This is a genomic window from Streptomyces sp. NPDC006551 (assembly GCF_040611675.1).
Taxonomy (GTDB): Bacteria; Actinomycetota; Actinomycetes; order Streptomycetales; family Streptomycetaceae; genus Streptomyces.
In genome coordinates this window covers 1-54,621 of record NZ_JBEXOT010000042.1, presented here as the reverse complement: position 1 = coordinate 54,621, position 54,621 = coordinate 1, and the positions used below count along the sequence as shown (strand labels likewise).

The 54,621-nt window shown below is 72.4% G+C and carries 53 protein-coding genes and 6 tRNA genes (1 of these 59 only partly in view); 22 read left to right on the top strand and 37 right to left on the bottom strand.

The window, feature by feature from the left end; genetic code table 11:
* Positions 1–1,312: the final stretch of a hypothetical protein gene (locus ABZY12_RS28200; protein ID WP_356895135.1), read on the top strand. 1,367 nt of this gene lie to the left of the window's left edge; only the last 1,312 of its 2,679 coding nucleotides appear in the window; the start codon falls outside the window, past its left edge; it ends in the stop codon at positions 1,310–1,312.
* Between the two features lie 63 nt (positions 1,313–1,375).
* Here ABZY12_RS28200 and ABZY12_RS28195 read toward each other — a convergent pair.
* A tRNA-Val gene (locus ABZY12_RS28195) sits at positions 1,376–1,450 on the bottom strand.
* A gap of 55 nt (positions 1,451–1,505) precedes the next feature.
* The gene (locus ABZY12_RS28190; RefSeq protein WP_356895133.1) at positions 1,506–1,928 is read right to left on the bottom strand and encodes a TIGR02611 family protein; all 423 of its coding nucleotides are present in this window, start codon (positions 1,926–1,928) and stop codon (positions 1,506–1,508) included.
* A gap of 190 nt (positions 1,929–2,118) precedes the next feature.
* Between ABZY12_RS28190 and ABZY12_RS28185 the strand changes: the two genes are divergently transcribed.
* Together ABZY12_RS28185 and ABZY12_RS28180 are read left to right on the top strand one after the other, a co-directional pair.
* Positions 2,119–2,532 (top strand): SsgA family sporulation/cell division regulator, encoded by a 414-nt coding sequence (locus ABZY12_RS28185; RefSeq protein WP_015032345.1) that lies wholly within the window; start codon positions 2,119–2,121, stop codon positions 2,530–2,532.
* 266 nt (positions 2,533–2,798) lie between these two features.
* Entirely contained in the window at positions 2,799–3,356 is a 558-nt protein-coding gene (locus ABZY12_RS28180) for a CGNR zinc finger domain-containing protein (RefSeq protein ID WP_356895131.1), read from the top strand.
* Between the two features lie 19 nt (positions 3,357–3,375).
* Here ABZY12_RS28180 and ABZY12_RS28175 read toward each other — a convergent pair whose 3' ends face one another.
* Entirely contained in the window at positions 3,376–3,528 is a 153-nt protein-coding gene (locus ABZY12_RS28175; protein ID WP_356895129.1) for a hypothetical protein, read from the bottom strand.
* 116 nt (positions 3,529–3,644) lie between these two features.
* On the bottom strand, positions 3,645–4,073 hold the full coding sequence (locus ABZY12_RS28170) for a hypothetical protein (protein ID WP_356895127.1): 429 nt from the start codon (positions 4,071–4,073) through the stop codon (positions 3,645–3,647).
* 166 nt (positions 4,074–4,239) lie between these two features.
* Here ABZY12_RS28170 and ABZY12_RS28165 point away from each other — a divergent pair, with 166 nt between their 5' ends.
* Positions 4,240–4,776 carry a DsbA family protein gene (locus tag ABZY12_RS28165; RefSeq protein WP_356895125.1) on the top strand — a complete coding sequence of 179 codons (537 nt, stop codon included), beginning with the start codon at positions 4,240–4,242 and terminating at the stop codon, positions 4,774–4,776.
* Here ABZY12_RS28165 and ABZY12_RS28160 read toward each other — a convergent pair.
* From ABZY12_RS28160 to ABZY12_RS28150, 3 genes are read right to left on the bottom strand one after another with little or no spacing between them, the layout of a single operon-like run.
* Positions 4,773–5,612, bottom strand: a complete 840-nt coding sequence (locus ABZY12_RS28160; RefSeq protein WP_356895123.1) for a GNAT family N-acetyltransferase — start codon at positions 5,610–5,612, stop codon at positions 4,773–4,775. The two genes, ABZY12_RS28165 and ABZY12_RS28160, sit on opposite strands and share 4 nt — an antisense overlap.
* Positions 5,613–5,654: 42 nt before the next feature.
* The gene (locus tag ABZY12_RS28155; RefSeq protein WP_356895121.1) at positions 5,655–6,485 is read right to left on the bottom strand and encodes an aminodeoxychorismate lyase; all 831 of its coding nucleotides are present in this window, start codon (positions 6,483–6,485) and stop codon (positions 5,655–5,657) included.
* Positions 6,482–7,534: a chorismate-binding protein gene (locus ABZY12_RS28150; RefSeq protein ID WP_356895119.1), complete on the bottom strand. Its 1,053-nt coding sequence runs from the start codon at positions 7,532–7,534 to the stop codon at positions 6,482–6,484. Before ABZY12_RS28150 ends, ABZY12_RS28155 begins: the two co-directional genes overlap by 4 nt.
* A 255-nt stretch (positions 7,535–7,789) precedes the next feature.
* Here ABZY12_RS28150 and ABZY12_RS28145 point away from each other — a divergent pair.
* The 5 genes from ABZY12_RS28145 to ABZY12_RS28125 all read left to right on the top strand — a co-directional run bounded on the left by ABZY12_RS28145 (position 7,790) and on the right by ABZY12_RS28125 (position 8,270).
* Positions 7,790–7,862, top strand: a tRNA-Gly gene (locus tag ABZY12_RS28145).
* Between the two features lie 38 nt (positions 7,863–7,900).
* Positions 7,901–7,974, top strand: a tRNA-Cys gene (locus ABZY12_RS28140).
* A 1-nt stretch (position 7,975) separates the two neighbouring features.
* A tRNA-Val gene (locus ABZY12_RS28135) sits at positions 7,976–8,047 on the top strand.
* 35 nt (positions 8,048–8,082) lie between these two features.
* Positions 8,083–8,154, top strand: a tRNA-Val gene (locus ABZY12_RS28130).
* Positions 8,155–8,195: 41 nt separating this feature from the next.
* A tRNA-Val gene (locus ABZY12_RS28125) sits at positions 8,196–8,270 on the top strand.
* Between the two features lie 123 nt (positions 8,271–8,393).
* Here ABZY12_RS28125 and ABZY12_RS28120 read toward each other — a convergent pair.
* The 3 genes from ABZY12_RS28120 to ABZY12_RS28110 all read right to left on the bottom strand — a co-directional run bounded on the left by ABZY12_RS28120 (position 8,394) and on the right by ABZY12_RS28110 (position 10,721).
* Positions 8,394–8,681 carry a zf-TFIIB domain-containing protein gene (locus ABZY12_RS28120; protein ID WP_356895117.1) on the bottom strand — a complete coding sequence of 96 codons (288 nt, stop codon included), beginning with the start codon at positions 8,679–8,681 and terminating at the stop codon, positions 8,394–8,396.
* A gap of 38 nt (positions 8,682–8,719) precedes the next feature.
* Positions 8,720–9,649: an aminoglycoside phosphotransferase family protein gene (locus tag ABZY12_RS28115; protein ID WP_356895115.1), complete on the bottom strand. Its 930-nt coding sequence runs from the start codon at positions 9,647–9,649 to the stop codon at positions 8,720–8,722.
* Between the two features lie 904 nt (positions 9,650–10,553).
* On the bottom strand, positions 10,554–10,721 hold the full coding sequence (locus ABZY12_RS28110) for a hypothetical protein (protein ID WP_356895113.1): 168 nt from the start codon (positions 10,719–10,721) through the stop codon (positions 10,554–10,556).
* A gap of 525 nt (positions 10,722–11,246) precedes the next feature.
* Here ABZY12_RS28110 and ABZY12_RS28105 point away from each other — a divergent pair.
* Positions 11,247–12,404 (top strand): serine/threonine-protein kinase, encoded by a 1,158-nt coding sequence (locus ABZY12_RS28105; RefSeq protein WP_356895111.1) that lies wholly within the window; start codon positions 11,247–11,249, stop codon positions 12,402–12,404.
* A 26-nt stretch (positions 12,405–12,430) separates the two neighbouring features.
* Here ABZY12_RS28105 and ABZY12_RS28100 read toward each other — a convergent pair whose 3' ends face one another.
* The 8 genes from ABZY12_RS28100 to ABZY12_RS28065 form a co-directional block, all read right to left on the bottom strand.
* Positions 12,431–13,249 (bottom strand): RNA methyltransferase, encoded by an 819-nt coding sequence (locus ABZY12_RS28100; protein WP_356895109.1) that lies wholly within the window; start codon positions 13,247–13,249, stop codon positions 12,431–12,433.
* An 81-nt stretch (positions 13,250–13,330) separates the two neighbouring features.
* Positions 13,331–14,563, bottom strand: coding sequence for a uroporphyrinogen-III C-methyltransferase (gene cobA, locus ABZY12_RS28095; protein WP_356895107.1), 1,233 nt, complete (start codon positions 14,561–14,563; stop codon positions 13,331–13,333).
* A gap of 234 nt (positions 14,564–14,797) precedes the next feature.
* Positions 14,798–18,502 carry a nicotinate-nucleotide--dimethylbenzimidazole phosphoribosyltransferase gene (gene cobT / locus ABZY12_RS28090; RefSeq protein ID WP_356895105.1) on the bottom strand — a complete coding sequence of 1,235 codons (3,705 nt, stop codon included), beginning with the start codon at positions 18,500–18,502 and terminating at the stop codon, positions 14,798–14,800.
* Between the two features lie 305 nt (positions 18,503–18,807).
* Positions 18,808–20,016, bottom strand: a complete 1,209-nt coding sequence (gene cbiE, locus ABZY12_RS28085) for a precorrin-6y C5,15-methyltransferase (decarboxylating) subunit CbiE (RefSeq protein ID WP_356895103.1) — start codon at positions 20,014–20,016, stop codon at positions 18,808–18,810.
* A gap of 77 nt (positions 20,017–20,093) precedes the next feature.
* Entirely contained in the window at positions 20,094–20,729 is a 636-nt protein-coding gene (locus ABZY12_RS28080) for a GNAT family N-acetyltransferase (protein WP_356895101.1), read from the bottom strand.
* Positions 20,730–20,894: 165 nt separating this feature from the next.
* A complete protein-coding gene (locus tag ABZY12_RS28075; RefSeq protein ID WP_356895099.1) occupies positions 20,895–21,755 on the bottom strand; it encodes a MetQ/NlpA family ABC transporter substrate-binding protein in 861 nt (286 codons plus the stop codon).
* Positions 21,756–21,878: 123 nt separating this feature from the next.
* Entirely contained in the window at positions 21,879–22,547 is a 669-nt protein-coding gene (locus ABZY12_RS28070) for a methionine ABC transporter permease (RefSeq protein WP_356895097.1), read from the bottom strand.
* Positions 22,544–23,596 carry an ATP-binding cassette domain-containing protein gene (locus ABZY12_RS28065; RefSeq protein ID WP_356895095.1) on the bottom strand — a complete coding sequence of 351 codons (1,053 nt, stop codon included), beginning with the start codon at positions 23,594–23,596 and terminating at the stop codon, positions 22,544–22,546. Before ABZY12_RS28065 ends, ABZY12_RS28070 begins: the two co-directional genes overlap by 4 nt.
* A gap of 596 nt (positions 23,597–24,192) precedes the next feature.
* Here ABZY12_RS28065 and ABZY12_RS28060 point away from each other — a divergent pair.
* Positions 24,193–24,555, top strand: a complete 363-nt coding sequence (locus tag ABZY12_RS28060; RefSeq protein WP_356895093.1) for a hypothetical protein — start codon at positions 24,193–24,195, stop codon at positions 24,553–24,555.
* Between the two features lie 2 nt (positions 24,556–24,557).
* Positions 24,558–24,980 carry a hypothetical protein gene (locus ABZY12_RS28055; RefSeq protein ID WP_356895091.1) on the top strand — a complete coding sequence of 141 codons (423 nt, stop codon included), beginning with the start codon at positions 24,558–24,560 and terminating at the stop codon, positions 24,978–24,980.
* Between the two features lies 1 nt (position 24,981).
* Here ABZY12_RS28055 and ABZY12_RS28050 read toward each other — a convergent pair whose 3' ends face one another.
* The 3 genes from ABZY12_RS28050 to ABZY12_RS28040 all read right to left on the bottom strand — a co-directional run bounded on the left by ABZY12_RS28050 (position 24,982) and on the right by ABZY12_RS28040 (position 27,289).
* Complete coding sequence (locus tag ABZY12_RS28050; RefSeq protein WP_356895089.1) at positions 24,982–25,464, bottom strand: GNAT family N-acetyltransferase; 483 nt, start codon at positions 25,462–25,464, stop codon at positions 24,982–24,984.
* A 38-nt stretch (positions 25,465–25,502) separates the two neighbouring features.
* Positions 25,503–26,027, bottom strand: a complete 525-nt coding sequence (locus ABZY12_RS28045; protein ID WP_356895087.1) for a sigma-70 family RNA polymerase sigma factor — start codon at positions 26,025–26,027, stop codon at positions 25,503–25,505.
* Positions 26,028–26,134: 107 nt separating this feature from the next.
* A complete protein-coding gene (locus ABZY12_RS28040) occupies positions 26,135–27,289 on the bottom strand; it encodes a glycerophosphodiester phosphodiesterase (protein WP_356895085.1) in 1,155 nt (384 codons plus the stop codon).
* 220 nt (positions 27,290–27,509) lie between these two features.
* Here ABZY12_RS28040 and ABZY12_RS28035 point away from each other — a divergent pair, with 220 nt between their 5' ends.
* Positions 27,510–28,181 carry a lysophospholipid acyltransferase family protein gene (locus tag ABZY12_RS28035; RefSeq protein ID WP_356895083.1) on the top strand — a complete coding sequence of 224 codons (672 nt, stop codon included), beginning with the start codon at positions 27,510–27,512 and terminating at the stop codon, positions 28,179–28,181.
* A gap of 120 nt (positions 28,182–28,301) precedes the next feature.
* Here the strand turns inward: ABZY12_RS28035 and ABZY12_RS28030 are convergent, their stop codons facing one another.
* Both ABZY12_RS28030 and ABZY12_RS28025 read right to left on the bottom strand, forming a co-directional pair.
* On the bottom strand, positions 28,302–29,846 hold the full coding sequence (locus tag ABZY12_RS28030) for an MFS transporter (RefSeq protein WP_356895081.1): 1,545 nt from the start codon (positions 29,844–29,846) through the stop codon (positions 28,302–28,304).
* Positions 29,843–30,394 carry a helix-turn-helix domain-containing protein gene (locus ABZY12_RS28025; protein WP_356895079.1) on the bottom strand — a complete coding sequence of 184 codons (552 nt, stop codon included), beginning with the start codon at positions 30,392–30,394 and terminating at the stop codon, positions 29,843–29,845. Before ABZY12_RS28025 ends, ABZY12_RS28030 begins: the two co-directional genes overlap by 4 nt.
* Positions 30,395–30,478: 84 nt before the next feature.
* Here ABZY12_RS28025 and ABZY12_RS28020 point away from each other — a divergent pair, with 84 nt between their 5' ends.
* Positions 30,479–30,988, top strand: coding sequence for an HAD domain-containing protein (locus ABZY12_RS28020; RefSeq protein ID WP_356895077.1), 510 nt, complete (start codon positions 30,479–30,481; stop codon positions 30,986–30,988).
* Between the two features lie 15 nt (positions 30,989–31,003).
* On the opposite strand, the gene argH is transcribed toward ABZY12_RS28020, so the two are convergent.
* Together argH and ABZY12_RS28010 are read right to left on the bottom strand one after the other, a co-directional pair.
* The gene (gene argH / locus ABZY12_RS28015) at positions 31,004–32,431 is read right to left on the bottom strand and encodes an argininosuccinate lyase (RefSeq protein ID WP_356895075.1); all 1,428 of its coding nucleotides are present in this window, start codon (positions 32,429–32,431) and stop codon (positions 31,004–31,006) included.
* Positions 32,432–32,514: 83 nt separating this feature from the next.
* Complete coding sequence (locus tag ABZY12_RS28010) at positions 32,515–33,708, bottom strand: argininosuccinate synthase (RefSeq protein WP_356895073.1); 1,194 nt, start codon at positions 33,706–33,708, stop codon at positions 32,515–32,517.
* A 135-nt stretch (positions 33,709–33,843) separates the two neighbouring features.
* Here ABZY12_RS28010 and ABZY12_RS28005 point away from each other — a divergent pair, with 135 nt between their 5' ends.
* Both ABZY12_RS28005 and ABZY12_RS28000 read left to right on the top strand, forming a co-directional pair.
* Positions 33,844–34,431, top strand: a complete 588-nt coding sequence (locus ABZY12_RS28005; RefSeq protein ID WP_356895071.1) for a pyridoxamine 5'-phosphate oxidase family protein — start codon at positions 33,844–33,846, stop codon at positions 34,429–34,431.
* A 55-nt stretch (positions 34,432–34,486) separates the two neighbouring features.
* Positions 34,487–35,176, top strand: a complete 690-nt coding sequence (locus tag ABZY12_RS28000) for a L,D-transpeptidase family protein (protein ID WP_356895069.1) — start codon at positions 34,487–34,489, stop codon at positions 35,174–35,176.
* An 18-nt stretch (positions 35,177–35,194) separates the two neighbouring features.
* On the opposite strand, the gene ABZY12_RS27995 is transcribed toward ABZY12_RS28000, so the two are convergent.
* The 5 genes from ABZY12_RS27995 to argC all read right to left on the bottom strand — a co-directional run bounded on the left by ABZY12_RS27995 (position 35,195) and on the right by argC (position 40,144).
* Positions 35,195–35,758, bottom strand: a complete 564-nt coding sequence (locus ABZY12_RS27995) for an arginine repressor (protein ID WP_356895067.1) — start codon at positions 35,756–35,758, stop codon at positions 35,195–35,197.
* Positions 35,759–35,765: 7 nt separating this feature from the next.
* A complete protein-coding gene (locus tag ABZY12_RS27990; protein ID WP_356895065.1) occupies positions 35,766–36,965 on the bottom strand; it encodes an acetylornithine transaminase in 1,200 nt (399 codons plus the stop codon).
* On the bottom strand, positions 36,962–37,864 hold the full coding sequence (gene argB / locus ABZY12_RS27985) for an acetylglutamate kinase (RefSeq protein ID WP_356895063.1): 903 nt from the start codon (positions 37,862–37,864) through the stop codon (positions 36,962–36,964). The genes ABZY12_RS27990 and argB overlap by 4 nt, the downstream gene beginning before the upstream one ends.
* On the bottom strand, positions 37,861–39,027 hold the full coding sequence (gene argJ, locus ABZY12_RS27980) for a bifunctional glutamate N-acetyltransferase/amino-acid acetyltransferase ArgJ (RefSeq protein ID WP_356895061.1): 1,167 nt from the start codon (positions 39,025–39,027) through the stop codon (positions 37,861–37,863). Before argJ ends, argB begins: the two co-directional genes overlap by 4 nt.
* An 88-nt stretch (positions 39,028–39,115) precedes the next feature.
* Positions 39,116–40,144, bottom strand: a complete 1,029-nt coding sequence (gene argC, locus ABZY12_RS27975; protein ID WP_356895059.1) for an N-acetyl-gamma-glutamyl-phosphate reductase — start codon at positions 40,142–40,144, stop codon at positions 39,116–39,118.
* A 210-nt stretch (positions 40,145–40,354) separates the two neighbouring features.
* Between argC and ABZY12_RS27970 the strand changes: the two genes are divergently transcribed.
* The 3 genes from ABZY12_RS27970 to ABZY12_RS27960 all read left to right on the top strand — a co-directional run bounded on the left by ABZY12_RS27970 (position 40,355) and on the right by ABZY12_RS27960 (position 43,813).
* On the top strand, positions 40,355–41,221 hold the full coding sequence (locus ABZY12_RS27970) for an AraC family transcriptional regulator (RefSeq protein ID WP_356895057.1): 867 nt from the start codon (positions 40,355–40,357) through the stop codon (positions 41,219–41,221).
* Between the two features lie 159 nt (positions 41,222–41,380).
* Positions 41,381–42,034, top strand: coding sequence for a maleylpyruvate isomerase N-terminal domain-containing protein (locus tag ABZY12_RS27965; RefSeq protein WP_356895055.1), 654 nt, complete (start codon positions 41,381–41,383; stop codon positions 42,032–42,034).
* Between the two features lie 177 nt (positions 42,035–42,211).
* The gene (locus tag ABZY12_RS27960; RefSeq protein WP_356895053.1) at positions 42,212–43,813 is read left to right on the top strand and encodes an ABC-F family ATP-binding cassette domain-containing protein; all 1,602 of its coding nucleotides are present in this window, start codon (positions 42,212–42,214) and stop codon (positions 43,811–43,813) included.
* 24 nt (positions 43,814–43,837) lie between these two features.
* Here ABZY12_RS27960 and ABZY12_RS27955 read toward each other — a convergent pair whose 3' ends face one another.
* The 3 genes from ABZY12_RS27955 to ABZY12_RS27945 form a co-directional block, all read right to left on the bottom strand.
* Positions 43,838–45,022: a methyltransferase gene (locus tag ABZY12_RS27955; protein WP_356895051.1), complete on the bottom strand. Its 1,185-nt coding sequence runs from the start codon at positions 45,020–45,022 to the stop codon at positions 43,838–43,840.
* Positions 45,023–45,128: 106 nt separating this feature from the next.
* The gene (locus ABZY12_RS27950; RefSeq protein WP_356895049.1) at positions 45,129–45,704 is read right to left on the bottom strand and encodes a histidine phosphatase family protein; all 576 of its coding nucleotides are present in this window, start codon (positions 45,702–45,704) and stop codon (positions 45,129–45,131) included.
* A gap of 190 nt (positions 45,705–45,894) precedes the next feature.
* A complete protein-coding gene (locus ABZY12_RS27945; RefSeq protein WP_356895047.1) occupies positions 45,895–47,331 on the bottom strand; it encodes a PLP-dependent aminotransferase family protein in 1,437 nt (478 codons plus the stop codon).
* On the opposite strand from ABZY12_RS27945, the gene ABZY12_RS27940 reads away from it, so the two are divergent.
* Both ABZY12_RS27940 and ABZY12_RS27935 read left to right on the top strand, forming a co-directional pair.
* Positions 47,330–48,319, top strand: coding sequence for a DMT family transporter (locus ABZY12_RS27940; RefSeq protein WP_356895045.1), 990 nt, complete (start codon positions 47,330–47,332; stop codon positions 48,317–48,319). The two genes, ABZY12_RS27945 and ABZY12_RS27940, sit on opposite strands and share 2 nt — an antisense overlap.
* 94 nt (positions 48,320–48,413) lie before the next feature.
* Positions 48,414–48,608 carry a DUF1918 domain-containing protein gene (locus tag ABZY12_RS27935; RefSeq protein WP_356895043.1) on the top strand — a complete coding sequence of 65 codons (195 nt, stop codon included), beginning with the start codon at positions 48,414–48,416 and terminating at the stop codon, positions 48,606–48,608.
* Between the two features lie 60 nt (positions 48,609–48,668).
* On the opposite strand, the gene ABZY12_RS27930 is transcribed toward ABZY12_RS27935, so the two are convergent.
* Positions 48,669–49,919, bottom strand: a complete 1,251-nt coding sequence (locus ABZY12_RS27930; protein WP_356895041.1) for a family 10 glycosylhydrolase — start codon at positions 49,917–49,919, stop codon at positions 48,669–48,671.
* Between the two features lie 172 nt (positions 49,920–50,091).
* Here ABZY12_RS27930 and ABZY12_RS27925 point away from each other — a divergent pair, with 172 nt between their 5' ends.
* Positions 50,092–50,952, top strand: coding sequence for a 3-hydroxybutyryl-CoA dehydrogenase (locus ABZY12_RS27925; RefSeq protein WP_356895039.1), 861 nt, complete (start codon positions 50,092–50,094; stop codon positions 50,950–50,952).
* Between the two features lie 116 nt (positions 50,953–51,068).
* Here the strand turns inward: ABZY12_RS27925 and ABZY12_RS27920 are convergent, their stop codons facing one another.
* The 3 genes from ABZY12_RS27920 to ABZY12_RS27910 all read right to left on the bottom strand — a co-directional run bounded on the left by ABZY12_RS27920 (position 51,069) and on the right by ABZY12_RS27910 (position 54,338).
* Positions 51,069–51,599 (bottom strand): NUDIX hydrolase, encoded by a 531-nt coding sequence (locus ABZY12_RS27920; protein WP_356895037.1) that lies wholly within the window; start codon positions 51,597–51,599, stop codon positions 51,069–51,071.
* 51 nt (positions 51,600–51,650) lie between these two features.
* A complete protein-coding gene (locus tag ABZY12_RS27915; RefSeq protein ID WP_356895035.1) occupies positions 51,651–52,991 on the bottom strand; it encodes a transcriptional regulator in 1,341 nt (446 codons plus the stop codon).
* Positions 52,992–53,261: 270 nt separating this feature from the next.
* On the bottom strand, positions 53,262–54,338 hold the full coding sequence (locus ABZY12_RS27910) for a PP2C family protein-serine/threonine phosphatase (RefSeq protein WP_356895033.1): 1,077 nt from the start codon (positions 54,336–54,338) through the stop codon (positions 53,262–53,264).
* Between the last annotated feature and the right edge of the window lie 283 nt (positions 54,339–54,621).

The following is a 54,621-nucleotide window of genomic DNA, read 5'->3' as shown; positions in this document are numbered from 1 at the left end:
GTTGCGCGCGCCCTCTGCGGAGAGCCGCGGGGCCTCGGCCCCGTGCGCGTCGACCGGGGCGGCATCGGCCGGGACGGGCGACGCGACACCCGGCCCGGCGCATACGGCCGCCCAGGCCGTCGACGACGGCGGACCGGTGACCTCGGCCGGGCCCGCGGCTGCGGCTCGAGCCACCACCGCGGCGGAGGCGGCGGCCGGTGACACCCCGCCCCGCTCCGGCTCGGCCGCCGCGGCCGATCAGGCCGGTGGCGGCGTTCCTCCGGCGTCGTCGGCGGCGCCGGGGAGCGGGTGGGGATCTTGGCCGGGGCCGGCAGCGGGGCCCGCCGGGCGGGCTCCCATGCCGCCCCGGGAGGTGGCCGCCTGGAGCGCGCTCGCCTGCGGTCTGGCATCGGCGTTCAGCACCGTCGCGGTGGCCCTGGACACGCGGGGCGCGACGTTCGTAGCGCTGGGTCTGCTCCTCGGCCTTTTCACGGCCGCGTCCTTCCTCGCCGACGGCGCCCGGCGCGCCGTGGCGGCGTGCGTCGCGGTGGGCGCGGCGACCGGGCTCGTCCTCGCCGCGGCGGCGGCCGCGGAGTTCCCGGACCGGCACACGGCGCTGGCGCTGCTCGTGGTCCCGGCGGCCACGGCGGCCGTGGGCGCGCGGCTCGGCCGGCACCCGCTCGCGCTGCCCGTGGAGGTCACCGGCGCGGCCGTGGGGCTGCTCGCGGTCGGTCTCGCCGCCTCCGCGCCGGCGGTGCTGGCGCTCGTCCTCGCCCTGGGCGGTGTGATCGCGGCGGCGACGGCGGTACGTCCGGAGCGGCGCCGGTTCGCCTCGTGGACGGCCGCGGGGCTGTTCCTCCTGGCGACCTGGGTCCGGCTCGCGGTCTCGGACGTGGAGACACCGGAGGCGTACACGCTGCCGGTCACGGTGCCCGCGCTGGTGGTCGGCGCGCTGCGCCGCCGCCGCGACCCCGAGGCGTCCTCCTGGACGGCGTACGGCCCCGGTCTGGCGGCGACGCTGGTGCCGAGTCTCTTCGTGGCCTGGACGGACCCCGACTGGGTACGTCCCCTGCTGCTCGGCGTCGCCGCGCTCGCCGTGACGCTCCTGGGCGCCCGGTTCCGGCTCCAGGCTCTGCTGGTGCTGGGCGGCGCGACCCTCGCCCTGGACGGGCTGCACGAGCTGGCGCCGTACGTGGTCCAGGCCGTGGGGGCGCTCCCCCGCTGGCTGCCGCCGGCACTTGCGGGCCTGCTGCTCCTGGCCGTGGGCGCGACGTACGAGCAGCGACTGAGGGACGCCCGCCGGCTCCGGGAGCGGCTGGGCCGGATGCGCTGACGGCCGCGAGCGGGAACGCCGAAGGCCCGGAGACCTCTACGGTCTCCGGGCCTTCGGTCCGGGTGGTGGGCGATACTGGGTTCGAACCAGTGACCTCTTCGGTGTGAACGAAGCGCTCTCCCACTGAGCTAATCGCCCGGGCGCACCGCAAACATTACCGCATGTCAGCGGGTGCCTTCGACCGGCTACGGGGTCACTGGTCGATCTTCCACGGCATGACGAAGCCGACCTTCCAGAGGTAGATCCCGGCGAGCACGGCGACGATCGCGAGGCCCACGGTCGTGAGGATGATGTTGCGACGGCGGACCTTGGGGTCGAGGGCCCGATGGGCGGCCTCGGTCACCTTCCGCTTCGTCCAGCGGAGCACGAGCTGGGCCCAGACGAATTCGGTCGCCCAGATCGCCATACCGCCGAAGATCACCAGCCAGCCGGGGCCGGGCAGCGGCAGCATCACGATACCGGTGCCGACCACGGCGAGTCCCACGATGAAGACGCCGACCTGCCAGCTCAGGTGCAGGGTCCGGCGGGCCTTGATGAACTCGGGGGCCCGGGATCCCAGCTCCGGTTCCCCGTCGGCCGCGGACTCCCCGGCGCGCTCGTCACTCTCCGCATTCATGGGCTCCAACCTACCGGATTCGCGGCCGTCACCGGAATGGCGGTATTACCCATAGTTACCCACCCCCATACGAGCTACCTGAACGATCACAAAACAGACAGAGGGGTTTACAACGGCACCGTAGGTGGCATGTCGATTTCGCCGACGTGCGAATCCCCGAGCGCACACTGAGCGAAAGGCCCTGGCGCTTATGAACACCACGGTCAGCTGCGAGCTGCACCTGCGCCTCGTTGTGTCGAGCGAGTCCTCACTGCCTGTACCAGCGGGCCTGCGGTATGACACGGCCGATCCGTATGCCGTGCACGCCACCTTCCACACCGGAGCCGAGGAGACGGTCGAGTGGGTCTTCGCCCGCGACCTTCTCGCCGAGGGGCTGCACCGGCCCACCGGCACCGGCGATGTCCGAGTCTGGCCCTCCCGTAGTCATGGCCAGGGCGTCGTCTGCATCGCGTTGAGCTCTCCCGAGGGCGAAGCCCTGCTCGAGGCCCCGGCGAGGGCCCTGGAGTCGTTCCTCAAGCGGACCGACGCCGCCGTGCCACCGGGCACCGAGCACCGGCACTTCGATCTCGACACGGAGCTCTCCCACATCCTGGCCGACAGCTGAGCCAGCCCGAGAGCCGCACGGCGCCGTCCGACTCGGGGAGACGGCGCCGCGCGGACAACCCCATACGGCGGACATCGGCGTCCTCACCGCGTAGCCGGCGCGGCGAGGACGCCGATGCCCGTTTCCCGGGTCGCGCCGGCCGGTGGTGGCACGGTTTCGGCCCCGTTCCGGCCCGCTTTCGGACCACTCCCGGCCACTCGCGACCGAGCCGCTAGAGTCAGCGCAAATCCGCGGGCGCCCGCCCGCAGCCGGCCAGGGAGCGAATCGTGCTGATCCCCCACGACACCCGGATTGCCCTCGACACCGTCGTCGATCTGATGAACACCGCGCCGCAGGGCGACCGCGACGACGAGCTCCAGGACCTCCAGGCGCTGCACGCCTTCGTGCGGGCCCACGACATCAGCGACGTGGGCGAGCTCAGCGCGCACGACCTCAAGGCCGTGCGCGAGGTGCGCGGGAGGTTCGCGGCCGTCTTCGCCGCGCCGGACGCCCGGATCGCGGCCACGCTCATCAACCAGCTGGTGGCGGCGGCGGGCACCACCCCGCAGCTCACCGACCACGACGGCTACGACTGGCACGTGCACTACTTCGCGCCGGGAGCCTCGGTCGCCGACCATCTCGGCGCCGACTGCGGCATGGCACTGGCGTTCATCGTCGTCGCGGGCGAGCAGGAGCGGCTGCGGCGCTGCGAGGCGCCCGACTGCGGCCGGGCCTTCGTCGACCTCTCCCGCAACCGCTCGCGCCGCTACTGCGACAGCCGCACCTGCGGTAACCGGCTCCACGTGGCCGCGTACCGGGCGCGTCGCAAGGAAGCGGCCGGCTGAGCCGCCGACGCCCGCCCGCTCACAGCAGGAAGAGGTCGTGCACGGCGGCCATCAGGAGCAGACAGCCGATCACCGTAAGAAAGATCATCAGCGGCGGCTGGGAGAGCGCGAACAGACAGCCGCGCGGCTCTTCGGTGGGGGCGGGGGCATGATCCCGCGAGGTTTCCAGCATCTCGGGGCGATCATGGCGTAGTCACCGGCCGGGACCGCCCGCAACACGCCCCTCGCGGAGGCCAGTTCTTCCATCCCGAGGACGCGCCGGCCGGGAGAACCCCGGCCCGATCCCGGTCAGATCCCGTGCTTCTTCAAGATCGCCTCGATGTCGCTGAAGTCGTCTCCGCCCGCGGCGGCCTGCGGCTTCGGGGTCGCGCCGCGCCGGCCCCGGCCGAGCGAGGGCGCGGACGCGGCGGGCGCGACGGCGTCACCCCGTCCCTCACCGACCGCCTCCTCGCGGCGGCCGCCCCTGCGGCGCTCCACGGCCCGGGTGGTCGTGAACAGCAGCCACGCCACGCCGAGCACACCGAACCCGACCCAGGCCATGGGACTGAAGGCCGTCCTGGCGAGCCACTCCACCGCGCCCGTCATCACCAGACCGACGGGCACGAGGGCGTACGCGGCGATTCTGGCCGCGGTGAGGAAGCGCTTGCGGTACGCCGTGATCGCGGCGATGCCCAAGCCTGCCGCGGACACCGCGGAGCAGATGGTCTCGGCAAGCATGCGATCCTCCCGGCGCCGTACGAAACGTCCCTTCCATCCTGCACCGGCGGGGCGGCTCGCGGCCATGTTCCGGGCGGACCTCAGGGAGATCTCCGGGTCACCCGGGGGCCGATCTCCTCCCCAGGTCCCGGTTGGGCCACGCCGCACGGGCTGAAAGACTGCTCCCATGAGTGACTCCACCACCACGTCCGCCTCCTCCCCCGTCGTCCTGGAGGCATGGTTCGACCTTCAGTGCCCCGACTGCCTCCGTGCCCTCGACGACGTGCGCGCGCTGCGCGAGAAGTACGGCGAGCGCGTCGACGTACGGCTGCGGCACTTCCCGCTGGAGAAGCACAAGCACGCGTACGCCGCCGCCCAGGCCGCCGAGGAGGCGGCCGAGCAGGGCAAGGGCTGGCCGTACACGGAGGCGCTGCTGGCCAGGACCGCGGACCTCGGCGAGCGGGGCGAGCCCGTGCTGCTGGAGGTGGCGCGCGAACTCGGTCTGGACGCGGAGGAGTTCGACACCGCCCTGATCGACGGCCGGCATCTGCTGGTCGTCGACGCGGACCAGGCGGAGGGCAAGGCGATCAAGGTCACCGGCACCCCCACTTATGTCGTCGACGGGACCCGTCTCGACGGCGGCAAGAGCCAGGACGGCCTGCGCGAGCGCATCGAGGAGATCGTCGACCGCCTGCTCGCCGCCGCCGGCCGGGACGACTCCTAGAGGAGCGCCTTGTAGCTGTTGACGTGCGTGGTGCGGTAGCCCAGCGACTCGTAGAGGCGGATCGCCGGGGTGTTGCCGGTGAAGACATGGAGTCCGAGCAGGCTCTCCCCGGCGTCGAGGGCGACCCGTTCGGCGAGCAGCATCAGCGCGCGGCCCACGCCGCGCCCGCGCTGGGCCTCGGCGACCTCGATGTCGTACACGTACGCGCCGTTCCGCCCGGGACTCAGCTCGCGCCGTCCGGTCCAGAGCTGTCCGACGACCTGCCCGTCCCGTGTCACCACGTGGATCGCGACGCCAGGGCTGGCCAGACCTCGCGGCAGGTTCTCGCGGTGGCTCGCCTCGGCCTTGGCGCGCGCCTGCTCCTCCGGCACCCCACGGTCGATCCAGCTCCGCGCGAAGTCCTCCTTGGCCTTCGCCTCCCACGACACGAACTCCGCCTCCGTCATGGGGCGGATCTCGACGCCCGGCGGGAGCGCGGGCGGCTCCGCCGGCAGTTCCTTGTCCATGTTGCGGCTGCGTTCGGCGTAGCCGAGGGAGGTGGCCATCCGCAGCGCCGCCTCGGCGCCGACGGGGACGGAGATCTGGATCTCGCGGCAGCCCCAGCCGCGGAGCACCTCCTCGGCGGCGAGCGCGGCGACGGTGCCACGGCCGCGGCGGCGATCCCGCTCGTCGATGTTCAGATCCTCGATCACACCGGACGCGGCGCCGAATCCGGGTGCGGTGGTGAGGTGGACGGAGCCGACGCGACGGCTGTTCACACACACGTCGTAGGTGCGTGAACGGCCGCCGTCGGGCGTCTGCTGGAGCGGCCCGGCCGGCCGCAGGGTGGTGGTCATCAGGGGTGTTGTACCCACCTGACGGCCCCCCGTCATCCGCTTTTACGCGAGGCGCGGGTCCCGGTCCGCCGCCGCCCGCTCGTCGAAGACCCGCATCGCCTTGGCGGTGACGGGGCCGGGCGCGCCGGACAGTTCGCGTCCGTCGACCCGGTGGACGGCCTGGATGTCGCGGAGGGTCGAGGTAAGGAAGATCTCCTCGGCGCGGTCCAGGACGTCCAGCGGGAGGTCGCTCTCCTCGGCACCGGTCCACTCCACGGCGAGGGCGCGGGTGATGCCGGCGAGGCAGCCGGAGGAGACGGGCGGGGTGTGGATCCGGCCGTCGAGCACGACGAAGACGTTGGAGCCGGTGCCCTCGCAGAGCCGCCCGACGGTGTTGGCGAACAGCGCCTCGGAGGCGCCCTGTTCACGCGCCCTGGCGAGGGCGACGACGTTCTCGGCGTACGAGGTGGTCTTCAGGCCGGTGAGCGCGCCGCGCTCGTTGCGCGTCCAGGGGACGGTGATGACGGCGGTCGTGTCGGGGCGGCGGCTCGTCTCGCCGAGCGCGACGACCAGTCCGGTGCCGGCGTCGCCGCGTTCGGAGCCGAGCGGGGAGACTCCGCCGGTGTACGTGATGCGGAGCCGGCCGAGCTCCATCGGGTTGGCCTCCAGGACGGCGGCGCAGGCGCGGCGGACCTCGTCGAGGTCGGGGTCGGGCAGGCCCAGGCCGCGCGCGGAGCGGGTGAGGCGCTCCAGGTGCAGGGTGAGGGCGAAGGTCTCGCCGCGTTCCGCCTTGACCGTTTCGAAGATGCCGTCGCCGACGGTCAGGCCGTGGTCCAGTACGGACACCCGGGCTTCCGCCGCGTCGTACAGTCCGCCGTTGACCCAGAGTTTCATCGAGAAATGGCCTTTCCGCTCGCCTCGTACGTGCCCGACGCTACCGCCAGCAGGCGGGACGCCTTCAATTCGGTCTCCGCCCACTCGCGCTCGGGGTCGGAGCCCCAGGTGATGCCCGCGCCGGTGCCGAAGCGCAGCACGCCGTCGGCACGGTCGATCCAGAAGGTGCGTATCCCGACGGCCAGCTCGGCGGTGCGTCGGTCGGCGTCGACCCAGCCGATGCCACCGCAGTACGGGCCACGGGGGGCGGTCTCCAGGGCCGCGATGATCCGCAGGGCGCTGGACTTGGGGGCGCCCGTGACGGACCCGGGCGGGAAGGTGGCGTCGAGCAGCTCCCGCCATCCGGCCTCCGCCTCGAGCTCGCCGCGGACGGTGGAGACGAGGTGGACCAGGCCGGGGTGGGGCTCGACGGCACAGAGCTCGGGGACGGTGACGGACCCGGTCGCGCAGACGCGGCCGAGGTCGTTCCGCACGAGGTCCACGATCATCACGTTCTCGGCGTGGTCCTTCTCCAGGAGATCCTCGGCCGTCCGGCCGGTGCCCTTGATGGGACCGGACTCGACGGTGCGGCCGTCACGGCGCAGATAGAGCTCGGGGGACGCGGTGGCGATCTCGACGCCGTGGGCGGGGAGGCGAATCGTTCCGGCGTACGGAGCGGGGTTGCCGCGCGCGAGCAGCGCGGTGAGGGCGTCGACGTCGGCGGTCTCCGGCTCGGGCAGCGGCGCGGACATCACCCGGCAGAGATTGGCCTGGTAGACCTCGCCGCGCGCGATGTGCTCGCGGATCCGCCGGACGCCCGCGGTGTACGCGGCGTGGTCGAGCGAGGACGTCCAGTCACCGACGGCGGGGCCGCGCCAGGCTCCCGGCACGGGGGCGGGAACGGGGTCCGGCCGCACGTCGCCGAAGCGGGCGCAGGTCAGACGGCCCTCGAAGTCCGCGGAGACGGCCCAGAAGCCGGCGGAGTCGAGGGCCTCGGGGTCATGGGTGACATCCCGCAGGTCGGTCGCGACGAGGCCGCCGAAGCGGGCCAGGGGAACGAGGTCGTGCACGGGTGCGAGTCTAGGGCGGGCGGGGGCCCGGCGTCGGGGGCGTACGAGGGGGCGCGCGACCAGGAGCGGGTGAGGGCGGGGAGCCACGCCGGGAACACGGGGAGTGAACGCCACACGAACGCTCCCGGACCCCCGGCCGGGTGCGTGGCCAAGCGCGCAGCTCAGCACGCTGCGGAAACGCGTTTTTGTACTGGCCCGGGAATCCGCTAGAGTTCAACACGTCGCCGGGACGCGCAAGCGAAACGGAAACGACAAGCGGACGTGGCTCAGTTGGTAGAGCATCACCTTGCCAAGGTGAGGGTCGCGAGTTCGAATCTCGTCGTCCGCTCGATGTGGGGGATCTTCCCGAACCCCCGTTTCACTCCTGGTGGAGTGGCCGAGAGGCGAGGCAACGGCCTGCAAAGCCGTCTACACGGGTTCAAATCCCGTCTCCACCTCCAAGGACGATTAGCTCAGCGGGAGAGCGCTTCCCTGACACGGAAGAGGTCACTGGTTCAATCCCAGTATCGTCCACTGGTCCGTAAGGATCTTGGTCCGCAAGGATCCCCGCGCGATTAGCTCAGCGGGAGAGCGCTTCCCTGACACGGAAGAGGTCACTGGTTCAATCCCAGTATCGCGCACGCAGTAAAACCCCTGGTCCTGTATGGTTTGGGACCGGCCCGCGCGATTAGCTCAGCGGGAGAGCGCTTCCCTGACACGGAAGAGGTCACTGGTTCAATCCCAGTATCGCGCACCACACGAAGCCCCCGGGCGCCTCTGGCAGCCGGGGGCTTCTTCGTGTCCACTGCCCCTCCTCCGGCCTCCGGACGAGACCTCGTCCGGAGGAGCCCTGCTTGAGGAGGGCATCGTCAGGAGGACCTCAGGAGGAGAAGAGCATCCGGCCGAAGCCGCGCTGGCGGTAGTGACCGCCGTGGTGGCCGCCGTGGTGCGGGGCGCCCCAGGCGGGGGCCGCGGGGGCGGGCTGGGCCGGGTACGCGGGCGGGGCAGGGGCCGGCGGGGCCTGCTGGACCCACTGGGACTCCAGCCGGGTCAGGGACTCCAGCTCGCCGTAGTCGAGGAATATCCCGCGACAGCCGCTGCACTGCTCGATCTGGACGCCATTGCGGTTGTACGTGTGCATCGCTGCATGGCACTTGGGGCACTGCATGTCGACTCAACTCCCTGCCGTCGGAATGTGCTTTCACTCTATGCGGACGCGGGCGGGGCCAACTCGGTTCGTCCGGAGCCTATTCGGGCGCAGGTGTCGATCATCACCTCCTCGACCTCGTCGAGGACGCGGTTCTCGGCGGCGGCCTTGGCGAGGGCGAGCGCGGCGGTCTGCACGGTCAGGGCGCGGGCGGGCAGGTCCAGACGGGCCCACGGGTCGCCGAGGGCGGCGGCCGGCCCGCCTTCGGCCTGGTACGCGCCGAGGAACCGGGACCAGACCTCCGGGGGAAGGATGCCCGCGGCGAACCAGGCGGCGGGGCGGGCCAGGTCCCAGGCGGGGTCGCCCACGCCGAGGTCGTCGACGTCGATGAGGAGCCAGGGACCGTCGGGCGTGCCCGGCTCGCGCACCAGCTGGCCGAGGTGGAAGTCGCCGTGGCAGAGGAGGCCGGAGGTGGCGACGGACGCCTCCGGGACGGTGCGCCAGGCGCGCAGAACGGTTTCGACGGCGGAGCGGGGTGCGGCGTCCGCCCGGCGCATCCGCTCGACGGCCAGGGCGGCCTTGACGGGGGCGCGCATGGGCGGAAGGCCGGCGGGCGGCGCGGTCCGGTGCAGTCGGGCCAGGAGCCGGGCCGCGTCCTCCCAGGGGGCCGCGTCGGGGTCGGCCGGGTCGACGGGGGTGCCGTAGGGCCAGGCCGTGAGGGGGCGGCCGTCCACGGTGCGGTCGGGGTGGGCGAGGGGCGGGAGGAGGACGCCCTGGAGCCGGGTGTCCGCGGCCACCGCGATCCGCGCGCGATGATCCTGACCGCCGGTGCCGGGCGCGTGTGCCTTGAGGACGAGGGGGCCGTGCCGCACGACGGTGCCGTCCTCGCGGTCGGCGAGGACCGCGTGGGGGCAGGCACAGGGAGCGGGGTCCGCGTGGGCGGCGTCGCGCGCGAGAGAGCGCAGCAGGTCGAGATCGGGTGCGAGCACGTGGGGAGCGTACGCCGCGCGCGCCTCCGCCGGCGGCGGGGGAGACTCCCCCACCCCACCCCTTCCCGAAACCCTGCCGGGGGCTGGTGGGTGGGTGAGGGCTGTCCGGGGGCTCCGCCCCCGAGCCCCGAAGCGGCGGCTTCGCCGCCGACCGCGGGGGAAAGCCGGGCAGGACGGCGGGGCACCCGGGGGAAGACGACGCCGCAGTACGGGGGCTCCGCCCCGAGCCTGGGCGGGAGCTCCGCGCCGGGCACGGGAGGACAGTGTGATCCGATCCCACGGCGGGGAAGCGAGGCGCCTGACCGGGCGGCAGCCCCGCGCGGGCGTGGGAGGACGGTGGGTCCCGCGGCGGGGAAGCGAGGCGCCTGACCGGGCGGCAGCTCCGCGCCGGGCACGGGAGGACGGTGTGGCCCCCGCGGTGGGGAAGCGAGGCGCCTGACCGGGCGGCAGCCCTGCACCGGGCACGGATGACGGTGTGGCCCCGCGGCGGGGAAGCGAGGCGCGCGGCCGGGCGGCAGCTCCGCGCCGGGCGTCGGAGGACAGTGTGATCCCGCAGCAGGAAAGCAAGGCGCCTGACCGGGCGGCAGCCCCGCACCGGGCACGGGAGGACGGCGTGGCCCCGCGGCGGGGAAGCGAGGCGCGCGGCCGGGCAGTTCCGCGCCACCGCGCCGCCCGCGCAGAGGCAGCGACGGGGGTGGCACTCCCCGTGGGCGGGGACCGCCCGCGAGGGCGGCAGGGCTCCGGGCCGGCGGGAGTGGGAGGCCGCGGGCGTGGGGAAAAGCGCGAGGGCCGGTCAGCTCCCCAGCTGACCGGCCACACGCTGCCGTCCGCCGCACCCCCGTCCCCACGGGGTTGTTGGCCGGATGTCCCGACCCGGGCCGCTCTCCCGGGTCCGGGGCGCCGCTCAGCGCCCCAGCATCACGCCCACGGACGACGCCTGAGTGACCACCGCGTCCCAGCCGCCGAAGACGACCACGAGCAGGGTCGCGAGAGGGAGGACCATGGCGGTCGCCACCAAGGGGTGACGCCGGCTCGAAGGGCGGGGGTTCATCCGCGGTGCCGTGTACGCCATGGGTCCTCTCCTGTCGTGTCTGACAGCGGCGGGTGTCTGACCTCGGGGGACGAGTGCTGCACCCGCCGCTTGCCTTCAACATTAGGGACCGGGCACCGCAGGGACGTCATGCCCGCGTACCGACTTCCGGGCCTCCCCGAGGATGACCCGCGACCCCACGGCGTACTCCCCTGGGTGGAGAGAGACCGCGTCAGGACTGAGGGTCTTCCCGGAGGGGCCCGGGCCCTCGTGCGGCCGTGGAACGGGGCGCACGGACGACCACCCCGGTGCGCGTGACTTCGCTCACTTCGATCGCCCCCCGCCCGCCCCCCACTTCGTACGTCCGTGTCCTGTCCCCGGCCTCCACGACCATCTCGACCGAACCCCCCTTTCCCGAAGGGACGTTGGAGAATCGGCCGGCTCTGATCACCCCTCAAGTGTCCTCCCCAGCACTGACAATCGATCCCTGTGCGAGGGCGCGGCCTATGAGCACACCGGGGCGCCAATACGTAAGCTGTGCCTCGTCGAACGGACGAGGGGACGGACATGGCGATGATGCGGCTCCGGCGCGAGGATCCGCGGATCGTCGGGTCGTTCCGCCTCCACCGGCGGCTCGGCGCCGGCGGGATGGGGGTCGTGTACCTGGGATCCGACCGGCGTGGCCAGCGCGTCGCGCTGAAGGTGATCCGGCCGGACCTCGCCGAGGACCAGGAGTTCCGGTCGCGGTTCGCCCGCGAGGTCTCCGCGGCCCGGCGCATCCGCGGCGGCTGCACGGCCCGGCTGGTCGCCGCCGACCTGGAGGCCGACCGTCCCTGGTTCGCCACCCAGTACGTGCCCGGCCCCTCGCTGCACGACCGCGTCGCCGAGGAGGGGCCCCTGCGCGCCGCCGACGTGGCCGCGATCGGTGCCGCGCTGTCGGAGGGCCTGGTCGCCGTACACGAGGCCGGGGTCGTCCACCGGGACCTCAAGCCGTCGAACATCCTGCTGTCCCCCAAGGGCCCCCGGATCATCGACTTCGGCATCGCCTGGGCCACCGGGGCCAGCACCCTCACCCATGTGGGCACGGCCGTCGGCTCCCCCGGGTTCCTCGCGCCCGAGCAGGTACGCGGCGCGGCCGTCACCCCGGCCACGGACGTGTTCTCGCTCGGCGCCACCCTCGCGTACGCCGCGATGGCCGACTCACCCTTCGGGCACGGCAGTTCGGAGGTCATGCTCTACCGGGTGGTGCACGAGGAGCCCCAGCTGCACGGCGTACCGGACGCGCTCGCCCCGCTCGTCCGGGCCTGTCTGGCGAAGGACCCGGAGGAACGTCCCAGCACGCTGCAGCTGTCCATGCGGCTCAAGGAGATCGCCGCACGTGAGGCGCAGGGCCTCCCGGCCTCGCGCCCGCCGGCGCAGCGGGAGCGTACGGAGCAGGCGACGGCGACGGGCAGTCGGCCGACGGAGCGGTACACCGAGCGCACGACGCAGGGGCGGGGGCGGGGGCCGGCCTCGCGGCCGTCCGGTCCCCGCACCGGCGGTTCACGTGCCTCGCAGTCCCGTCCCGACGGCCGGCCCGTGCCTTCCCGGGCCGGTGGCCGTACCACCTCGACAGGTCGCAGGCCCGCCAACCCGCGCCTGCTGCGCCAGCGCCTCTTCGTCTTCGTCGTGGTGACGCTGGTGGTGGCCCTGGGCATCGCGGCCGCCCAGGCCCTCCAGGGATAGCGACGGGACCGGCTCGGCCCGGCCGGTCAGCTCTCGGGCCGGCCGCTCGCCACCGCGTAGAAGGCGACGGCGGCGGCCGCGCCCACGTTGAGGGAGTCGACGCCGTGGGCCATCGGGATCCGGACCCACTCGTCGGCGGCGCGCAGGGCCTGCGTGGACAGGCCGTCGCCCTCGGCTCCGAGCATCAGCGCCGCCCGCTCCAGCGTGTGCGGGGCCGCGACGTCGATCGGGGTCGCCTTCTCGTCGGGGGTGAGCGCGAGCAGCTTGAAGCCCGCCTCCCTGACCGCCTCCAGGCCGCGGGGCCAGGTCTCCAGGCGGGCGTACGGGACGGAGAAGACCGCGCCCATGGAGACCTTCACGGACCGGCGGTACAGCGGGTCCGCGCAGTCCGGGGAGAGCAGGACCGCGTCCATGCCGAGCGCGGCGGCGCTGCGGAAGATGGCCCCGATGTTGGTGTGGTCGTTGACCGATTCCATGACGGCGACCCGGCGAGCGGTGCTCAGGAGTTCCTCGGCCGTCGGCAGCGGCTTGCGCTGCATGGAGGCGAGGGCGCCGCGGTGCACGTGGTAGCCGGTGACGCGCTCGGCGAGGTCCGGCTGCACCGCGTACACGGGCGCCGGGACCTCGTCGATGACGTCGCGCATGACGTCGACCCACTTGGCGGAGAGCAGCATCGACCGCATCTCGTAACCGGCCTGCCTGGCCCGGCGGATGACCTTCTCCCCCTCGGCGATGAACAGCCCCTCGGCGGGCTCGCGTCTGCGTCGCAGCTCGACGTCGGTCAGGCCGGTGTAGTCGCGCAGTCGCGGGTCGTCGGGGTCGTCGATGGTGATGAGTTCGGCCACGAGGTGATACTGCCTTGTCCGGGATGCGGTGCCAATGTGTGGTGCGGGGTTCCGTTACCCCTGGTTACTTCAGGAGCCTCGTCACTTCACGAGCTTGTCCGGGCCCTCGCCCACGACCTCGCCGATGACGATGACGGCCGGCGGGCGGACCTCCTCGGCCTTGACCGTCTCGGCGACCGTGGCCAGGGTCGCGTCCACCCGGCGCTGGGTGGCCGTGGTGCCCTCCTGGATCAGAGCGAGCGGGGTCTCGGGGTCCTTGCCGTGGGCGACGAGCGCCTCCGCGATCTTCCCGATCTTGTCCACGCCCATGAGGATCACCAGCGTGCCGGTGAGCTTGGCCAGCGACGCCCAGTCGACCAGTGAGCGCGGGTCGTCCGGGGCGACATGGCCGCTGACGACGGTGAACTCGTGCGCCACACCGCGGTGGGTGACGGGGATCCCGGCCGCTCCGGGGACGGAGATCGAGCTGGAGATGCCGGGGACGACGGTGCACGCGATGCCCTCGGCGGCGAGGGCCTGGGCCTCCTCCATGCCGCGCCCGAAGACGAACGGGTCGCCGCCCTTGAGCCGCACGACCGACTTGCCGGCCTTGGCGTGCTCGATGAGCGCGTTGTTGATGGCCTCCTGGGCCATGAAACGGCCGTACGGGATCTTCGCCGCGTCGATCACCTCGACGTGCGGGGGCAGTTCGTCGAGCAGGTCACGGGGGCCGAGGCGGTCGGCGATGACCACGTCGGCCTCGGCGAGCAGCCGGCGGCCGCGGACGGTGATCAGGTCGGGGTCGCCGGGTCCGCCACCGACGAGCGCGACGAAGGAGGTACGGGAACGGTGCTGCGGGGCCGCGATCGAACCGTCCCGCAGGCCCTCGACGATGGCGTCGCGCACGGCGGCGGAGCGGCGGGGGTCGTGGCCGGTGAGCACCGCCACGGTCACGCCCTCGCTGCGTCCCGTCGCCGGGGTCCAGGCCGTGGCCGCCTCGGCGTCGTCGGAGCGCACGCACCAGGTCTTGGTCCGCTCGGCCTCGGCGGAGGCGGCGGCGTTCGCGACGGGGTCGCTGGTGGCGACGAGCGCGTACCAGGCGTCGGCGATGTCCCCGTCCTCGTAACGGCGCTTGACCCAGGTGATCTCGCCGGCCTCCGCCATGGCCTCGACGGACGGGGTCGCGGACGGGGAGATCAGGGTCACGTCGGCGCCGGCGGCGATGAGGGCGGGGAGCCTGCGCTGGGCGACCTGGCCACCGCCGAAGACGACGACGCGGCGGCCGGAGAGGCGGAGCCCGACGGGGTAGGCGGGGTGCTCGGGGTGCTCGGCCATGGGTGTGCGGCTCCTCGGAGGGCAAGCGTGGGCGGGGCCGCTGCGGCGGTGAAGCGGCTGGTGGGACGCGGTTTCTTCGACCTGGGACCCACGATATCGGTCACCGGGGGTGGGCGGCCTGTGACCCATGTCCCTCCGCGCTCGCGGACGATCCGCAGGGGTCTCCCCCGGCGGATCGCCACGACGGTGGCAGGAGCGGCGAATCCACGGACCTCCGCGCCGCCCCGGCCGGGACTACTTCTCCGTCACACCCGCCGAGTCGAACGTCGCGACCTCGTGCATCGCGCGGGCCGCGCTCTGGACGATGGGGAGGGCCAGGAGCGCGCCCGTGCCCTCGCCGAGGCGGAGGTCGAGGTCGACCAGGGGGCGCAGGCCCAGCTTGTTGAGGGCGGCCACATGGCCCGGCTCCGCGCTGCGGTGGCCCGCGATGCAGGCCGCCAGGGACTCGGGCGCGATCGCCCGGGCCACCAGCGCCGCCGCGCCCGTCGAGACACCGTCCAGGACGACCGGCGTACGCAGCGACGCCGCGCCCAGGATCAGACCGACCAGCGCCGCGTGCTCCAGGCCGCCGACCGCCGACAGGACACCGATCGGGTCCGCCGGGTCCGGCTGGTGGAGGTCGAGGGCGCGGCGGACCACGTCCACCTTCCGCGCGTGCATCTCGTCGTTGATGCCGGTGCCACGGCCGGTGACCTCGACCGGGTCGACCCCCGTGTACACCGAGATCAGCGCCGCCGACGCCGTCGTGTTGGCGATGCCCATCTCACCGGTCAGCAGCGCCTTGTTGCCCGCCGCCACCAGGTCGCGCGCGGTCTCGATGCCCACCTCGATCGCGGCGAGCACCTCCTCGCGCGTCATCGCGGGACCGGTCGTGAAATCGCCCGTACCTGCGCGGACCTTGCGGGGCAGCAGCCCCGGCGTGGCCGGCAGCTCGGAGGCGACACCGACGTCGATGACGCAGACCTCCGCGCCGACCTGGTTGGCGAAGGCGTTGCAGACCGCGCCGCCGCCGAGGAAGTTCGCGACCATCTGGCCGGTGACCTCCTGCGGCCAGGCGGTGACGCCCTGGGCGTGCACCCCGTGGTCGCCGGCGAAGATCGCGACGGCCGCGGGCTCCGGGATCGGCGGCGGGCACATCCGGGACAGTCCGGAGAGCTGTGCGGAGATGATCTCCAGCATGCCGAGCGCCCCGGCCGGCTTCGTCATCCGCTTCTGCCGCTCCCACGCCTCGCCGAGCGCCTTCGCGTCCAGCGGACGGATGTTGGAGACGGTCTCCTGGAGCAGGTCGTGCGGCTCCTCGCCGGGCAGGGCGCGGCGGCCGTACGTCTCCTCGTGGACGACCCAGGACAGGGGGCGGCGCTTGGACCAGCCCGCCTGCATCAGCTCGGGCTCCTCCGGGAACTCGTCGACGTAACCCACGCAGAGGTACGCGACGACTTCGAGGTGCTCGGGCAGGCCGAGGGCGCGGACCATCTCGCGCTCGTCGAAGAAGCTGACCCAGCCGACGCCGAGGCCCTCGGCGCGGGCGGCGAGCCAGAGGTTCTCGACGGCGAGGGCCGAGGAGTACGGCGCCATCTGCGGCTGGGTGTAGCGGCCCAGCGTGTGGCGCCCGCCGCGGGTGGGATCGGCGGTGACGACGATGTTGACCGGGGTGTCGAGGATGGCCTCGATCTTCAGTTCCTTGAACTGCTTCGCCCGGGCCTTCGGAAGCGACTTGGCGTACGCCTCGCGCTGACGCTGGGCGAGCTCGTGCATGCTCCGGCGGGTCTCGGCGGAGCGGATGACGACGAAATCCCAGGGCTGCGAGTGGCCGACGCTGGGGGCCGTGTGGGCGGCCTCCAGGACCCGGAGCAGCACCTCGTGCGGGATCGGGTCGGAACGGAACCCGTTGCGGATGTCGCGGCGCTCGCGCATGACGCGCAGCACGGCCTCGCGCTCGGCGTCGGCGTACCCGGGGGCCGGGGCGCCGAGGACCTCGGGGTCGGGTTCGGCGTCGGCGTCGGGCTCGGCTGCGGGCTCGGGCGCCGGTTCGGCGTCGGCGGCGGGCTCGGCGGCGGTTTCGGCCTCGGGCGCGGGCTCGGTGACGGCGGCGGGCTCGGCGGCGGTTTCGGCCTCGGGCGCGGGCTCGGTGACGGCGGCGGGCTCGGCGGCGGTTTCGGCCTCGGGCGCGGGTTCGGCCACGGCCTCAGGCGCAGGCTCGGCCACGGCCTCAGCGTCGGCGGGCGTGGGCTCGGGCTCGGCGTGAACCTCGCCCTCAGCGGCCTCGACCTCGACGTGGGCCTCAGCGGCCTCGGGCTCGGCTACCGGCTCGGGCTCGGGCTCGGCTACCGGCTCGGGCTGCTCCGCCTCCGCCTGGACCTCCGCCTCGGTCTCGGTCTCGGTCTCGATGACCGCCTCGACGACCGGTTCGGCCACGACCTCAGGCTCGGCGGGCGCGGCCGCGACCTCGGGCCCTGCCTCCTGTGCCTCAGCGTCTACGGCAGCCTCCGGCTGCTCCTCCGCCGGCTCGGCCACGGCCACCTCCGCCACCGGGATCTCCTCGGCGACGGTCTCGACCACGGGCTCGGGCCGAGGCTCGGCCTCGGCCGGCACCTCGGCCTGCGCCGCGGGCTCCCCCACCCGTGGCGCGGGAACGGTCGCCACCGGGGCCTCGGGCTCGGGCTCGGCTACGGGCTCGGGCTGCTCCGCCTCCGCCTGGACGGCCGGCTCCGCCGCGGGCTCCTCGGCCGGCTCCGCCTCGGCCACCGGCGTCGGCGCCAGGTGGGGGGTCGTCGGGACGGTGCCCTCGACCTGGACGAACTGACCGACCGTTTCTGCGGGGCCCGGCGCCGTCTGGGGCGTGACGGGCTGCTGGGGCTGCGGGTCCCACGGCACGGCGCCCTGCGGCGCGGCCTCGCCGAACTGGGGGCCGGCCGACGGCGCGGATCGCTCCTGCGGGTCCTGCGGGATGTCGAGGTACTCGGGGCCGGTCGTCGGCGGGCCCTGCACTCGGGTCGGCATCGGAGCCGGTGCCGCCGCCATGGCGGCCGGAGCGGGCTCGGGAGCCGGTACGGGCGCGGCGGCCGGTGCCCCGGCGGGGCCGCGATCGGCCAGCGAGCGCACCACTCCCCCGGAGTTGTCCGGCACGGGCGGGCCCATGTGCAGCGGGCGGCGCGAGGGAGGCGCGGTGGGAGCGGCGGGCGGCGGCATGCGGACGCCGCTGAGGTCGACGGAGCCGGAGTCACGGCCGGCGGCCTCGTGGGCGCCGGTGTCGAGGACGCCGGGTTCGTAGCCGTGGTGGGTGACGACGGGCTCCTGCTGTGCCGTCGGCACGCCGTGCGCGGGGGTGGAGACCGCCTGGGCCGCGTCCGGAACACCGTGCGCCGGGGTCGCGACGCCCTCCCCGCCCGCGGGAACACCGTGCGCGGGAGTGGCGACGCCCTGGGCCGCGTCCGGAACACCGTGCGCCGGAGTCGCGATGCCTTCCGCGCCGGCCGGGACACCGTGCGCCGGAGTGGACACGCCCTGCGCGGGGTACTGCCCGGGGACTTCCTCCGTCGGCACGCCGTGCGGCGGGGTGGAGACGGGCGTCTGCACGGCCTGCTGAGCGTGCGGGACCTGGCCCATCGGCGCCTGGGCGGCGAGTGCGTCGGCGAGCGGCCCGGCCAGCGGATCGGTGAGGGGGTCCACCATCGGATGCTGCCCCGATGCCTGACCCGGCACCACCGGCTGCGCCGCGGCGGGCGGCGGTACGGCGACGGGCGCCGCCGGGACCACGCCCGGCTGGTGCTCGCTCCACGCGCCCTGCGCGCCCGGCATGAGCAGCAGGTCGTCTTCCTCGGCTGCGTTCTCGGAGGGGTCCAGGAAGGTGTACGCGCCCGGAGCGGGGATGCCCGGCTGCTCGACCATGCCTGCGTTCTCCGGCAGCCCCTCGCCCGGGACCTGGCCGGTGTCCGTCATGCGTACCCCTCGCCCATCGCTTGTGCTCCTTCAGACCTTCGCCCGTCAACAACAACGAGCGTGCGCGCCGTGCGGCACGAATGACGCGCGGACACCCAAGCATTGTCGCGGCCTTCGGCCATCGTGGCAGGCAGATCCGCCACGGTGCGCTGTGGACTGCGCCACGTCGCGCGTCCCCCCGTTGCTCCGTACCACATCAGCGACCCAAAAGAGCCACTTCATCCGGACATTGGCGAACAAAGCGCCGAACGTACCGGTGCGGTACAACAATCGGCCAGCCTACCTCGCCCGCCGAGAGCACTGGATCACGGGGCGCGATCGATCCTGCGCCCGGAGAGCAGGAAGACGACGGAGCGCTCGCGTTCCGTCCAGTCGCCGGGGTCGAGGCCGACGCTCTGCAGCAGGGCGCATTCGACGGTGTAGCCGCCGTCGGCGAGGGCCGCGCCCAGGGCCTCGGCCTCGTCGCGGGTGGAGGCGTGGGTGACGATCCGTTCGGGCCTGCGGTCGGTGCAGGCGGTGACGACGGGCACCCCGCCGCCTCCGATCCGTACGACGTCCGGCTCCGGAAGGCGTTCCAGTACATGCGGGGCGCGGCCGGGTACGACGTGCAGCTGGACGCCGGAGCGGCGGGCAGCGGCCTCGGTGCGGGCACAGGCGGTGGAGTCGGCGTCCACCGCGATGACAGCGGCGCCGAAGCGGGCGGCCTCGACCGAGAGCGCCCCGCCGCCGCAGCCGATGTCCCAGACGAGGTCGCCGACGCGCGGGCCGATGCGGGCGAGTTGGGCGGCGCGCAGGGAGGGGGTGGCCCCGCGTCCCTCGCCGTACTCCTCGTGCTCCTCGGCGGGCAGGGCCCAGCCCCGTACGGCCGGGGTCTCGTGACCCATGAGCCAGCCGCCGCCGTGGCCGTTGGAGGAGCCGCCGATGACGATGACGACGTTGGGGTCGCGCCAGGCGTGGTCGGCGGCCTTGTCGGAGGTGAGGACGGAGACCTGTTCGCGGTCGGTGCCGAGTTCTTCGCAGATGACGAAGGTGCGGTGGACGCCGTCGAGGAGGAGGGCGAGCTCGGCCGGGCCGGCGCCGGGCGAGGTGAGGACGGCGACCTTCGGGTGGGCGCGGCAGACGTTGACGGCGCGGCGCAGGGTGCGCTGGTGGGCGACGACGATCCGGGCGTCGTCCCAGGGCATGCCGGCGCGGGCGAAGGCGGCGGCGACGGAGGAGACGGCCGGGACGACCTCGACCTCCAGGCCGTGCTCGGGGGCGCGCAGGGTGCGGACGACGCCGAAGAAGCCGGGGTCGCCGTCGGCGAGGACGACCGCGGTGCCGCGGTGGCCGGCGATCCGGCGGGCGGCGAGGTCGACGCTGCCGAGGCGGATGCGTTCGGCGCCGGGCGGGACCTCGGGCAGGGCGAGATGGTGTGCCGCCCCGGCCACGAGGGTGGCGGCGGAGAGCGCGGACCGGGCCGCTGCGGTGAGGGGCGAGCCGTCCCAGCCGATCACCGTCACCCGGTCGGCCATCGTCGTCTGTCTCCTGAGGTGTGTCGTTGCAGGTCGGGGGCGTGTCGAGGGTACCCGTAGCCGGTCGGCCCCGGCGATCAGCTCCAGTCGGCGTACGAGGAGTATCCGGCCTCGGTCATCTGGTCGTCGACACCTTCGAGGTCCTCGGGGAGGAGGCCCCAGACGATGAAGTCGGTGCGCAGGTCGGTCCACCCGCCGTCCTCGGTGCGGGTTCGGGCTATGCAGGCGCCGCGCAGGACGCCCTCGCTGATGCAGCCGATCTTCTGGGCGACCTGCTGGGAGGCGGTGTTGTCGGCCGCGGTGCGCAGTTCGATGCGCTCGAAGCCCTGGTCGCCGAAGAGCCATTGGGCGGTGGCGAGCGCGGCCTCGGAGGCGTACCCCTCACCGCGGGCCCACGGGGCGACGATGTACGACAGTTCGGTGGAGCGGACGCGCCAGTTGGTCTTGCTCAGCTGGATCACACCGACCAGGCGCTGGGTGAGGAACTCGGTGACGGCGAGGTCTATGCCGCGTCCGGCGGCGCGTTCGGCGGGGGCGTACTCGGTGATCCAGGTGTGCGCGGCCGCCTCGGTGAAGGGCTGGGGCACCGCGGTCCAGGCGGCGACCAGTTCGTCGTTCATCATCTCGGCGAGGGCCGGGGCGTCGGCCTCTTCGAGTGCGCGCAGCACCAACCGGTCCGTGCTGATGGAGATGTCCGGAAAGGTGGTAGTCATGCGCAGCTCCATGCCGAGGACCGTCCGAATCGACCGTGAACGCACAGCATGCAGCATGCAGCCGTCGGTGCGCATGGCCGGGTCCGATGTGTGAAGGAGGCGACGAAGGCCCCGCGCACCGGACGGGATGCGGGGGCCTTCGTCACAAGGACTGTACTGCGGGCCTTACTTGGCGACGGCGCCGAAGGCCGGAACGACCGAGCCGTTCTTGTACGTGTCCTCGATGTACTTCTTCACCTCGGGCGAGTTGAGGAGCTTGGCGAGCTTCCGCACGCGAGCGTCCTTCTCACTGCCCTCCTTGACGGCGAGGAAGTTGGCGTAGGGGTTGCCCTCCGCCTTCTCCAGGGCCAGGGAGTCGGTGGCCGGGTTGAGCTTGGCCTCGATGGCGTAGTTGCCGTTGACGACCGCGGCGTCCACGTCGTTCAGGGCGCGGGGCACGGTGGCGGCCTCCAGCTCCTTGAACTCCAGGCCCTTCTTGTCGGTGATGTCGGAGAGCCTGCCGTTGGAGCCGACGCCGTCCTTGAGGGTGATCAGACCGTTGTCGGCGAGCAGCTTGAGTGCGCGGCCGCCGTTGGTGGTGTCGTTGGGGACGGCGACGGTCTGGCCGGCCTTGAGGTCCTTGAGGTCCTTGACCTTCGTGGAGTAGAGGCCGAGGGGCTCCAGGTGGACGTTGACCACCGGGACGATGTGGGTGTTGTTCTTCTTGTTGAAGTCGTCCAGGTACGGCTTGTGCTGGAAGAAGTTGGCGTCGACCTGGCCGGACTCGGTGGCGGTGTTCGGCAGGACGTAGTCCGTGAACTCCTTCACCTCCAGCTTCAGGCCCTCCTTGGCGGCCAGCTCGTCCTTGACGAAGTTCAGGATGTCGGCGTGCGGCGTCGGGGACGCGGCGACGACCAGCGGCTCGTCGGCGGACGCGGCCGAGTCCTTGGTGGAGGACGGGTCCGACGAGGTGCCGCAGGCGGTGAGGCCCAGGGCGAGCGCGGCGGTGGCGGCGATACCGGCGGTGAGCTTGATGTTGTTACGCACGAAAAGTGCCTCTTTCAGGTGGTGCGGTGGACGCCTGGACAACAAGTCCGGGCTCTTCTTCGAGGAACGAAGTCTGTGGGGGTGCGCGGTGTCGGCCGCCCGACGGCGGCTACACGGTGGCGGTCACGCGGTGCGTCCCCGGCGGGCGAGGAGCCGGACGGCCAGGTCGCCGATGAGCTGCACGATCGTCACGATCACGATCAGGACGACGACGGTGACCAGCATGAACTGGGTGTCGAAGCGCTGGTATCCGTAGGTGATGGCCTTGGAGCCGAGTCCTTCGCCGCCGACCGCGCCGGCCATCGCGGAGTAGCCGATGAGCACGATGACGGTGGTGGTGACGGCGGAGACGAGCGAGGGCAGCGACTGCGGCAGCAGCACCTTGCGGATGATCGTCGGCACCGAGCCGCCCATGGACTGCACGGCTTCGACCAGGCCGTGGTCGACCTCGCGGATCGCGGTCTCGACGAGGCGCGCGAAGAACGGGATGGCGCCGATGGCCAGCGGCACGATCATCGCGGTGGGACCGATGAAGGTGCCGACGACGAAGGTGGTGAAGGGGATGAGGGCGATGAGCAGGATGATGAACGGCAGCGAGCGGCCGATGTTCACGATCACGCCGACGACCTTGTTGACCACGGTGTTCTGCAGCAGTCCGCCCTTGTCCGTGAGGACGAGGAGGATGCCGAGCGGCAGTCCGCCGAGGATGGTGACGACGGTGGCCCACAGGACCATGTAGAGGGTGTCGACGGTGCCCTGCTCCAGCAGGGGCTGCATCTCGGACCAGGTCACTTGGCACCTTCCTTGACCAGTACGGGCGCCGCCTCGGGCGCGGTCTCCTCGTCGACGACGTCGACCTGGAGGCCCTGCTCGCGCAGGAAGCCGACCGGGACGACGTTCTCCTCGTACCGTCCGGGAAGTTCGATCCGCATCCGGCCGATCTGCCGGCCGCCCACGGTGTCCATCGCCGCCCCGAGGATGGAGATGTCGACGTTGTACGTACGGGAGAGCTGGGAGATGACCGGCTGGGTGGCGGCCTCGCCGTGGAAGGTGACGTCGACGACCGTGCGGTCGGGACCGCTGGGGGCGCCGCTCACCGGGAAGAGCTCGGCCGCGAGCTGGGAGCCCGGGGTGGCGAGGAGTTCGCTCACGGTGCCGGACTCGACGATCCGGCCCTTCTGCATCAGCGCGGCGGAGTCGCAGATCGTCTTGACGACGTCCATCTCGTGCGTGATGAGCAGGACGGTGAGGCCGAGCTGCCGGTTGAGGTCGCGCAGCAGCTGGAGGATGGAGCGGGTGGTCTCGGGGTCGAGGGCGCTGGTGGCCTCGTCGGAGAGCAGCACCTTCGGCTCGCCGGCCAGAGCGCGGGCGATGCCGACGCGCTGCTTCTGGCCACCGGAGAGCTGGCCGGGGTAGGCCTTGGCCTTGTCGGCGAGGCCGACGAGGTCGAGGAGCTCCAGGGCGCGGCGGGAGCGCTCGGCGCCGGAGACGCCGAGGATCTCGAGCGGCAGCTCGATGTTGTCCTTGACCGTGCGCGAGGACAGCAGGTTGAAGTGCTGGAAGACCATGCCGATGCTGCTGCGCGCCCGGCGCAGCTCCTTGCCGGCACGGCGGCCGGTGGCGGCCAGCGCGGTGAGGTCGACGCCGTCGACGGTCACGGTGCCGGAGGTGGGGCGCTCCAGGAGGTTGACGCAGCGGATGAGCGAGGACTTGCCGGCGCCGCTCTGGCCGATCACGCCGAACACCTCGCCCTCGCGGACATGGAGGTCGACACCGTCCAGAGCGGTGACCTGGCGGCCTCGCGACTCGTAGACCTTGGTCAGGCCCGAAGTGGTGATCACAGGGGTTTTCCGTCACTGTCGAGTGCGCGGCGCGGGGTCCGCCGGGCACGGGGCATTCGTCGTTCGGACAGTCAGGCGCAGATCGGCTGGTTTCGGCGGGTGGCCGGGAGGCAGCGCGTGCGCGGGGCAGGAGCGGTCCGGCGCCATGTGGCGGGCGGATCGGCTCGGCCGTCGGGTCTCGCTTCGGGGCGCGAGACGCAGGCGGGGGCCCTCAGAAGGCGCACATTCGACACATACAACGAGCACCGGGCGTGCTGATCGCCTCGGTCGCAAGGGTGCGGCTGCTCGTCGTGGTCATGGCTGCAAGTAAAGCACGCGGGTGTTCGACCGCCTGGGGGCTGTCCGAATAGCGGACGCGTTTCGTGCGCCATGCGGACAGATCCTCGAGCCGTACCAGCCGGTCGCGCTCTCCACCCGGCCGTCCGTGGCCTGCGCGGATGCCACCGACCGGGCGGTCGCGACGAGCCCGGCGGGGAACGGGGAGGGGTGGTGCGTTGTGGTCAAGACCACGGTCTCGCCGCGACTCCCCGTCGGCCCTGGGAGGCAGGTGGGGGGCGAGCGCATCGGGACGTTCGGCCCGTAATACCCTCGGGGCCATGCTTGACGCCCTGACGGTCGCGGTTTCGGTGGCCGCGCTCGCCCTCGCCGCCTGGTGCGGCTTCGCCGCCTACCGGGACCAGCCGACGAAGGACTGGCACTTCATCGGCATGGCCGTGGTGACCGTCCTCGCGCTGGCGCAGCTGGTGGTCGGCATCGTGCAGCTGGCACGCGGCGAGAAGGCCGACGAGGGCACGACGATCTTCGTGGCGTATCTGCTGGGTGCGCTGTGCGCGGTGCCCGCGGCGGGCTTCATGTCGCTCGCGGAGCGGAGCCGCTGGGGCTCGGCGACGGTGGCGGCCGGCGCGTTCGTGCTCGCGGTGCTCGAAGTGCGCCTCTTCGACATCTGGACGGTGGACTGACCATGACCGTGACGCGGGAGAACCAGACGCGGACGCGGCTCGTCCGGGGCCCCGGGATGTTGCTGGTGTGGCTGTACGGGGTGATGTCGGTGGGCGCGGTCTCGCGCTCGATCTACCAGATCGCGACCGAGTTCGACCGGGCGCCGCTCGCGTACGCGCTGTCGGCGGTGGCGGCCGTGGTGTACGCGTTCATCACGTACACGCTGGTCCGCGGCGGGAACACGGCCCGCAGGGCGGCGCTGGTGTGCTGCGCCGCCGAGCTGGTGGGCGTGCTGACCGTGGGGACCTGGACGCTGCTCGACCCGTCCGCGTTCCCGGACGCCACGGTCTGGTCGGACTACGGCTACGGCTACATCTTCATCCCGGTGCTGCTGCCGGTGACCGGTATCTGGTGGCTGCGCCGGGCGCGGGCGGAAGCCCGCTGATTCAGGCCGCCTTCTCCAGGGTCACGAGCGTGAGCCGCGGCCCGATCTCGCGGCTGGAGACCGGTTCGTACCCCTTGCTGCGGTAGAGCCGCAAATTGCCCTCGCTGCGGTGGCCGGTGAAGAGCCGGAAGCGCTTGGCGGCGGGCACCGGGTCGCCGGCGAAGTGGCCCTCGATGGCATCGAGGAGACGCCCGCCCAGTCCATGGCGCCGCAGACGGGGATGGACGATCAGCTTGGCGATCCGGACGGTGCCGTCCTCGTCGACCCGTCCGCGTACGGAGGCGACGATCTCCTCGCCGAGGCGTGCCACGAGCGCGTGGCCTGCGGCGAGTTCGGCGCGCAGGGCGTCCAGCGACTGGGTGAGGGGCTCGATGGACCAGTCGCCGTAGAGCTCGGCCTCGCTCTGGTAACAGAGGTACTGCAGCTTGAGTATGTGCTCCGCGTCCTGCGCGTCTGCCGCTGAGATGGTCACGCTCATGCCCATGTGCGCATGCCTCCCGCTCACCTGGTCCGCCGGTCGGTCTACCGCACCCTTCCCATCGGTCGGGGAGCGGGAACCTCTGCAGCCAGCATTCTGCGCAAACATCCCAGGCAACGGGAACGCATCGGCCCCAGACTGCCCTGTGAGATACCCAACTCCCCTGCGATTTCCCGGTATGTGGGGTCCGCCGGGTCGAGCATCGCGGTCAGCAGGCGGGGGCAGTGGCCGGGGGTGCGGCGGACGGCGGCGCGCAGGGCGCGGCGGCGTTCGGCCGTGAGGGCGGAGCTTTCGGGAGAGGTGTGCGGCGCGGCTGCCTCCTCCCCGTGGTACGGGCGCTCGCGCAGGGCGGTGCGGCGCGCACGGCGGGCCTCGGCACGGACGGCCCGGCGCAGCCAGTCGGCGGGGCGGTCGGGAGCCTCGTGGTCCTGGAGCCGCTCCAGGAGCTTGAGCCAGACGGCCTGTTCGAGGTCGTCCGGCTCGACACCGGCGGCGGGTGCCTCCGCGCGGGACTCGGCGGCGAGGAGGGGGGCGAGGGTGCGCAGGAGGTGGGGATCGTGGGTGGTCATGCCGTGCACGATGTCCGTGCGTACGCGGGTGGTTGCGGGGCGGCGCCCAAACCACCCGGTCGGGTGCTCGGGCCGAGCGGACCTCGACGGGCGCCGCCCCACAGGCGTCAGGCCTTCGCGAAGTCCGCCGCCGCGAGGAGAGCCGTGTCCGGGTTGTCGGAGAAGATGCCGTCGATGCCGGTCGCCAGGTACGTCTTCAGCGCGCCGAAGGAGTCCCCGTACGCCGCCGGGTCGGTGCCGCGGCGGAAGTCGGCGGGGAGGAAGGTGTTCTCGTTGCGGTGGGTGTACGGGTGGAGGATCAGGCCCTTGGCGTGCGCGTCGCGCACCAGCGTGGTCGGCTTGCCCAGCCTGCCGTCCTTGTCCTTGGGGATGACCAGGTCCAGCAGTGGGCCGATGCCCTGCGCGTAGGAGGCGATCCACGCCAGGCCCTCGGGCGTGATCAGGTCGGCGACCGTGCGCGGGTCGCCCGCCTCGCGGAAGTCCCAGGGGCGGTCGTCCGGCGTCCACAGCAGCACCACGCGCGGCGTGGAGACGAGCTTCGCCATCCGCTGCATGCTGGTCGGCTCGAAGGACTGGAGGAACGTCGGCGAGTCCGCGCGGTGGCGTCCGTACCGGCGCAGCAGCCTGGCGAGCCGCTCCTCCAGGCCGAGGCCGAGGGAGCGGAAGTAGGTGGGGTGCTTGGTCTCGACGTGCAGCCAGACCTCCTGGCCGCGCCGGCGTCCCTCCCGCTCGGCCCAGCGCAGCACCTCCTCGAAGGTGGGGATCTCCCAGCGGCCGTCGTAGAGGGTGTTCTCCTGACGGGTGCCGGGGATCCGCTCCTTGGCGCGCAGCGTCTTGAGCTCGGCGAGCGTGAAGTCCTCGGTGAACCAGCCGGTGAGGGAGGTCCCGTCGACGGACTTGGTGGTCCTGCGGGAGGCGAACTCGGGACGGTCGGCGACATCGGTGGTGCCGGTGATGTCGTTCTCGTGGCGGCAGACCAGGTGCCCGTCCTTGGTGGGGACGAGGTCCTGCTCTATGACGTGCGCGCCCATGTCGAGGGCGAGCTGGTAGGAGCCGAGGGTGTGCTCCGGGCGGTAGCCGCTGGCGCCGCGGTGGGCGATGACGGTGGGGACGGGCAGGGAGCGGAAGCCGCGCCGGCCGCCGTCGGCCCCGGCGGCGTGGGCCGCGCCCGTGGGCAGGACCGTCGAGGCGCCCAGTACGGCCGCTCCCGCCGCTCCGAGAACCGTCCGCCGGGCCGGCGTCCGGTGTGCACCCTGTGTCATGAAGGCTCCTTCTGTGTGATGTCCCGCACGGTCCGTGTCGGCCGGTGGTCGGTCCGACCGTAGGCAGTCACCTCTTACCTCCGGCAGACCCTGGCCGAACATGACGGAAACTCACGTCAACACTGTGTATCCAGTCGGTGAACCCGATGTGCGCACCGTGGTGACCCGCGAGTATCGTCGCCACCTGCACAGACCGCCCGCCCCGACACCGGAGGAACCGTTGTCCCGTCTCGCACTCATCAAGGCAGTGCTCGGACCGATCCTGCGCCTGATGTTCCGCCCACGTGTGGAGGGCGCCGAGAACATCCCGGGGACGGGTCCGGTCATCCTGGCGGGCAACCACCTCACCTTCATCGACTCGATGATCATGCCGATCTGCACGGACCGTCCGGTCTTCTTCATCGGCAAGGACGAGTACGTGACCGGCAAGGGCTTCAAGGGCCGGCTGATGGCCTGGTTCTTCACCAGTGTCGGCATGATCCCGGTCGACCGCGACGGCGGACGCGGTGGCGTCGCGGCGCTGATGACGGGCCGCCGGGTGCTGGAGGAGGGCAAGATCTTCTCGATCTACCCGGAGGGCACCCGCTCCCCCGACGGCCGGCTGTACCGGGGCCGTACGGGCATCGCCCGGCTCACGCTGATGACGGGCGCGCCGGTGGTGCCGTTCGCGATGATCGGCACGGACAAGATCCAGCCGGGCGGGGCGGGGCTGCCGCGGCCGGGGCGGGTGACGGTCCGGTTCGGTGAGCCGATGGAGTTCTCGCGGTACGAGGGGATGGACCGGGACCGCTATGTGCTGCGGGCGGTGACGGACTCGGTGATGGCCGAGGTGATGCGGCTCTCCGGTCAGGAGTACGTGGACATGTACGCCACCAAGGCGAAGGCGGCGTAGCCCCCTGAGAACCGGGACGCCCCCGCACAGCATTGGCTGTGCGGGGGCGTCGTCGTTCCGGGGGCCCGGTGCTCGGCGTCAGTGCTCGACGCCGTCCTGCCGGGGACCCGGCCTCGGGCGTCAGTGCTCGACGCCGTCCTCCAGCTTCTGGCCCTTCAGCAGGAACCAGGCCGCGACCGCTGTCGCGAGGAGGACCGCCGCGCCCACACCCGCCGCGATGCGCAGGCCGTCGACGAAGGCTTCCTGCGCCGCGGAGACCAGGGCGGTCGCCGCGTCGGGGGCGAGCGCCGTGGAGGCCTCGACCGCGCCGCCGAGGGACTCGTGGGCCGCGGCGGCCGTGGTGGCGGGGACGCCCGCCGGAGTGGCGAAGTCCTGGTAGACACCGGTCACGATCGAGCCGAGCAGCGCGATGCCGAGCGCCGCGCCGAGTTCGTACGCCGTCTCGGAGACCGCGGAGGCCGAACCGGCCTGTTCCTTGGGGACGCTGGAGAGGATCACATCGGCCGTGACGGTGAAGGCGAAGCCCGCGCCCACGCCGACGACGAGCAGGCTCGCGCCGAGCAGCGGATAGCCGGTGGACTGGCTCAGCGTGGTGAGCGAGGCGAGCGCCAGACCGACCGCGGCGAGGCCGCCGGCCACCACTGACCGTACGGAGAACCGGCGGGCGACGACACCCGCGATCAGACCGGCCGTCACCGCGCCGACGGCGGCGGGCAGTTCGGCCAGACCGGCCTCCAGCGGCTGCCTGCCCTGGACCAGCTGGAGGAACTGGGACAGGAAGAAGATCAGTCCCGCCAGGCCCAGGATGGTGAGCAGGTCGGCGAGGACGGCGCCGGAGAAGCCCCGGTTGCGGAACAGACGCATGTCCAGGAGCGGCGCCGGGAGCGTCAGCTGCCTGCGGACGAACCAGGTGAGGGCGGCCACGCCGATCAGCGCGGCGAGGGCCGCGTCGAGCGAGAGGCCTTGGGCCGCCGCCTCCTTGACCGCGTAGACGACGCCGATCATGCCGAGGAGCGAGAGGGCGACGCTGGGCAGGTCCCACGGGCCCGGATTCGGGTTCTTGGACTCGGGGATCAGCTTGATGCCGACGAGGACCAGGACGGCCATCACGGGCAGGTTGATGAGGAAGACCGAGCCCCACCAGAAGTGTTCGAGCAGGAATCCGCCGACGACCGGTCCGACGGCCGCGCCGGCCGAGGCCATCGCACCCCAGATGCCGACGGCGAGGCTGCGCTCGCGCGGGTCGTGGAAGAGGTTGCGGATGAGGGCCAGGGTGGACGGCATCAGAGTCGCGCCGGCGACGCCGAGGAGCGCGCGGGCCACGATCATCATCTCGGGGCTGGTCGCGTACGCGTTGATGACGGAGACGGCCCCGAAGGCCACGGCGCCGGTCAGCAGGAGCTTCTTGCGGCCGATGCGGTCGCCGAGGCTGCCCATGGAGACCAGGAGCCCGGCGATGACGAAGGAGTAGACGTCACCGATCCAGAGGAGCTGGGTGCCGGAGGGCTTCAGGTCCTCGGAGAGGAAGGGGGTGGCGAGCCCGAGGACGGTGGCGTCCACGGCCACGAGGAGGACGGCGAGGACGAGAACGGCAAGGGCGAGCCACCGGCCGGGGCGGCGGACGCCCTCGGTATGGCTTGCGGTCCTGACGGTGCTGCTGGTCACTTCTCCACGCTCCTGCGCGCTCCGCCGAGCAGCAGCTCGGCGATCATGTACTGGAAATCCTTGGCGGCGACCCGGCCGTCCTGCACGGCCCAGGCGCCGGCGCCGATGAGCCCGTAGAGGGCCTCGGTGAGCCAGGCGGGGGTCAGGTCGATCCGGAAGACGCCCTGTTCCTGACCGCGCCGGAAGAGCGCGGAGACCCGGGCGTCGAGGCGGGCCCAGCCCTCGTTCTGCTGGTCGCCCTCGAACAGCTGGTTCTCGCTGACGAGGAACGACAGCAGCGGTGCGACCGGCTCGACCCCGGCGATCAGCCGCCGTACGGCGTCGTCCGCGCGGCCGTCCTCCAGGCCCGCCGCGTCGAGGGCGCCCTCGAACTCCTGGATGCCCATCTCCTCCAGCGCCCTGACCAGCGCGTCCCGCCCGGCGAAGTGCCGGTGCAGGGTGGCGCGGCCGATCCCGGCGGCCCGGGCGACCTCGTCCATGGTGGAGGTCGACTTCCGGGAGAGCAGGGCGGCGGCGGCGCGGAGCACCTGGGTGCGATCGACTGACATGAGACAACCATACACCGAATGAGACATCAATGTCTCATTCGGTAATTCGACGCCTCAGCGAGGCACGGAAGGAATGCTGTGCGCATGACGAAGCCGCTGCTGCTCATCGACGTGGACGGACCGCTGAATCCCTACGCGGCCAAGGCTCAGCGCCGCCCCGAGGGGTACACGACGCACCGGATGCGGCCGGGCGGCTGGTTCGAGACGAAGCCGCTGCGGGTGTGGCTCGACCCCGCGCACGGCGGCGAGCTGCGCGCATTGGCGGAGGCGTACGAGCTGGTCTGGGCGACGACCTGGAAGGGTGAGGCGAACGAGTGGATAGGGCCCCACCTGGGGCTCCCCGAGCTGCCGTTCATCGACTGGCCGAAGATGCACGGGGCCGCCCCGCGCGGGACGTTCTGGAAGACCCAGTACATCCTTGAGTACGCGAAGGGGCGGCCCTTCGCCTGGGTGGACGACGACATCACGCCGTACGACCACGAGTACGTGGACCGGAACCACCTCGCCGCCGCCCTGTTGCTGCACGTCGATCCCCGACTCGGACTGCTCCGGCCGGACTTCGACGCGCTCGCGGAGTGGGCGGCGGCGCTGTGACGGACTCTTCGGCGGTTATTTCTTGGCGTCGGCCCAGGCGTGCTGGATCACCAGGTCCGCCTTGACCTCCACCAGTTGGGCGGCGACCGCCGACGGGGCCGTACCGCCGCGGCCGTCGCGGGAGGCGAGGGCGCCGGGGACGTTGAGGACCGTGCGGACCTCCGGGGTCAGGTGCGGGGAGATCTTCGCGAACTGGTCGTCCGTGAGGTCGTCCAGCTCCTTGCCCTCCGCCTCGGCGACCTTCACGCACTCGCCGGCGACCTCGTGCGCCACCCGGAACGGCACGCCCTTCTTCACCAGCCACTCGGCGACGTCGGTCGCGAGCGAGAAGCCGGCCGGGGCCAGCTCCTCCATCCGCTCCCGGTTGACGGTGAGCGTGGCCATCATGCCGGTGAAGGCGGGGAGCAGGAGCTCCAGTTGGTCGCAGGAGTCGAAGACCGGCTCCTTGTCCTCCTGGAGGTCGCGGTTGTACGCGAGCGGCAGCGCCTTCAGGGTGGCCATCAGGCCCGAGAGGTTGCCGATCAGACGGCCCGACTTGCCCCGGGCCAGCTCGGCGATGTCCGGGTTCTTCTTCTGCGGCATGATCGACGACCCGGTCGAGAAGGCGTCGTGCAGGGTCACGAAGGAGAACTCCTTCGTGTTCCAGATGATGATCTCCTCGGCGATGCGGGAGAGGTTCACGCCGATCATCGCCGTGATGAAGGTGAACTCGGCGACGAAGTCACGCGAGGCCGTGCCGTCGATCGAGTTCCCGACCGAGCCGCGCTCGAAGCCGAGGTCCTTGGCGACCGCCTCCGGGTCGAGCCCGAGCGAGGAGCCGGCCAGGGCGCCGGAACCGTACGGCGAGACGGCCGTACGGGTGTCCCACTGACGCAGCCGCTCCGCGTCCCGCGAGAGGGACTGGACGTGGGCGAGGACGTGGTGGGCGAAGAGCACCGGCTGGGCGTGCTGGAGGTGCGTCCGGCCCGGCATCGCGACGTCCGGGTGTGCCTCGGCGAGGCCGACGAGCGCGTCCTGGAGGTCGGCGATCAGGCCGCCGATGATCCGGGCGTGGTCGCGCAGGTACATCCGGAAGAGGGTGGCGACCTGGTCGTTGCGGGACCGGCCGGCGCGCAGCTTGCCACCGAGGTCCGGGCCGAGGCGCTCCAGGAGGCCGCGCTCCAGGGCGGTGTGCACGTCCTCGTCGGCGATGGTGCCGACGAAGGAGCCGTCGGCCACGTCGGCCTGGAGCTGGTCGAGGCCGGCGAGCATGCGCGTCAGCTCGTCCTCGGTGAGCAGCCCCGCCTTGTGGAGCACGCGCGCGTGGGCGCGGGAACCGGCGATGTCGTACGGCGCGAGGCGCCAGTCGAAGTGCACCGAGGCCGACAGCTTCGCCAGGGCCTCGGCCGGGCCGTCGGCGAACCGGGCGCCCCAGAGCCGGACGTCACCGTTGTTGCTGCTCACAGCTACTGCTCCTCAAGAGGGTGGGTGTACGGCCGCCTCCCTGCCGCGGAGATACAGGGAGGCGGCTGTGGAACGAGTCGTGCTTACGCGAGGTCACGCCGCGCGGCGATCTTCGCCGAGAGCGCGAAGATGTCGATGAAGCCCTGCGCCTTGGACTGGTCGAACGTGTCACCCGAGTCGTAGGTCGCGAGGTTGAAGTCGTACAGCGACTCCTCGGACCTGCGGCCCGTGACGACGGCGCGGCCGCCGTGCAGGGTCATCCGGATGTCGCCGCTGACGTGCTGGTTGGCCTCGTTGATGAAGCCGTCGAGGGCGCGCTTGAGCGGGGAGAACCACAGGCCGTCGTAGACCATCTCGCCCCAGCGCTGCTCGACCTGCCGCTTGTACCGGGCCAGTTCGCGCTCGACGGTGACGTTCTCCAGCTCCTGGTGGGCGGTGATCAGGGCGATCGCGCCGGGAGCCTCGTAGACCTCACGGGACTTGATGCCCACGAGCCGGTCCTCGACCATGTCGATCCGGCCGACACCCTGGGCACCGGCGCGCTCGTTGAGCTGCTGGATCGCCTGGAGGACGGTGACGGGCCTGCCGTCGACGGCGACCGGGACGCCCTCCTTGAAGGAGATGACGACCTCGTCGGCCTCGCGCGGAGTGGCCGGGTTCGCGGTGTACTCGTAGATGTCCTCGATCGGCGCGTTCCAGATGTCCTCGAGGAAGCCGGTCTCGACGGCGCGGCCGAAGACGTTCTGGTCGATGGAGTACGGGGACTTCTTGCTGGTCGCGATCGGCAGGTTCGCCTTCTCGGCGAAGGCGATCGCCCTGTCCCGGGTCATGGCGTAGTCACGGACCGGGGCGATGCACTTCAGGTCCGGTCCGAGGGCCTGGATTCCGGCCTCGAACCGCACCTGGTCGTTGCCCTTGCCGGTGCAGCCGTGGGCGACGGTGCCGGCGCCGTGCTTCTCGGCGGCGGCGACGAGGTGCTTGACGATGGCCGGCCGCGAGAGGGCGGAGACCAGCGGGTAGCGGTCCATGTAGAGGGCGTTGGCCTTGATCGCCGGAAGGCAGTACTCGTCGGCGAACTCGTCCTTGGCGTCCGCGACCTCGGCCTCGACGGCACCGCAGGCGAGCGCGCGCTTGCGGATGACGTCCAGGTCCTCGCCGCCCTGGCCGACGTCCACGGCGACGGCGATGACCTCCGCGCCCGTCTCCTCGGCGATCCAGCCGATGGCGACGGAGGTGTCCAGGCCGCCCGAGTAGGCGAGTACGACACGCTCGGTCACGGGGTTCTCCTTACGGGCGGGTGCAGGCGGTGATGGGTATAAGTATGCAGAGGTCTGCATGATTCGTCAATCTGGGCGCGAGCGACCGCTACCGTTTCCCGTCCCACGCACGACGGGCGGGCCGATAATGCGGCCATGGGTCAAAAATACGAACGCATCGACGGCCGGATACGGGACTTCATCGAGCGGCAGCCGGTCTTCTTCACCGCCACCGCCCCGCTGACGGGCGACGGGCACGTCAGCCTCTCCCCCAAGGGCCGCATGGGCACGCTCGTCGTCATCGACGAACTGACCCTCGCCTACCTGGACTTCGGCGGCAGTGGTGCCGAGACCGTCGCCCATCTGCGCGAGGAGGGAAACGGCCGGATCACCCTGATGTGGTGTGCGTTCAGCGGTCCTCCGAAGGTGCTGCGAGTGCACGGCAAGGGCGAGGCGATCTTCCGGGACGATCCGCGCTGGGCCGAGTACATCCCGTACTTCAAGGACGTCGACGGGCCGTCGGCCCGCGCCATCGTCGTGATCCACGCCCGGCGGATCAGTGACGCGTGCGGATTCGCCGTCCCGTTCATGGACTACCGCGAGGAGCGCACACAGCACGCCGAGCACTTCGCCCGCAAGACCGACGAGGAGTTCGCGGCGTACTGCGCGAAGAAGGAGCACGTCGGGGTGAGCCTGGACGGCCTGCCGGCGCTGCCGCTCCCGTTGCCGGCACGCACGGACTGACCATTCGGACGCGTCGGACCGGCGCCTCGGGCGCGGTGCGCGTACGGTCCGGAGCATGCGCTCCGCTCTCGTCCTCGCGTCAGCCCTGCTCATGGCGGTCCCACCGGTGAAGGGTGACGACCCGCTGCCCGCGCGGATGGCCGACACGGGCGGCGGTACGCAGCTGATCACGGCCGAGGCGCCGGACGCCGGGTCCACCACCGGGACCGTCACCTGGTGGGACCGGCGCGGCGGACGGTGGGTCGAGGCGGGCTCCGCGCCGGCCAGGTTCGGCGCGAACGGGCTGGTGGAGGGAGACCGGCGCCGGCAGGGTACAGACACGACACCGGCCGGGCTCTACGACCTTCCGTACGCCTTCGGGATCAAGCCCCCGCCACCCCGGACGCGCTCACCCTTCGCCCGCGTCACGGACCGGTCCTGGTGGTGCCAGGACAACGACTCGCGTGCGTACAACCGCTGGGTCGAAGGGCTCCCGAGGGACTGCCGGGCGACCGAGGCCGAGCACCTCGTCTCGTACGGCGCGCGGTACGCACACGCCCTGGTGATCGGTTTCAACTACGACGAGCCCGTGCGCGGGCGCGGCGCCGGGATCTTCCTCCACGTCAACGGGCGCGGCGCGACGGCCGGTTGTGTGTCCGTACCGGCGGAGGCGATGCGCCGGATCCTGGTCTGGGCCGACCCGGCGCGACGCCCCCACATCGCGATCGGCACGCGGGACGGCCGGACGGCGATCACCCGGTACTGAACCGCCGTCGACTCTCCGTCAGCTCTCCTTCTGCGCGAGGCGCAGCAGGTGGTCGGCGAGCGCCTGGCCGCCCACCGGGTCGCGGGAGATCAGGAGCAGGGTGTCGTCGCCCGCGATCGTGCCGAGGATCGCGTGGAGTTCGGCCTGGTCGATGGCCGACGCGAGGAACTGGGCGGCCCCCGGCGGGGTCCGCAGCACCACCAGGTTGGCGGAGGCCTCGGCGGAGATCAGCAGTTCGCCGGAGAGGCGCCGCATGCGCTCCTCCTTGGCGGACTCGCCGAGCGGCGCCTGCGGGGTGCGGAACCCGCCCTCGCTCGGCACCGCGTAGATCAGCTCGCCGCCCGTGTTGCGGATCTTCACCGCGCCCAGCTCGTCGAGGTCGCGGGAGAGCGTCGCCTGGGTGACGCTCAGCCCGTCGTCCGCGAGGAGTTTGGCCAGCTGGCTCTGGGAGCGGACCGGCTGCCGGTTCAGGATGTCGACGATCCTGCGGTGGCGTGCGGTGCGGGTCTGCGGAACGGACGGCCCTGCCCCAGGCTCCGCCTGGGGGGACCCCCAGTTCTCGGTTTCCTGCGCGTCGGTCATCGTCGTCTCATTCTCCGGTTCGTCCTTCCCCGTTCACCGCTCCGTCGAGGACGCCCGGAAGCGCCTCCAGAAAGGCGTCCACCTCCGCGTCCGTGATGATCAGTGCCGGCATGAGCCGTACGACATCGGGAGCGGGCGCGTTCACCAGGAGGCCGGCGTCCTGAGCCGCCTGCTGCACCTGGGGTGCGAGGGACTCGGTGAGCACGATACCCAGCAGGAGGCCCGCGCCGCGGACGTGGGAGACCAGAGGGTGACCGAGATCCTCGATTCCGTCGCGGAGCTTCTCGCCGAGGCGCTTGACCTCGTCGAGGGTTCCGTCGGCGGCGAGGGTGTCCAGGACCGCGAGTCCGGCGGCGCAGGCGACCGGGTTCCCGCCGAAGGTGGTGCCGTGGTGACCGGGCCTGAGCAGCTCGGCCGCCTCGCCGAAGGCGACGGTCGCGCCGAGCGGCAGACCGCCGCCGAGACCCTTGGCAAGGGTCACGATGTCGGGGTCGACGCCGTCGTGGCCCTGGTACTCGAACCAGGTGCCGCACCGGCCGACCCCCGTCTGTACCTCGTCGAGGACGAGGAGGGTGCCGGTGGCGCGGGTGATCTCGCGGGCGGCCCGGAGGTAGCCGACGGGCGGGACCACGACGCCGTTCTCGCCCTGGATCGGCTCGATGATCACGAACGCCGTCTCCTCGGTGACCGCGGCCCGCAGGGCCTCCACGTCTCCGTACGGCACATGCGTGACGTCGCCGGGCAGCGGCAGGAACGGGGTCTGCTTGCCGGGCTGGCCGGTGAGGGCGAGGGAGCCCATGGTCCGGCCGTGGAACCCGCCCTCGGTGGCGACCATGTGAGTGCGGCCGGTCAGCCGGCCGATCTTGAAGGCGCCCTCGTTGGCCTCGGCCCCCGAGTTGCAGAAGAAGACCCGGCCCGGGCGGCCGAAGAGCTGGAGCAGCCGCTCGGCGAGGGCGACAGGCGGCTCGGCGACGAAGAGGTTGGAGACATGCCCGAGGGACGCGACCTGCCGGGACACGGCCTCGACGACCGCCGGGTGGGCGTGGCCGAGCGCGTTGACGGCGATGCCGCCGACGAAGTCGAGGTATTCGTTGCCGTCCGCGTCCCAGACCTTGGCGCCCTCGCCGCGGACGAGCGACAGCCGGGGCGTGCCGTAGTTGTCCATCAGCGAGCCCTGCCACCGCAGGCTCAGTTCCTCGTTGGTCACGGCTCCCCCTGTCCGTCCGGCACGACCATCGTGCCGATGCCCTCGTCGGTGAAGATCTCCAACAGGATCGAGTGCTGCACCCGGCCGTCGATCACGCGGGCCGTGGTGACCCCGTTGCGCACGGCGTGCAGACAGCCCTCCATCTTGGGGACCATGCCGCTGGAGAGCTCGGGCAGCAGCTTCTCCAGCTGGCTCGCGGTGAGCCGGCTGATGACCTCGTCGCTGTTCGGCCAGTCCTCGTAGAGGCCCTCGACGTCGGTCAGGACCATCAGGGTCTCGGCGCCCAGCGCCGCAGCGAGTGCCGCAGCCGCCGTATCAGCATTGACGTTGTAGACATGTCCGTCGTCCTGGGAACGGGCGATGGAGGAGATGACCGGGATGCGGCCGTCCTCCAGGAGCGCCTCGATGGCGCCGGTCTCGATGGCGGTGATCTCGCCGACCCGGCCGATGTCGACCTGTTCGCCCTCGATGACCGGCTGGTGCTTGGTGGCCGTGATGGTGTGCGCGTCCTCGCCGGTCATGCCGACGGCGAACGGGCCGTGCTGGTTGAGCAGTCCGACGAGCTCGCGCTGGACCTGACCGGCGAGGACCATCCGTACGACGTCCATCGCCTCCGGTGTCGTGACCCGCAGTCCGGCCTTGAACTCGCTGACCAGGCCCGCCCGGTCGAGCGCGGCGCTGATCTGCGGGCCGCCGCCGTGCACGACGACCGGCTTGAGACCGGCGTGGCGCAGGAAGACGACGTCCTGGGCGAAGGCCGCCTTGAGATCTTCGTCGATCATGGCGTTGCCGCCGAACTTGATGACGACGGTCTTGCCGTTGTGCCGGGTCAGCCAGGGCAGCGCCTCGATGAGGATCTGCGCCTTGGGGAGCGCGGTGTGCTTACGGGTACCGGTCATGAGGAGTACGCGCTGTTCTCGTGGACGTAGTCGGCGGTGAGGTCGTTGGCCCAGATGACGGCGGACTCGGAGCCGGCGGCGAGGTCGGCGGTGATGGTGACCTCCCGGTAGCGCATGTCGACGAGGTCGCGGTCCTCGCCGACCGAGCCGTTCTTGCAGACCCAGACGCCGTTGATGGCGACGTTGAGCTGGTCGGGGTCGAAGGCGGCCCGCGTCGTGCCGATCGCGGAGAGCACCCGGCCCCAGTTGGGGTCCTCTCCGTGGATGGCGCACTTGAGGAGGTTGTTACGGGCGATGGAGCGGCCCACCTCGACGGCGTCGTCCTCGGTCGCCGCGTTGATCACCTCGATACGGATGTCCTTGCTGGCGCCCTCGGCGTCGCCGATGAGCTGACGGGCGAGGTCGTCGCAGACGGTCCGGACCGCCTCGGCGAACTCCTCGTACGCCGGGGTGACGCCGGAGGCGCCGGAGGCGAGGAGCAGCACGGTGTCGTTGGTGGACATGCAGCCGTCGGAGTCGACCCGGTCGAAGGTCAGCTTCGTCGCGTGCCGCAGCGCCGTGTCGAGGTCCGCGCTCGCCACGTCGGCGTCGGTGGTGAGGACGACGAGCATGGTGGCGAGGCCGGGCGCGAGCATGCCCGCGCCCTTGGCCATGCCGCCCACGGTCCAGCCGTCCTTGGTGACGACCGACGTCTTGTGGACCGTGTCGGTGGTCTTGATGGCGATGGCGGCTTTCTCGCCGCCGTGCTCGGAGAGTTCCTTGGCGGCCTTCTCGACACCGGAGAGGACCTTGTCCATGGGGAGCAGCAGCCCGATGAGACCGGTCGACGCGACGGCGACCTCGCCCGCGCCGATCTCCGTACCGGCCGCGCTGAGGACCTCGGCGACCTTCTCGGCGGTGGCGTGGGTGTCCTGGAAGCCCTGCGGGCCCGTACAGGCGTTGGCTCCACCGGAGTTGAGCACCACGGCGGCCAGCTCGCCGGTGGTCAGCACCTGCTGGGACCACAGGACGGGGGCGGCCTTGACGCGGTTGGAGGTGAAGACGCCGGCGGCGGCGCGACGGGGCCCGGTGTTGACCACGAGGGCCAGGTCCGGGTTGCCGTTCTCCTTGATCCCGGCCGCGATGCCCGCTGCCGTGAATCCCTTCGCTGCGGTGACGCTCACTGTGCTTCTCCGTTCGCTTCTCCGCCCACGCGGCGCACAGGCGCGGGCATCGTCATCAACTGCCGCCCGGCGGCCGCGCGTACGTCGCTCATGGGGCGACTCCCATCGTGGAAAGTCCGGTGACCTCGGGGAGCCCGAGGGCGATGTTCATGCTCTGCACCGCGCCGCCGGCGGTGCCCTTGGTGAGGTTGTCGATGGCGCTGATCGCGATGACCCGGTGCGCGGCCTCGTCGTACGCGACCTGGATCTGCACGGCGTTGGAGCCCTGGACGGACGCCGTCGCCGGCCACTGGCCCTCGGGGAGCAGATGGACGAAGGGCTCGTCCGCGTAGGCCTTCTCGTACGCGGCCCGTACGGTCTCGGCGGTCACGCCGGGCTTCGCCTTGGCGGAGCAGGTGGCGAGGATGCCGCGGGACATGGGGGCGAGGGTCGGGGTGAAGGAGACGCCGACCCGCTCCCCGGCCACGGCGCTGAGGTTCTGGATCATCTCCGGCGTGTGCCGGTGGCCGCCGCCGACGCCGTACGGGGACATGGAGCCCATGACCTCGCTGCCGAGCAGATGCGGCTTGAGGGCCTTGCCGGCGCCGGAGGTCCCGGTGGCGGCGACGATCACCGCCTCGGGCTCGGCGAGACCGCTCCCGTACGCGGGGAAGAGCGCGAGGGAGACCGCGGTGGGGTAGCAGCCGGGTACCGCGACGCGCTTGGCCCCCTCCAGCGCGGCGCGGGCGCCCGGCAGCTCCGGGAGGCCGTAGGGCCAGGTCCCGGCGTGCGGGGAGCCGTAGAACTTCTCCCAGTCGGCGGAGTCCCTGAGCCGGAAGTCGGCGCCCACGTCGATGACGAGCGTGTCCGGGCCCAGCTGCTCGGCGACGGCGGCGGACTGGCCGTGCGGAAGCGCGAGGAAGACGACGTCGTGTCCGGCCAGCTCCTCGGCCGTGGTGGGCGCGAGGACGCGGTCGGCGAGCGGCAGGAGGTGCGGCTGGAGGCCGCCGAGTCGCTGACCGGCGTTGGAGTGACCGGTCAGGGTGCCGATCTCGACGTGGGGGTGGGCGACGAGGAGACGCAGGAGCTCTCCGCCCGCGTATCCGCTCGCACCTGCCACTGCTGCTCGTACCGTCATCGAAAATCCTCCTCCTGGAAGGCATGACTATACGTGGCACCGCACTTTTATGCAAAGCAGTTCGAGCCCGGCTCAGTGACGGAATCCTTCAGCCGGTCTCCGAGCGGTTGGGATCGCCTCAGGCACCCGACTTGATCGGGCACAAGATGTCGGGTCCGGCATGGTGGGCGCTGCCTAGCGTGGTGATCGTCGAAAGGAAGGAGACCGGGCATGCTGGAGCGGCTGAACCAGGCTCTGGAGCACATCGAGCGCCGTCTCGACCAGGATCTCGACGTGGAGGAGCTGGCGCGCATCGCGGCCACCTCGGAGTACCACCTGCGCCGGATGTTCTCCGCGCTCGCGGGCATACCGCTGTCGGAGTACGTCCGGCGCCGTCGGCTCACCCTCGCGGGCGCCGACGTACTCGCGGGGCGCGAGACGCTGCTGGACATCGCCGTGCGCTACGGCTACGGCTCAGGCGAGGCGTTCGCGCGGGCGTTCCGTGCCATGCACGGCATCGGACCGGCCGAGGCCCGCCGTACCGGCGCCGTGCTCAGCTCCCAGTCCCGGATGGCCTTCCGTCTCACCATCGAAGGGAGCAGCAGTATGCGATACCGCGTCGTGGACAAGGCGGGTTTCACCGTCGTCGGGCTCAAGGCCCGGGTGCCGCTGGTGCACACGGGGCCGAACCAGGCGATCATGGACTTCGTCCGCGGGATCGACCCGCGGACCCTGGAGCGGCTGGAGAAGCTGTCGGACCAGGAGCCGCACGGCATCGTCGCGGTCTGCGACGACCTGGATCCCAGCCGCGCCGAGGGCACCGAACTCGACTACCACCACGGCGTGATCACCTCCGTGGCCGCGCCCGAGGGCACGACCACGTTGGCCGTCCCGGCCGGCACCTGGGCGGTCTTCACCACCTCCGGGCCGGCGCCGCAGGCCATCCAGGAGCTGTGGCGGGACGTCTTCACCGAGTGGTTCCCGTCGAACCCGTACCGCGGCCGACCCGGCCCTGAGATCCTGCGCACGCGCCTGTCGCCGGACAGGACCGAGGCCGAAGCCGAACTGTGGCTCCCGGTGGAGCCGGAGCACGGCTGAACAACGCAGCGCAGACGTGCGTGAGCGCTTCGGTCGGCCTTCTGGGCCGACCGAAGCGCTCGGTCACAGGAGGGAACGTGACCTCGGTCAGTTTCTCGGAGACGCGCGCGACGGCGGGGACGTCTGTCCGCCGTTCCAATCCGGCACTACCGTGCCCCGGTGGATCTCTTCTCGCGCTCCTGGACCGCGTTGCTCACGGCGGTCGCCGACCTCCCGGACGAGGACTTCGAGCGGCCGTCCGGCTGTGCCGGCTGGCTCGTACGGGACCTCGTGTGCCACCTGGTGATCGACGCCCAGGACGTGCTGATCACCCTGGTCACGCCCGCCGAGACCGAACCGACCGTGGACGCGGTCACCTACTGGAACCTCGTCGAGCCCCCGACCGGCGAGGACCCGCTCGACGCGCTGATCCCGCGGCTGGCCGCCGCGTACGGCGAGCCGCGGTGGCTCAAGTTCCACCTGGACGACGTCGGTTCGGCCGCGGGCCGCGCCGCCGAGCTCGCCGATCCCGCCGTCCGCGTCAGCACCCGCGACGAGGTGCTGACCGTCGGCGACTATCTGTCCGCGTACGTGCTCGAATGGACCTTGCACCACCTCGATCTGATCGCGCACCTCCCCTCGGCCGGCGCGCCGCCCGCCGAGACCCTCGCCGCGGCGCGCGCGGCGCTGGAGAAGATCGCCGGGAGCCCCTTCCCCGCCTCGCTCTCCGACGAGGACGCGCTGCTGATCGGCACCGGCCGCCGCACGCCGACCGACACGGAGCGGACCACGCTGGGCGACCTCGCCCCGAGGCTCCCGCTCGTCCTCGGCTGAGCGGCCCGTCGGTCGTGCCGAGCCGCCGCCGGCGCTCCGGCGCAGCGCGGAAACTCCGATGCGGGGAGCAACACGCCTCCGTTAGCCTCGGAAACATGTCTACGCCCCGAATTTCCTAGCTCAAGGACCCGCTTCCACGCCACCCGTGTGTCCTTTTGCCTGTTCGGAGCGTTACCCATGATCACCGTTCGTGGCGCCGACGTGCGCGCCGGCGGTCGGCTGTTGCTGGCCGGCCTCTCCTTCCACATCGCCCCGGGCGACCGCATCGGCCTGGTCGGCCGCAACGGCGCCGGGAAGACCACCCTGCTCGACGTCCTGGCCGGGGTCCGCCCGCCGGCCGCCGGAACCGTCACGCGTACCGGCGCGGTCGGGCATCTCGCCCAGGACTCCCGCGCCGCCGACCCGACCGTCACGGTCACCGACCGGATCCTGTCCGCGCGCGGTCTCGACTGGGCCGTACGCGAGCTGCGGGCCGCGGCGGACGCGCTCGGCGAGGCGGCCGACGCGCGGGCCATGGCGGCGTACGCCCGCGCCGAGGCTGAGTTCGAGGCGCGCGGCGGGTACGCCGCCGAAGCGGAGGCCGCGCGGGTCGCCGCCGGGATCGGTCTGCCCGCCGACGTGATGACGCGGCCCGTCGGCGCGCTCTCCGGCGGCCAGAAGCGCCGGGTCGAGCTCGCCAGGATCCTGTTCGCCGGTCACGGCCGCGCGGGCACCCTGCTGCTCGACGAGCCGACGAACCACCTCGACGCCGACTCCATCGGCTGGCTGCGCGGTTTCCTCTCGGCCCACCAAGGCGGTCTGGTGGTCATCAGCCATGACGTGTCCCTCCTCGCCGACACCGTCAACCGGGTCTTCCACCTGGATCCGCAACGGGCCACGATCGACGTCCACAACACCGGCTGGTCCGGCTACCTCGCCCAGCGGGACGCCGACCACCGCCGCCGCACCCGCGAGCGCGCCAACGCCGAGCGGAAGGCGGCGGCGCTGCACGCCCAGGCGGACCGGATGCGCGCGCACGTGGCGACGGCCGTGACGGCGAAGAACATGGCCCGTCGCGCCGACCGGCTGATCGCCGAGCTGGAACCCGTGCGCCGGAGCGAGAAGGTGGCCCGGATCCGGCTCCCCGAGCCCGCTCCGTGCGGCCGGACGCCCCTCGGAGCCGTCGCGCTGACCAAGGCGTACGGGGAGGGGCGGCCGGTCCTCGACGGCGTCGACCTCGCCGTGGACCGGGGCGGCCGGCTCGTCGTGCTCGGCCTCAACGGCGCGGGCAAGACGACGCTGCTGCGTCTGCTCGCCGGACGGGAGGAGCCCGACGGCGGGCGGGTGGTGCGGGGCCACGGTCTGCGGATCGGCTACTTCGCCCAGGAGCACGACACGCTCGACCCCGACCGCACGGTCCGCGAGAACCTCGCCGCCGCCGCGCCTCATCTGACGGACGGGGAGGTCCGGCGGGTGCTCGGCGCGTTCCTGTTCCGTGGCGACGACGCCGACAAGCGGGCCGGGGTGCTGTCGGGCGGCGAGAAGACCCGGCTGGCGCTGGCCGGCCTCGTCCACTCGGGCGCCAACGTCCTGCTCCTCGACGAGCCCACGAACAATCTGGACCCGGCCTCCCGGGACGAGGTGCTCGCGGCCGTGGGCACGTATCCGGGGGCGATCGTGATGGTCACGCACGACGAGGGCGCGATCGACGCCCTGCGCCCGGAACGGGTGCTGCTGCTGCCGGACGCGGACGAGGACCTGTGGAGCGAGGAGTACCGGGAACTGGTCTCCCTCGCCTGACGGGGTTCGTCGCCAAGGGGGGGCTCAGCCGCGCGGGCCGCGCCCGCCCGCCTCGGCCGTCTTGACCGCTCGCAGGATCACGAACTTCGGGTCGCCGGCGACCAGTTCGCAGGCGCCGAAGATCCGGCGCAGGGTGATGTGGTAGCCGAGGTGCCGGTTGCCCACCACCCACAGCTCGCCGCCCGGCCGCAGCACCCGCCGCGCGTCGGTGAACATCCGGCGGGCGGTGCGGTCGGTGGTGGCCTGGTGGCTGTGGAACGGCGGGTTGTTCAGAACGAGGTCCACCGACTCGTCCGGAAGGTCCGCCGTGCCGTCCCCGACCAGGAACTCGGCCGCTCGGCCGGCTCCGGCGTGGGTACGGAAGTTGTCCTCGGCCGAGGCGACGGCCTGGTACGACTCGTCGGCGAAGACCAGTTCGGCCTCGGGTTCGGCGAGCGCGACGGCCAGGCCGACGACTCCGTTGCCGCAGCCCAGATCCACGACCCGGGCGGGGCCGAGGCCCGTGGGCAGGTGCCGCAGGAAGAAGCGGGTGCCGATGTCGAGGCGGTCGGCGCAGAAGACTCCGGCCTGGTTGACCACGGTCCGGCCGGCGACGGCCGGGGCGTCGGCGGGGAGTTCGTACCGGTACGGCCAGGGGTTGGCGCCGCGTTCCAGGGAGGGGTCCGGGGTGCAGAAGATCAGCCGGGCCTTCTTCGCGGCGAGCGAGGTGCGGGTGGGGCCGAGGATCCTCTCGAAGAGCCGGAGCGTGGAGGTGTGGATCTCCTTGACCATGCCCGTGCCGACGACCACGGTCCCTTCGTGCACGGCCGGTGCCAGGCGGTGCAGCTGGTCCTCCAGGAGCGCGAGGCTCTTGGGGACGCGGACGAGCAGGACGTCGATCCGCGCGGGCGGCGGGTCCTGCGTGGTGAGCAGCCGGACCGCCTCCGGGGCGACCCCGCAGCGAGCGAGGTTGTCGGCGGTCGCCCGTCGGCCGAGGTAGGAGTCGGTGATCTGGGTCAGCTCGCCGGGCCGCCGGGCGGCCAGCGCGGTCACCAGGGCGCCCCAGCGGTCGCCGACGACGGCGACGGCGCCGGACAGATCGGTCTCCGTCTCGGCCAGGTGCCGCAGCAGGTACTCGTCGGCGGCGTCCCAGGCGCGGAGGGGGTCGCGCGGGTCCTCGGGGAAGCGGGTGAGCGGGAATTCGCCCCATGACGTGGTCAAACGGTTCATCGTGGTCTCAGGCTAGCCGGTCGGCGGCGGTGGGACGGCCCGGGAGCCCAACGGTCTCCGGTATGCCTCGGAGCGCATGGCCCGGGCGGAGGGGGACGTACGCGCGTCAGCCGGCGGTCGCCGCGAGCCGGAGGTGCCACAGGCCGGGGCGGCCGGTGAGGGTGACGGTGGACAGGGGGCGGACGTCGACGCTCCAGTACGTGAGGGGCGGCGCCTTCAGGGCGTACACCAGGGCCGCCCGTACGACGGCGGGTTCGGCGACCGCGACGATGGCGCCGTCCTCCGCCGGGCGGGTGTCGAGCCAGCCCCCTATGCGCGAGATGAAGGCGAGGAGGGTCTCGCCGCCGTGCGGCGCGGTGCGGGGATCGGTGAGCCAGGCGTCGACGGCGGCCGGTTCCAGGGCGGCGACCTCGGCGAGGGTGAGACCGCGCCAGCGGCCCATGTCGCAGTCGCGCAGGGCGGGCTGGGCGAGCGGTGCGTAGCCGAGGGCCGTGCCGGTGGCGCGACTGCGCGGCGTCGGGGAGCAGTAGCGCAGCTCGGCCGCGCCGAGCGGGACCAGTGTGTGCGCGGCGAGCTGCACCTCGTACCAGCCGGCCTCGTCGAGCGGCCGGTCGTCGTCGAACCGCTCGGCGAGCAGGGAGGAGCTGCGCGCCGCTGCGACGAGCGTGACCCGAAGACCCATGGCCGCGATCGTGAGGCCGGAGGCCTGGCAGGTCAAGGGGGCATATGCGCCGCGTCGCACGGGGCCGGGGGGCGGCCGGAGGGTCGGTTGAGACCGAGAGCCATCCATTTGCCCGGATCTCGCAGTGGCTCGAACCCGACCTTCTCGTACACACCGTGGGCGTCGGCGGTGGCGAGGTCTCCCTCGCGGCTCACGGTGCCAGCTCGTCGACCGCCGTCCGCAGCCGCCGTACGCCCTCCACGATCTCCGTGGGGCCCGCGACTCCGGCGAAGCTGAGCCGGAGGTGACCGGCGGAGGGTTCGGCGCAGAAGTAGGGGCGGCCGGGGGCGGCGGCGACACCGGTGCGCAGGGCGGTGGCGTGCAGATCGGCTTCGGAGAGGCCGTCGGGAAGGCGGAGCCAGAGGTGGTAGCCGCCGGAGGGGATGTGGGGCAGGGCGACTTCGGGGAGGTGGACGGCGAGGGCGCCCGTCATCACGTCGCGACGGCTCTTCAGCTCCTGGGACACCGCGCGCAGATGGCGGCTCCAGGCGGGCGAGCCGACCAGTTCCAGGGCGGCCTCCTGGAGGGGGCGGGGGACGAAGAAGCTGTCGACGACCTGGATGGCGCGCAGACGTTCCAGGACGGGGCCCCGGGCGGCCAGGGCGCCCACGCGCAGGCTCGGGGAGGTCGGCTTGGTGAGGGAGCAGACGTGGACGACGACACCGTCGGGGTCCTCGGCGGCCAGGGTCGCGGGCAGAGGCCCGGCGTCCTCGTGGACGAGGCGGCGGGCGAAGTCGTCCTCGACGACGAAGGCGCCGGCCGCGCGGGCGATCCGCACCACCTCACTCCTGCGCGCTCCGCTCAGCACGGCTCCGGTGGGGTTCTGGAAGAGCGGCTGGCAGACGAAGACGCGCGCGCCGGTGGCCCGGAAGGCGGCGTCCAGCAGATCGGGGCGTACGCCCTCGGAGTCGGCCGGGACCGGGACGGGCCGCAGGCCGGCGGCGCGGGCGACCGCGAGCATGCCGGGGTAGGTGGGCGACTCCACGAGAACGGGGGTGCCCGGCGGGGCCAGGGCGCGCAGGGCGGTGGTGATGGCGGACTGGCCCCCGGCGGTGATGAGGATCTCGGCGGCGGTGACGGTGCCGCCGATCGCGCGGGCGAACCATTCGCGCAGTTCGGGCAGTCCGTCGGCGGGCGGCCGCCCCCAGGCGCCGGGGCGGCGGCCCGCGCGGGCCAGGGCGGCGGCCAGGGCACGCTCGGGCTGGAGCGAGGGGTGCAGATAGCCGCCGTTGAACTCGATGACGCCCGGCGGGGGCGCGGAGAGGGTGACCAGCACCCCGGAGGCGTCGACGGCCCTCGGCACCAGCTCGGTGGCCGTGTCGGCGCTGAGTGTCACCTCCTGCCAGGAGGTGTCGCCCACGACCGGCGTCGGCGCGCGCGTCTCGGCGCGGAAGGCGCCGGCTCCGGGGCGGGTGACGACGAGGCCCTCGGCGGCGAGCTGGGCGAGGGCACGGGTGACGGTCACCGGCGAGACGCGGTAGCGCTCGACGAGAGCCCGGCTCGACGGCAGCTTCCCGCCAGGTGAGTAGCGGTTGAGCTCCGCCTTCAGGGATTTCGCCAGTTCGGCCACGCTGCTACGCTCTTGCATGACAGCACAGAATAGCGCTACTCCCCGCGGTGCGATAGCGGTCGACGCCCCTCCGACCCGGACCACCGCCGACGCCGACGCGAGCATGGCCGGTCCCACCGCGGACGGTCTCACCGCGGCCGGCTCCCCGCCCCGTGGCCGCGGCACCCTCCTCGCCGCGCTGGGTGTGGTCGCGTTCTCGCTCACCTTCCCCTCCACCGCCTGGGGACTGGAGAGCTTCGGTCCGTGGTCCCTGGTCGCCGTGCGCTCCACGCTCGCCGCGCTCATCGCGGGCGCCTTCCTGCTCGCGATGCGGGTGCCCCTGCCCGAGCAGCGCCACTGGGCCGGCCTCGCGGTGGTGGCCGGCGGTGTCGTGGTCGGCTTTCCCCTGCTGACGACGCTGGCCCTGCAGACCTCCACCACCTCGCACGCCGCCGTGGTCGTCGGCCTGCTGCCGCTCACCACGGCCACCTTCGCCGCGATCCGCACCGGCCGCCGCCCCTCCCGTACGTTCTGGATCGCGGCCGTCTCCGGAGCGGCGGTCGTCATCGGCTTCACGCTTCAGCAGAGCGGTGGCGCCCTGTCGACGGGCGACCTGTACCTCTTCGGCGCCCTGCTCGTGTGCGCCGCCGGATACACCGAGGGCGGCCGGCTCGCACGGGTCATGCCCGGCTGGCACGTCATCGGCTGGGCGCTGATCCTCTGCCTGCCCCTGATGGCGATCGGCTCGGCCGTCGCCCTCTCCTTCGAACCGGTGCACCTGACCGTCCACGGCGTCGTGGGCCTGGTCTGGGTGGCCGCCGGATCGACGTTCTTCGGCCTCTACGTCTGGTACCGGGGCATGGCGGCGATCGGCATCCCCAAGGCCAGCCAGCTGCAGCTGGCCCAGCCGCTGATGACCCTGGTCTGGTCGGTGTCCCTGCTCGGCGAGCGGCTCACCCCCGCCGCCCCGATCGCCGCGGTGGCGGTCCTGGTCTGCATCGCCGTGACGCAGCGGGCGAAGAGCTGAGCACGCGGAGCCGACAGGACAGCGGGGGGTGATCCAGGTCACAATGGCGGACGTAGACTCCGTTGTAGAAGCCCGGCCGCGAGGAGGCCACCCGATGCAGGCGAGCGTGGGCGACAAACTGCTGATGCACGGCCGGACCGTCGGTCAGCACGACCGTACGGCCGAGATCACGGAAGTGCTGGGCGAGAACGGCACTCCCCCCTACCGCGTGCGGTTCGACGACGACGGTCACGAGGCCCTGATGTCGCCGGGGCCCGACTCCGTCGTGCGTCACCACGAGAAGTCCTAGACCCCCCGGACAGGTCGCGGACTCCCCGGGGCGAGGACGACTGCGACACCACCACCACGATCACTCCGGCCCGGAACGCCGGCGCGGCGGACGCGCCCTGGTCGGGTAGTGGTCCGCCACCACGGCGGTCATCGCCCCGATCGGGTCCGCCGCGACCTCTTTCGCCGCGAAGTAGCAGTGGCCGCCGACGGACGGGTACCGGGCGGCGAGCGTCAGATGGCGGGACAGCTCCTGGGGGTCGTGCCAGGCGGCGGGCTGCGCCGGGTCGCCGCATTTGTAGAGCGCCTCGCCGATGTGGAGAGCGACGCCGGTGCCCCGCACCACCGCGCCCCACCACGGAAGCGCCTTGGCGTAGTCGACGGCCGGGTGACCAATGTTCCAGTACAGCTGCGGGATCACGTAGTCGATCCAGCCCTCCCGGATCCACTTCCGCGTGTCGGCGTAGAGGTCGTCGTAGGTCTGCACGCCCCCACGGGTGTCCGAGCCCTCCGGGTCGGTGGCGGCGTTGCGCCACACCCCGAAGGGGCTCACCCCGAAGGCGACGTCCGGCTTGATCTCCTTGATCCGGGCGGCCGTCTCGGAGACCAGAAGATCGGTGTTGTGCCGCCGCCAGGCCGCCTTGTCCGGGAAGTCCCCGCCGTAGCGCTCGTAGGCGGCGTCGTCGTCGAAGACCTCGCCCTTCACCGGGTACGGGTAGAAGTAGTCGTCCCAGTGCACCGCGTCGATGTCGTAGCGGCGCACGGCGTCCAGCATCGCGTCCTGGACGAAGGCGCGGACCTCGGGCAGGCCGGGGTTGTAGAAGAGCTTCCCGCCGTAGGGCAGCACCCACTCCGGGTGCAGCCGGGCCGGGTGGTCCGCCACCAGCCGGGACGGGTCCGTGTGATGCGCCACACGGTACGGGTTGAACCAGGCGTGCAGCTCGAGACCCCGGTCGTGGGCCTCGGCGACGGCCGTGCGCAGCGGGTCCCAGCCCGGGTCGCGGCCCTGGACCCCGGTCAGACACTGCGCCCACGGCTCGTACGGCGAGGGCCACAACGCGTCGGCCGTCGGCCTGACCTGGAGGATCACGGTGTTCAGCCGGCGCTCCACGGCCATGTCCAGGTGGGCCAGGAGTTCGGCCCGCTGTTCGTCGGCGGTGAGGCCGGGGCGGGAGGGCCAGTCGCGGTTGGAGACGGTGGCGATCCACACGCCCCGGAAGTCACGGACCGGGCGCGAGCCGCCGGCCGCCGCGCCCGCCCCTTCTCCACCTGTAGTGGCGAACGCCGCAAAAACGGTGCCCGCGACGAACCCTCTTCTGCCGATAGGTCCCATATGTCACCCCTCAACTGTCGGACACGTCACACCCATCCAGGCAGAGCATGCCCGCCCCGGACGATCGATCATCCGCTCAGGCGGAGTAACGTCGTGGGGTCGAGGCGGACGCACCGGAATCACACGGGGCCCGCCGCCAGAGAAGAGCGAAAGGCACGAGGTGACGGACTCCATGGCCGACATTGAGCGCGTCGGAGTGGTGGGCTGCGGCCAGATGGGCGCGGGCATCGCGGAGGTGTGTGCCCGCAGCGGTCTTGAGGTGAAGGTCGCCGAGACCACCGGCGAGGCGCTGGAGATCGGCCGCACGCGGCTCTACAACTCGCTGGCGAAGGCCGCCGAACGCGGCAAGATCAGCGACGAGGAGCGCGACGCGACGCTGGCGCGCCTCAGCTTCACCACCGACCTCGGCGAGTTCGCCGACCGCGATCTCGTGATCGAGGCCGTCGTCGAGAACGAGCAGGTCAAGACCGAGATCTTCCAGGTGCTCGACCAGGTGGTGACCCGGCAGGACGCGATCCTGGCCTCCAACACCTCCTCGATCCCCCTGGTGAAGCTGGCCGTGGCGACCTCGCGGCCCGACCAGGTCATCGGCATCCACTTCTTCAACCCGGCCCCGGTGCAGAAGCTCGTCGAGCTGATCCCGGCCCTCACCACCTCCGAGGGCACGATCAGCCGGGCGCACATCTTCGCGGAGAAGGTGCTGGGCAAGCACGCGATCCGCGCCCAGGACCGGTCCGGCTTCGTGGTCAACGCCCTCCTGGTCCCGTACCTGCTCTCCGCGATCCGGATGTTCGAGTCGGGCATCGCGAGCCGCGAGGACATCGACAACGGCATGGAGTTCGGCTGTGCCCACCCGATGGGCCCGCTCAAGCTCGCCGACCTGATCGGCCTGGACACGATCGCCTCGATCGCCGACTCGATGTACACCGAGTACAAGGAGCCGCTGTACGCCGCTCCCCCGCTGCTCCAGCGGATGGTGGACGCGGGCCGGCTCGGCCGCAAGACCGGCTCGGGCTTCTACCCGTACCCCTGAGACTCCGTCGGCTCGGGCCGCCATCGGCACGCCCGACGCACCGACGGCCCGAACGGCCCGTACACCCGCACAGGTACGGGCCGTTCGGCTTTCCGCGGCCGGTCTCGGAGGGCCGGTCAGCCGAGCCGCAGATGGTGCAGCATCAGCAGCCCGGCGGCCATGTTGGCGGCCGGGACCTCGCCCCGGGCGATCAGGTCGGGGACGAGCTTGAGCGGTATCCACTCGCGCCGCGAGGACTCGAAGTCGTCCTCGGGCGGACCGATGTACGTGGCGTGCTCCGCCCAGTAGAGGTGGTGCCGGGCGTCGGTGAGGCCGTTGGACGGCTCCACGGTCAGGAGGTGGCGCAGGGGCCCGGGCCGCCAGCCCGTCTCCTCCTCCATCTCGCGGGCGGCGGCCGTCTCCGGGTCCTCGCCGTCCTCGACGACACCGGCGGCCAGCTCCCAGCCCCAGCTGTCGGTGATGAAACGGTGGCGCCAGAGCATCAGCACTTCGTCGGCCTCGTTGACGACGGTCGCCACGGCGACCGGCCTGAGCCGGATCAGATAGTGGTCGAGGCGGCGGCCGTCCGGGAGTTCGACGTCCGCGAGGTTCACCCGGAACCAGCGGTTCTCATAGACCGGTTGTTCGCTTAGTTTCGTCCACTGCACGTTTCTGCCACCTTCCGATTGGTCGGTGGCAATATGGCAGCAGTCCCGGGGTCAGAGGGGAACGCGTAGCGCCCCATCGATGAGAGTGGCCGCCTCCCGCGCGTCCGCGCAGTCGCTCGCCAGGAGATGCTCCCGCACCAGCCGCAGCCGGTCGCGCAGCCGCTGCGACTCCATCCCCCGGGCCCGCTCGGTCATCTCCACCGCCGTCCGCGCCGCCTGGTCGGCCTCCCCCTGCCGCAGCTCGATCTGGCACAACATCGCCAGCCGGTGCACCCGCCCCCGGTCGTGGGCCGGTGTCCCCACGGCCGCCACCGCGTGCTCACGCGCCGCCGGAAGATCACCCAGACTGAGCAGAGCCTCGGCGACCTGCACATTGACGAGCCCCGGCTGGACATAGCCGGTCTCGGCCGGCTCATGCCCCGGACGGATCCGCTCCGCCTCCGCCTCAGCCCGCCGGATGCACGCCAGCGCCGCCGAACCGTCGCCGAGATGGGCGTACGCCTTCGCCTGCATCGCGGAGAGATCGGCGGCGAGCGCGGGGCTGATCTGCCGCCCGGCCGACCGCAGCGCCGCCTCGGCGAACGCCACCGCCTGCCGGAACTCCCCCAAGAACAGCGACTGATTGACGAGCAGCGCGACCACATAGGCGCCGAGCCCCCGGTCGCCGCTCGCCTTCGCGAGCCGCAGCGCCTGGTGGAAGTAGCGCTGGGCGAGCCCGAGCGCGTCGGAGTCGTACGCGCAGATCCCGGCCACCGCCACCAGACCGCCCGTGGCACGGTGCAGCTGCCGGCCCAGGCTGTCGCTGTACGCCCCCCGCAGCAGCGGCGCGGTCTCGGCGTTGAGGAAGCCGACGATCCGCACCCTGGTCGCGACGCCGCCCGCTTTGCGGTACATCTGCTCGTAGTGGGCACGGGCCGCGCGGAGCATCGTGATGTCGGCCATCGAGACCCGGGTCAGGCCGTCACGGGAGACGTCGGAGTCCTCCGGCGGGTTCTCCCACTCCCACACGGGCATCACCGCGGGCGTACCGGTGACGGCCTGCGCGCCGAGTATGTGCGGCCGCTGCTGCTCGTCGGAGCGCCACAGGGCGGTGGCCCGCTCGACGAACCCCGAGAGCGGTGAGCCGTGGGCCGGGGCGGCGCCGCCGGGCACGCCGAGACCGATGTCGTCGAGGGTGACCGCCCGGCGCAGACGGGCGGCGAGCACCTCACAGATCAGGTCGGGGACCTGGCCGCGCGGCCGCTGGCCCTTCAACCAGCGGGCGACGGCGGTGTGTTCGTACCGCAGAGCGAGGCCACGGACGCGGCCCGCCTGGTTCACATGGGCGGCCAGACCGGCGTTCGACATGCCCGCTTCGTCGAGGAGGGCGTCGAGCAGGGTGTTGGGCAGCATGGGCCCCTCCGGTGGCTCGGTCCGCCCAGATTAGTGGAGGGCGGTTTCGCACGGGGTGTGAATGAAGTGCCCGTTTCTCCCGTCCACGCGCTCTGCCGCCGGACGGCCGTGGACGGTTGACTGGGCGCCTCGCCGCAAGGCGACCGGGCCGCCGGCTCCCCCTCGTACAGTGCGGTGGCCCGTCCCGCGCCGCCCGCCCTGCCGATCTGCCCGACACTCCGTGGCAGGACGGGTGGCGCCGTCCGACCGGACCCGTCCCTCACCGGTCGCTCACCGGTGAGGGGAGGGTGCGGGCCGGGTACGGCGCAGCCCGGGTTCGGCGGGCTGCGCCGGCACCCGCGCCCGGTCGTTGCGGACGACCAACAGCGCCATGTCGTCGGCGAGTCGGCCGCCGGTGTGCCGCAGCAGCGCGGTGTGCACCCGGCGGACCAGCGCGGCGGGCGAAACGGGGGCGTCCCGGACCGCCTGGGCGAGCACGGCCTCCAGAGCGAAGAAGCGCCCGGCGCCGTCGCGGGCGTCCTCCGCTCCATCGGTGTGCAGGAAGAGCGCCTCGCCCGCCAGGAGCCGGGTGCAGGCGTACGGGGAGAGCTCGTCCGGCAGCGGAAATGCGCCGAGCGGCGGCATCGGGTCGCCGACCGGCACGGCCTCGACACTGCCCCCGATCCGGTACGGACCGGGGTGCCCGCAGTTGAGGGCGTACACGTCCCCGTCCGCACGGATCTCCAGGAGCAGGACGGTGACGAACTCCTCGGCCGCCGGATGCTCCGGCTCACGCCCGGCGCGGGAGGGGTGCTCGTCACGGGCGCGCTCGCGCAGATGCCGCCCCAGCGCCCGGTCGAGGCGGCGCAGCACACCGCCGAGCTCCGGCTCGTCGTGGGCGGCCTCGCGGAAGCTGCCGAGCACGGCGACGACCGCGCCGAGGGCGGCCAGTCCGTGTCCCCGGACATCTCCGATGACGATTCTCACCCCGTACGGCGTGGCGATCACCTCGTACAGATCGCCGCCGACGGCCGCTCCTCGCGAGGCGGAGAGCTGGCCCGCCGCGACGGTGAGGCCGTCGAGGCGGGGCGGCGGCGGGCGCAGCAACACCTGCTGGGTGGCGTGCGCGATGGCGCGCACCCGCTCCAGCTCACGGGCGAGGCCGCGCCGGATGCCGAGGATCAGCCCGGTGCCGACGGTGAAGAAGACGACGCTGGTCGCGATGCGCATCGCCAGTCCCGGCTGCTGGGCCAGCGGACAGGCGAGTTTCCAGGTGACGGCGACGGCACCCCAGAGGGTGGGGAGGGCGAGAGGGCCCAGCCGGCGAAGCCGCGAGCCATCGGAGAGCAACGACCTGGTACGGATCATGCACGGCCCTTCCTGAGGCCCTACGGCGCCCGAAAGCCCTGCGGCACACAGACCCGCCCCTGCGGCCGCGTCGATTCTCCCGACGGCACGGGCCACCGGGGAACACCCTCCGGAGATATCACCCGAAGGAGTGAGCACCCTCGGCGCGCCGCCCCACGCGACGGAGGACGCCGGCCGCACGGGCGGACCGTCGCCGTATGCCCGTGCGGAGTCCTGTACCCGTGGAACGCCGGAGGGTGCGCCCACTACCGCAGGCAGGTGCGAAGACTCGGCGACGCGGGCC

Excerpts from the sequence above, each read along its gene's own strand:
- ABZY12_RS28155 (WP_356895121.1), bottom strand. The coding sequence starts at position 6,485 with ATGAAACTCTGGGTCAACGGCGGACTGTACGACGCGGCGGAAGCCCGG.
- ABZY12_RS28080 (WP_356895101.1), bottom strand. The coding sequence starts at position 20,729 with ATGACTACCACCTTTCCGGACATCTCCATCAGCACGGACCGGTTGGTG.
- ABZY12_RS28165 (WP_356895125.1), top strand. The coding sequence starts at position 4,240 with ATGAGTGACTCCACCACCACGTCCGCCTCCTCCCCCGTCGTCCTGGAG.
- ABZY12_RS28055 (WP_356895091.1), top strand. The coding sequence starts at position 24,558 with ATGACCGTGACGCGGGAGAACCAGACGCGGACGCGGCTCGTCCGGGGC.
- cbiE (WP_356895103.1), bottom strand. The coding sequence starts at position 20,016 with ATGGCCGACCGGGTGACGGTGATCGGCTGGGACGGCTCGCCCCTCACC.
- ABZY12_RS28045 (WP_356895087.1), bottom strand. The coding sequence starts at position 26,027 with ATGACCACCCACGATCCCCACCTCCTGCGCACCCTCGCCCCCCTCCTC.
- ABZY12_RS27925 (WP_356895039.1), top strand. The coding sequence starts at position 50,092 with ATGGCCGACATTGAGCGCGTCGGAGTGGTGGGCTGCGGCCAGATGGGC.
- cobT (WP_356895105.1), bottom strand. The coding sequence starts at position 18,502 with ATGACGGACACCGGCCAGGTCCCGGGCGAGGGGCTGCCGGAGAACGCA.
- ABZY12_RS28025 (WP_356895079.1), bottom strand. The coding sequence starts at position 30,394 with ATGTCAGTCGATCGCACCCAGGTGCTCCGCGCCGCCGCCGCCCTGCTC.
- ABZY12_RS28190 (WP_356895133.1), bottom strand. The coding sequence starts at position 1,928 with ATGAATGCGGAGAGTGACGAGCGCGCCGGGGAGTCCGCGGCCGACGGG.
- ABZY12_RS28185 (WP_015032345.1), top strand. The coding sequence starts at position 2,119 with ATGAACACCACGGTCAGCTGCGAGCTGCACCTGCGCCTCGTTGTGTCG.
- ABZY12_RS28105 (WP_356895111.1), top strand. The coding sequence starts at position 11,247 with ATGGCGATGATGCGGCTCCGGCGCGAGGATCCGCGGATCGTCGGGTCG.
- ABZY12_RS28120 (WP_356895117.1), bottom strand. The coding sequence starts at position 8,681 with ATGCAGTGCCCCAAGTGCCATGCAGCGATGCACACGTACAACCGCAAT.
- ABZY12_RS27910 (WP_356895033.1), bottom strand. The coding sequence starts at position 54,338 with ATGATCCGTACCAGGTCGTTGCTCTCCGATGGCTCGCGGCTTCGCCGG.
- ABZY12_RS27955 (WP_356895051.1), bottom strand. The coding sequence starts at position 45,022 with ATGAACCGTTTGACCACGTCATGGGGCGAATTCCCGCTCACCCGCTTC.
- argC (WP_356895059.1), bottom strand. The coding sequence starts at position 40,144 with ATGACGGTACGAGCAGCAGTGGCAGGTGCGAGCGGATACGCGGGCGGA.
- ABZY12_RS27940 (WP_356895045.1), top strand. The coding sequence starts at position 47,330 with ATGACAGCACAGAATAGCGCTACTCCCCGCGGTGCGATAGCGGTCGAC.
- ABZY12_RS27995 (WP_356895067.1), bottom strand. The coding sequence starts at position 35,758 with ATGACCGACGCGCAGGAAACCGAGAACTGGGGGTCCCCCCAGGCGGAG.
- ABZY12_RS28005 (WP_356895071.1), top strand. The coding sequence starts at position 33,844 with ATGGGTCAAAAATACGAACGCATCGACGGCCGGATACGGGACTTCATC.
- ABZY12_RS27970 (WP_356895057.1), top strand. The coding sequence starts at position 40,355 with ATGCTGGAGCGGCTGAACCAGGCTCTGGAGCACATCGAGCGCCGTCTC.
- ABZY12_RS28160 (WP_356895123.1), bottom strand. The coding sequence starts at position 5,612 with ATGACCACCACCCTGCGGCCGGCCGGGCCGCTCCAGCAGACGCCCGAC.
- ABZY12_RS28170 (WP_356895127.1), bottom strand. The coding sequence starts at position 4,073 with ATGCTTGCCGAGACCATCTGCTCCGCGGTGTCCGCGGCAGGCTTGGGC.
- ABZY12_RS28020 (WP_356895077.1), top strand. The coding sequence starts at position 30,479 with ATGACGAAGCCGCTGCTGCTCATCGACGTGGACGGACCGCTGAATCCC.
- cobA (WP_356895107.1), bottom strand. The coding sequence starts at position 14,563 with ATGGCCGAGCACCCCGAGCACCCCGCCTACCCCGTCGGGCTCCGCCTC.
- ABZY12_RS27930 (WP_356895041.1), bottom strand. The coding sequence starts at position 49,919 with ATGGGACCTATCGGCAGAAGAGGGTTCGTCGCGGGCACCGTTTTTGCG.
- ABZY12_RS28000 (WP_356895069.1), top strand. The coding sequence starts at position 34,487 with ATGCGCTCCGCTCTCGTCCTCGCGTCAGCCCTGCTCATGGCGGTCCCA.
- ABZY12_RS28040 (WP_356895085.1), bottom strand. The coding sequence starts at position 27,289 with ATGACACAGGGTGCACACCGGACGCCGGCCCGGCGGACGGTTCTCGGA.
- ABZY12_RS28175 (WP_356895129.1), bottom strand. The coding sequence starts at position 3,528 with ATGCTGGAAACCTCGCGGGATCATGCCCCCGCCCCCACCGAAGAGCCG.
- ABZY12_RS28110 (WP_356895113.1), bottom strand. The coding sequence starts at position 10,721 with ATGGCGTACACGGCACCGCGGATGAACCCCCGCCCTTCGAGCCGGCGT.
- ABZY12_RS28060 (WP_356895093.1), top strand. The coding sequence starts at position 24,193 with ATGCTTGACGCCCTGACGGTCGCGGTTTCGGTGGCCGCGCTCGCCCTC.
- ABZY12_RS27945 (WP_356895047.1), bottom strand. The coding sequence starts at position 47,331 with ATGCAAGAGCGTAGCAGCGTGGCCGAACTGGCGAAATCCCTGAAGGCG.
- ABZY12_RS27960 (WP_356895053.1), top strand. The coding sequence starts at position 42,212 with ATGATCACCGTTCGTGGCGCCGACGTGCGCGCCGGCGGTCGGCTGTTG.
- ABZY12_RS27935 (WP_356895043.1), top strand. The coding sequence starts at position 48,414 with ATGCAGGCGAGCGTGGGCGACAAACTGCTGATGCACGGCCGGACCGTC.
- ABZY12_RS28050 (WP_356895089.1), bottom strand. The coding sequence starts at position 25,464 with ATGGGCATGAGCGTGACCATCTCAGCGGCAGACGCGCAGGACGCGGAG.
- ABZY12_RS27915 (WP_356895035.1), bottom strand. The coding sequence starts at position 52,991 with ATGCTGCCCAACACCCTGCTCGACGCCCTCCTCGACGAAGCGGGCATG.
- ABZY12_RS27950 (WP_356895049.1), bottom strand. The coding sequence starts at position 45,704 with ATGGGTCTTCGGGTCACGCTCGTCGCAGCGGCGCGCAGCTCCTCCCTG.
- argB (WP_356895063.1), bottom strand. The coding sequence starts at position 37,864 with ATGACCGGTACCCGTAAGCACACCGCGCTCCCCAAGGCGCAGATCCTC.